Consider the following 57,671-nt stretch of genomic DNA (forward strand, 5'->3'; position numbering starts at 1 on the left):
AGAAATTGCGACGGATAAAGAATTTATTGCTGAAACAATAGAACTTTTAGAGATTATTGAAGAAGAAGAAATGGATACACCGGAATTCGAAGATGAAGATGGATTAATTGTGATGCAAGAGCAAGCAAATCATTATATTCGTAACGGTCAATTAGAAGAGGCGATTGCGACGCTTGAAGGAGTCATAACGGAATATCCGGAATTTTGGTCAGCGCATAATAATTTAGCAATTGCTCATTTTCAGCTTGGGAATGTCGATCAAGCGTTGAAAATGACAGAGCTGATTTTAGAGAAGAATCCAGGGAATATTCATGCGTTATGTAATACGCTTATTTTTCTATATTCCATTGGGGAATATAAGCAAGTAGAAAAGTTAGCAGAGCAATTGGAAACAGTGTATCCGATGTCGTTTGAACATCGGGTGAAACTAGGGACAACATTTGCGACAATTGGTCGTTTTGAAAGTGCATATAAATGGTTAAAAGTGTTAAAACGTCAAGGTTACGAAGGTGATGTTAGCTTTTATTATTGGTTTGCATATTCTGCCTATATGGTAAAGGATGAGCAAACAGCCGAGAAAATGTGGGCGCATGTAGTGGAATTACATCCTGATAAAAAGGGAAAAGAACCTTGGAATGCTATTAATTTAGTAGATGAAGGCCAAAATATTTTATTCCGAGAGCTTCAGCAATCGTTTCAAAAAAGTGAAACATTGGAAGAACAAATGCTCGCTTTATATTTAATGAATGAACTGACAACACCAGAAAAGCTTGGCTTTTTCTTTGATGTTATGCAATCTCCTAATCGTGTTCCAATTGTATCGCAATTAGCGAACTATTTCTTTTTAATTAACAGTCATAAAAGTATTCCAGGAGAACTGCAGCAGTTTGAACAATGTATTCGCATTGCAGATGCTTTATACAATTATACGAAAAAAAATGATGAGCTTATTGAAGAATGTTTACATCTTTGGTTTTGTACATTTATACGTTTATACACGAGCGGAACGTCCTTTACAAATGTATATGGCTGGTCAGCGGCAGTTGAATATATTGTAAGAGGCGAGTGCCAAAATAAGCTGACGCAGGCAGAGCTTGGGAATATATATAATGTATCGGTAGCAACTGTACGAAAATATGTGCAAGCAGTGAGACGCTTGCATGCGTAAATGCAAGCAAATCGCTGGGAAAAACCAGTTGCCAGCAGTATAATGAGGGTATCAAAAGAGCGATAAGAACAGGAGATGAGCAATATGGCAGAAGAAAAAATTTATGATGTAATTATTATCGGAGCTGGTCCAGCAGGGATGACAGCAGCTGTGTATACATCTCGTGCGAATTTAAGCACACTGATGCTGGAACGCGGTATCCCAGGCGGACAAATGGCAAATACAGAAGAAGTAGAAAACTACCCAGGATATGACCATATTTTAGGGCCAGACTTATCAAACAAAATGTTTGAACATGCGAAGAAATTCGGTGCAGAATACGCATATGGTGATGTGAAACAAGTTATTGATGGGAAAGAATATAAAACAATTGTAGCTGGAAAAAAGAATATAAAGCACGTGCAATTATTGTAGCGAGCGGTGCGGAATATAAGAAAATTGGCGTGCCAGGAGAGAAAGAACTTGGCGGCCGCGGCGTATCATACTGTGCGGTATGTGACGGTGCATTCTTTAAAGGTAAAGAGCTTGTTGTTATTGGCGGCGGCGACTCAGCTGTTGAAGAAGGTGTGTATTTAACACGCTTTGCAACGAAGGTAACGATTGTTCACCGTCGTGACCAATTACGTGCACAAAAGATTTTACAGGACCGTGCTTTCCAAAATGAAAAAATTAATTTCATTTGGAATCATACTGTAAAAGAAATTAACGAAGCAAACGGAAAAGTAGGCAGCGTAACACTTGTGGATGTAAATAGCGGTGAAGAGCAAGAGTTTAAAACAGATGGCGCATTTATCTATATCGGTATGCTACCACTTTCTAAACCATTTGCAGAGTTAGGTATTACAAATGAAAATGGTTATATTGAAACAAATGAACGTATGGAAACAAAGGTTCCTGGTATTTTCGCAGCTGGTGATGTTCGCGAAAAGATGCTTCGTCAGATTGTAACAGCAACTGGTGATGGAAGTATTGCAGCGCAAAGTGCACAGCATTATGTGGAAGAACTAGTAGAAGAATTAAAAGCTACAACAGAACATAAATAAGGCATCCCTTAGAGGATGTGTGATAGGAAAGCTACCTTCTTTGTAAGAAGGTGGCTTTTTTTGTGTTTATCTCGCTTATTTGCGGGCAGTAAGACTTTTATTGATGGAAATCTCACTTTATCCCGCTCTAACAAGCAGTAGGTGAAGGTGGAAATTCGAGGAGGAGAACTGCTTGTAAGAACCCGATTGGTTCAACTAACCATTCGGAAGAAAGGCATTTCTGAATGGAAGTTTCACTGTATCCCGCTCTAACAAGCAGTAAGCGAAGGCGGAAATTCGAGGAGGAGAACTGCTTGTAAGAACCCAATTGGTTCAACTAACCATTCGAAGGAAAAGCACCTTCGAATAGAAATTTCACTTTATTACAATTACTTACCATTTTTATTCATATTTTTTACGTTTTTTACTAAAAATACAAAAAGGTAGATTGGTTGACAAAGTTACTTGAACATACAGTGATTATCTTTGCTTTTCTACTTTATCCCGCTCTAACAAGCAGTAAGTGAAGGTGGGAATTCGAGGAGGAGAACTGCTTGTAAGAACCCGATTGGTTCAACTAACCATTCGGAGGAAAAGCATTTCCGAATGGAAGTTTCACTGTATCCCGCTCTAACAAGCAGTAAGTGAAGGTGGGAATTCGAGGAGGAGAACTGCTTGTAAGAACCCGATTGGTTCAACTAACCATTCGGAGGAAAAGCATTTCCGAATGGAAGTTTCACTTTATCCCGCTACTTTACCTTATTTGGAGGTGTCAATATGAAAGTATCCGTATTTATTACTTGTCTTGGAGATGTTTTTTATCCAGAAGTAGGAAAAGATGTTGTTGAAATTCTTGAAGATTTAGGTTGTGAAGTCGACTTTCCAAAAGATCAAACCTGCTGTGGTCAACCTGCTTATAATAGCGGTTATCAAAAAGAAACGAAAACGGCTGCAAAACATATGATTGAAGCATTTGCTGGTTCAGAATATGTTGTGGCACCATCCGGGTCTTGTGTCATGATGGTTCACGAGTTTTCAAGCTTATTTTCTGAAAGTGAAACAGAATGGCGGCAAAAAGCTACTGAACTGGCGAATAAAACATATGAATTTACACAATTTCTTGTAGAAGTGTTAGGTAAAGAAGATTTAGGTGCGGAACTTCATAAAAAAGCAACCGTTCATACATCTTGTCATATGAGCCGGTTGATGGGTATTAAGGAACCTCCTCAAAAGTTATTAAAACATGTAAAAGGGTTAGAAGTCGTTCCGTTATCACACAATTATGATTGCTGTGGATTCGGCGGTACATTCTCAGTGAAGATGGCAGAAATCTCAGAGCAAATGGTTGATGAAAAAGTGAAACATATTATGGAAACAGGTGCGGAAGTGTTAATCGGGATGGATTGCAGCTGTTTAATGAATATAAAAGGTCGATTAACACGTAATGGTTACCCAATTGAGGTAAAGCATATTGCGCAAGTATTAAATGAAGATAGAAAGGGGATATAAAAATGGGAATGAAAATTGGAAACGATCCCTTTCATAAACGTACTGAAACGGCCGTTGGTGATCAATTCATGAGAAGGGCTGTTGCGAAAGCGCAAGATGGCCTTAGAGGTAAGAAACTAAAAGCAACTGAGAGTCTTGGGAATTGGGAAGAATGGCGCTCTTTAGGAGAAGAGATTCGAAAGCATACATTAGAAAACCTTGATTATTATTTATATCAACTTAGTGAAAATGTTGAGAAAAACGGGGGCTTTGTTTATTTCGCAGAGACTGCTGAAGAGGCAAGGGAATATGTAAAAGGGATTATAAAAAAGAAAAACGCGAAAAAAATTGTGAAATCAAAATCTATGGTAACGGAAGAAATCAGTCTAAATGAAGCAATTGAAGAAGTTGGCGGGGAAGTACTAGAAACGGATCTTGCAGAATTTATTTTACAAATTAATGATCATGATCCGCCATCACATATTGTTGTTCCTTGTCTTCATAAAGATAAAGAAAGTATTTGCGAGTTGTTTAAAGAAAAAATAGGGTATACCGGAACAGCTGATCCTGAAAAAATGGCGAGGTTTGTACGGAACTATTTGCGTAATGACTTTTTAACAGCGGATGTAGGTGTTACTGGGTGTAACTTTGCAGTTGCTGAGTCTGGGTCTGTTTCTATTGTAGCAAATGAAGGGAATGCGAGGTTAGTTACGACCATTCCGAAAACGTTAATTACCGTTATGGGGATGGAACGGATTGTCCCAACATGGGAGGAGATGGATGTGTTAGTAACACTCCTGTGCCGAAGTTCTGTAGGGCAAAAATTAACAAGTTATATTACAGGCTTAACGGAACCAGGAGGGACAGATGGACCTGAGGAATTTCATTTAGTGATTGTTGATAATGGTCGTTCCAATATTTTAGGAACAGAATTCCAAAGTGTCCTTCAATGTATTCGTTGCGCTGCATGTATTAATGTATGTCCAGTATATCGTCATATCGGAGGTCATGCCTACGGCTCAATCTATCCAGGCCCGATTGGCGCTGTATTGACACCGCTTTTAGGAGGGTATGATGAATATAAAGATCTACCTTATGCATCTAGCCTTTGCGGTGCTTGTACGGAAGCATGTCCGGTAAAAATACCTTTACACGAATTGTTAATTCGACATCGCCGACAGATTGTGGAAGAAGCGAAAAAGTCTCCTTTAGCTTGGGATATGGCTATGAAAGGCTTTGAAAAAGTGGCGAATAGCTCGAGGTCGTTCTCCCTTGCAGCGAGGACAGCTCCGTACGCATTAAAGCCTTTTATAAAAGGAGACAAAATTGAACGCGGGGTAGGGCCGTTAAAAGCTTGGACAGAAGCGAGAGATTTTCCGGCTCCGAAAAAACAACTGTTTAGAGATTGGTTTGAAAAACGGTCAAGGGAGGAGAAATAATGGCTATTCAAAATCGCGATACATTTTTATCCCAATTATCAGAGAAACTGGGCAGAAAACGCCCGGAAACAGTAAAAAAACCAAGTTGGTCTGTTTCTCCACAATGGAGCGTTTTTGACGGATTAACACAAGACGAACTTATATCGAAGTTAGTTGAACAATGTGAAACCATTCATACAGAGGTGCAGCGAACAACAAAGGCTCATCTTGTTGAAACGTTACAAACTTTTATGAAAGAATGGAATATCGGATCTGTTATTTATTCTTATGATGAACGGTTTAATGAATATGATCTGAGTGGATTTTTTACAAATGAAGGGGAAATACATTTCCATAAATGGGACTTAGATCATAAAGAAGAGAGTATTGAATTTGCAAAAACAGCTGATGTTGGAATTACGTTTAGTGATATCACTCTTGCTGAATCAGGAACTGTCGTTTTATTTAATGAAGGTATAAAGGGGAGGCCCGTTAGTCTTCTTCCTGAATCATATATCGCAATTGTCCCGAAAAGTACGATTGTGCCAAGATTAACACAAGCTACAAAGATGATTCATAATCAAAATATGAAGGGTGAAAAGATTCCATCCTGTTTGAACTTCATCTCTGGTCCATCTAACAGTGCTGATATTGAAATGAATCTTGTCGTAGGTGTTCATGGACCAATAAGAACAGCATATATTATTGTGGATGATCAATAATCGTATAAGACCTCTGGGGTCTACCACCCGTCCATCAAATTAATATGCTGAAGTATTCCAATAAGAAAATTTTTTTCGCTACTTTGGAGCAGTAAGATTTCCGCCTTAAAATTCAGAGAAATACAAGAAATATAGGTAGGGGATGAAAAAAATCACTGATGGAAGTTTCACTTTATTTTTTTCACTGAATGGTGATGGGAATAGTCTCCCATCATCTTTTTTATTTGTTGGAGACCGGAAGTTCCTTCATTGTGACAAACTGTATTTGATAGTATAATGAAGTGAGTATATAATGGGAATTTCCCTGTTATAAGTAGCTGAGGTGAGAAGCTTGCAAAGAGTGACAAACTGTGTGTTAATCAAGGATAATGAAGTTCTCCTATTACAAAAGCCTCGTCGAAATTGGTGGGTTGCTCCAGGCGGAAAGATGGAGCGCGGCGAAACAGTAAGAGAGTCGGTTGTTCGTGAATATCGCGAAGAAACGGGTATTTATTTAAAAAATCCAACATTAAAAGGTGTCTTTACTTTCGTGATCCAAGAAGGAGATAAGGTTGTTTCTGAATGGATGATGTTTTCCTTCTTAGCTACAGATTTTGCAGGAGAAAATAAATTGCAAAGCGAAGAAGGGATAATAGGCTGGCATACAATTGATAAGATTGATGAGCTGCCAATGGCGCCAGGAGATTATCATATTATTGATTATTTAATTAAAGGAAATGGTATTATTTACGGTACATTTGTATATACACCAAATTTTGAGTTACTTTCGTATCGATTAGATCCGAGTTAAACCATAAGGGGGATAATGATGGACGCACATAATGATATTAAAATGGTCATTATTACAGGAATGTCCGGAGCAGGAAAAACAGTTGCTCTGCAAAGCTTTGAGGATCTAGGATATTTCTGTGTGGATAATTTACCGCCCATGTTGTTGCCGAAGTTTGTTGAATTAATGGCAGATTCGAAAGGGAAAATGAATAAAGTAGCGCTCGGTATCGATTTGCGTGGCCGAGAGTTCTTTGATCACTTATGGGGAGCGCTTGATGATTTAACAGAGCGTACATGGATTATTCCTCATATTTTATTTTTAGATGCAAAAGATAGTACACTTGTAACTCGATATAAGGAAACAAGGCGTTCACATCCACTTGCTCTAACAGGTCTTCCGTTAAAAGGAATAGAAGCAGAGCGTACGCTGTTAACAGATATGAAGGCGCGCGCGAATATTGTCCTTGATACGTCAGACTTAAAACCGAAAGAGTTAAGAGAAAAGATTATTCAATTATTCTCAACTGAGAGTGAGCAAGCATTTCGTGTGAACGTGATGTCATTTGGATTTAAATATGGTATTCCAATTGATGCTGATTTAGTATTTGATGTTCGTTTTTTACCGAATCCATATTATATTCCACACATGAAGCCGCTAACAGGTCTTGATGAGGAAGTATCATCCTATGTACTGAAATTTAATGAAACGCATAAATTTCTAGAGAAGTTAACAGACCTTATTTCCTTTATGCTTCCACATTATAAGCGAGAAGGAAAAAGTCAACTTGTTATTGCAATTGGATGTACAGGGGGACAACATCGATCCGTTACGCTTGCAGAATATTTGACGAAACATTTGAAGCAAGAGTGTCCAACTCATGTGTCTCATCGTGATGTGGAGAAGAGAAAGGGACATTAAGCGATGGAAAAAGAGAGAAAACCGAAAATCGTTATTATGGGAGGCGGAACTGGTTTATCCGTTTTATTGCGCGGGTTAAAAAAGTATCCTGTCGATATTACAGCGATTGTAACGGTTGCTGATGATGGGGAAGTTCTGGGAGACTTCGTGATGAGTTAGAAATCCCGCCTCCTGGAGACATTCGCAACGTGCTTGTTGCGTTGTCTGATGTGGAGCCTCTTGTGGAGGCATTATTTCAACATCGTTTTACATCAGGAGAAGGATTAACAGGACATGCGCTTGGTAATTTATTGTTAGCTGGAATGACAGCTATTACGGGCGATTTCTTTCATGCCATTACGGAAACAAGTAAAGTGTTAAATGTAAGAGGGCGTGTACTTCCAGCTGCGAATCAAAGTGTTGTTTTGCATGCGGAATTGGAAGACGGGCAAATTGTAAGCGGGGAATCTAAAATTCCGTATTACGGCAAAAAGATTAACCGCGTATTTTTAACACCGGGGAAGTAGAACCGCTTCATGAAACACTAATGGAAATTCGAAAAGCTGATTTACTTGTATTTGGACCAGGTAGTCTGTATACAAGTATTTTGCCGAATTTAATGGTAAAAAAAATCGGCGATGCAGTCCTTCGTGCAAAAGCGAAGAAAGTGTATGTGTGTAATGTAATGACTCAAGTTGGTGAAACAAGGGGATATACAGCGTTTGATCATGTGAAAGCATTGCATGATCATCTTGAGGAAGCGTTTATTGATACAGCAATAGTGAACGATGAACCAATTCCAATTGAATTATTAGGGCGTTATGCAGAAGAAATGTCGAAGCCAGTTACAATTGATGAAGAGCATTTTACAGCGCATAATATTAAGTTGATTAAAGATCGTTTAGTAAAATATGATGATCAAGTTGTGCGTCATGACACAGTAAAATTAGCTTCGATTTTACATTCGTTAATATAAATTGTAAGCTTGAAGAAATAATGAATAGGCTTGCATGATGGAAGGCGTTACTTCTTTGAGGTAACGCTACAAATTCATTTAGGGCATGAAAATAATTATGATTTTACATTTTGTCAGGAGGTGAAATGGTTGTCATTTGCATCAGAAACAAAGAAAGAGCTGACAAAGCTTGAAATGAAGGGGTGCTGTGAGAGGGCAGAGTTATCAGCATTACTTCGGATGAACGGTTCACTCTCCTTTTCAAATCGCCGTGTAATCATTGATATTCAAACGGAAAATGCAGCGATTGCTCGAAGGATTTATACATTATTGAAAAAAGGATATAACGTTACAGTTGAGTTACTTGTGCGTAAGAAAATGCGCTTAAAGAAAAATAATGTGTATATCGTTCGTTTAGTCGAAAAAGCACGTGAAATTTTATCGGATTTGCAGATTGTACGAGAGGACTTTTCGTTTATTCGTAATATTTCACAAGAATTAATTGAGAAAAAGTGTTGTAAACGTTCATACTTACGCGGTGCGTTTTTAGCTGGTGGTTCCGTTAATAATCCGGAAACATCATCATATCATCTAGAAGTTTTCTCGTTATACAAAGAACATAATGATGCGATATGTGAACTTATGAACGAGTTTGCATTAAATAGTAAAACGTTAGAAAGGCGAAAAGGGTATATTACGTATTTAAAGGAAGCGGAAAAGATTACCGAGTTTTTAAATATTATTGGTGCTCATAATGCTCTTTTAAGGTTTGAAGATATTCGCATTGTGCGTGATATGCGTAATTCTGTAAATCGTCTTGTGAACTGTGAAACAGCAAACTTAAATAAGACGATTGGTGCAGCCTTAAGGCAAATCGAAAATATTCGTTATATTGATGAAACAGTTGGTCTGGATTTTTTACCAGATAAATTACGTGAAATCGCAGAACTACGTATCAATTATCAAGATGTTACATTGAAAGAATTGGGGGAAATGGTATCCGGGGGGAACATTAGTAAATCGGGTATCAACCATCGTTTACGTAAAATCGATGATATTGCTGATAAATTGCGTGCTGGAGAAGCCGTTGTAAAAAAATAAAAGGTAAAGGGGAATGGAGCTGTGGTTCAAAAACAGGTAGAGGTGTTGTTGAAAACTGGATTGCAAGCACGTCCGGCAGCGTTGTTTGTACAAGAAGCAAATCGTTTTCAAGCCGATATTTTTATGGAGAAAGACGGAAAAACAGTCAATGCTAAGAGTATTATGGGGATTATGAGCTTAGCAATTGGATCTGGATGTAAAGTTACAATTACTGCAGAAGGATCAGATGAAACAGCAGCATTAGAAGCACTTGTTGCTTATGTGCAAAAAGAACAATAGAGTGAAACTTCCATCAGTGGGGGTCTTACTGCCCGCGAATAGCGGGATAAAAAGAGCTATCGCGAATGTGCGATAGCTCTTTTTGTAGTCCGCTTTTCTTAGCGATTTGTAAAGATTTTGTCGATTAAGCCGTATTCTAATGCTTTATCTGCTGTCATGAAGTTGTCGCGCTCTGTGTCGCGCTCGATTACTTCTAAATCTTGACCTGTACGCTCAGAAAGAATTTTGTTTAATTTATCACGTAAGAATAGGATGCGTTTTGCAGCGATTTCGATTTCTGTCGCTTGTCCTTGTGCACCGCCAAGTGGTTGGTGAATCATAACTTCACTGTTTGGAAGAGCGAAACGTTTTCCTTTTTCACCAGCAGCAAGTAGGAAAGCGCCCATAGATGCAGCCATACCGATGCAAATTGTAGATACTTTTGGTTTAATGAATTGCATTGTATCGTAAATTGCCATACCTGCTGTAATAGAGCCGCCAGGACTGTTGATATATATATGAATATCTTTTTCTGGGTCTTGTGATTCTAAGAATAAAAGCTGAGACACGATAGAGTTTGCTACGTTGTCATCAATTGCGCTGCCAAGCATAATGATGCGGTCTTTTAATAAACGAGAGTAAATGTCGTAAGCACGTTCCCCGCGATTTGTTTGTTCAATAACTGTAGGAATTAAATTCATGTGTAACTTCCTCCTTTAACACATTTGTTAGTTTTATAATACAATTATGGTCAATAAAGGTCAAACGAAACCACTTCAGTTTAAAAAATATGTAGGTGTATCATGTTAATTCGCTATAAATAAGGAATTCCCTTTTTCTTTACCTTCCTCATCATAACCGAATTGTATGAATTTAAACATATCAAACATGGAGAAAGGTTGCCATACAAAAAAGAACGCCGTTACATATATAAGCGTTCTTTTCTCTTTTACTCTTTAAGTAGATAAGTCACTTTATTTAAAATTTCTTCTATCCTCTTGGCATTATTTGCATACATGCTGCTAGCAGCATTTGATTTCGTTTCTAAAGAAAATAGTTCGAGATCAGCATGACACTTCTTTAAGGAAGCGAGTAATAATGGCTTGTCCTGAGGAGAAGGCATTTGGAGTTTATCGTTGTATATATCAACAGTTAGTTGTCCGTAAGAATCGACTTGTCCGATGAAAACATTATCTAGTGCAACCCCAATTTTTTCGAGTTCAGCGCGAAGCCAAGCGCGGTTATGGCCGCTAGCTGAAAGCGGTTCGTCTAGTATGTTTCCATCCATAATGACTGTGTGTGTTTCTTTTTCATTTGGTACTTTTAATGCAATATCTTTTGCGGTTAGTGGTTGTCTGTCTTTCTTTAATAAAACGTTTAATTCACCGCTTGGTTCGAGAACAGCGTATTCAACATCGTTCATGTTGAATACATCTTTTTTCGAAGAAGCTCTAGTAGTTCGTCGCTCGTATATTTTTCCTTTTTTAAATTATCTTCGAGTACTTTGCCATCTTTTATAAAAATAGTGGATTTACCTTCAACAAAATCTCGTACTGTCTTATTTTTTAAGGAAATCAGTCCTGCGAAAAAAGGTATGATAGCAAAAACCAGCATACTAGAAATACCGTGGACGAAGTTTTGTTCCAACCCTGTCGATACTTCTGCAGCGATATCACCAATCGTCATACCGGCTATGTATTCAAAAAAGGAAAGTTGAGAGATTTGTCTTTTGCCAAGCCATTTCGTAATGGCGAATAAAACAATTAAGACACATAAAGAACGTATAATGACAAGCGGCCATTCTGGTATGTGAATGTTAGGCATATAAAGTCCCTCCAGTCTTCTTAAAATCCTTTATATTGTGGTTCTTCACGTTCTAATGCTGAAACTCGCCTTTGTAAATCAGCGATGACACTATCCATTTCTATCATACATTCGTGAAAAACGCGTTTCGCTTCTTCGTCAGCAGCGTTTTGTGAAAGTGTACTTAAACTTGCCTGTGCGCCTTTTAAGCTGGCAAGGCATGTTTTTACACTAGCAACAACGGTCATGAGAACACCTCTTATCCTTTTGGTTTAAATAATAAAGCTCCGATAAAACCGAAGATAATCGCGGCAGATACACCAGCGCTTGTTACTGCAAACATTCCTGTTATAACTCCAATGATGCCATGCTCAGCCGCTTCTGCCATCGCACCGTGAACAAGGGCGTTACCGAAGCTTGTAATAGGAACTGTTGCACCGGCTCCAGCAAAATCAATTAATGGTTCATACAAATTTAATCCGTCTAATATGGCACCAATGACAACAAGCGTTGACATTGTATGAGCGGGGTAAGTTTAAAGACATCAAACATAATTTGACCAATCACACAAATGGCGCCGCCAATTACGAAAGCCCAAAAATAGATCATTTATTGTACACCTCCAACTTCAATGGATACTGCATGGGCGATACAAGGAATTGTTTCTTGCTGCTGGAAAGTTAATGGGGAAAGTAAAGCACCGGTAGCGACTACGAGCATTTTGCTGAATTCCCCTTTTTTCATTCGATTTAATAAATGCCCGTACACGACAGTTGCTGAACAGCCTGGACCGCTTGCTCCTGCTAAAATCGGTTGATCTTCCCTATAAATGAGTAATCCGCAATCTTGAAACTGTTCGCTTGTTATAGATGTTCCTTGCTTACGCAGTAAATCAAAGGCAATTTCGCGTCCTATATGACCGAGATCACCTGTTACAATTAAGTCATAGTAGGATGCATCAATTTGTCGTTCCCTTAAATGTGCTTCTATCGTATCGACAGCAGCGGGCGCCATGGCACCTCCCATATTAAATGGATCTGATAAACCCATATCAATAACTCTTCCAATTGTTGCTGATGTAACACAAGGTCCGTCTCCTTGATCGCTTAATAAAGCAGCCCCTGCTCCAGTTACTGTCCACTGAGCGGTAGGGGGCTTTTGTCCTCCGTATTCAGTTGGATATCGGAATTGCTTTTCAACAGCGGTATTATGGCTAGAAGCTCCTGTTAATAAGTATTTCGCCCCTTTTCCATTTACAATACTTGCCCCTAAAGCAAGGCCTTCCATTGAAGTAGAACAAGCTCCAAATAATCCAAGATAAGGAGCGCCGAGTGTTCGGGAGGCAAAACTTGAGGGAGTGATTTGATTGATAAGATCTCCTGCTAGAATAAATTGAATATCCTCTTTACGCAGTTTTGCTTTTTCTGTTGCCCTGCTGCAAGCTTCTTCAAATAAAATTCGATGTGCTTTTTCATAGGAGTCTTGTCCTAACCATAAATTATCGTGCAATGTATCGAAATCTTCAGGGATGTTTCCATTTGCCTCAAATGGCCCGCCGATGACACCAGTTGATATAATCACAGGCTTATTTTCAAATACCCATGTTCGGTGACCTTGTAACATTTAAAAACCTCCCCATTGAACGAAAATGGTTCTAATAAGTGCGATGATAAAAGCGGAAAATACACCAAATAAAATAACGGATCCTGCTAGCTTAAACATATTCCCGCCTACTCCAAGAACAAAGCCTTCTGTACGATGTTCAATACAAGCTGCGATGACTGAATTTCCAAAGCCGGTAACAGGAACAGCTGTACCAGCCCCGCCAAACTGAGCTAATCGATCGTACACACCAAAGCCTGTTAGGAGCATGGAGATAAAAATCATTGTAGCTACAGTCGGATTCCCTGCTGACCTTTCAGTGAAATCGAAGTACGTAATATAAAACGTAGAGATAAATTGACCGATTAAGCAAATAAACCCGCCGACAAAAAAAGCTTTTATACAATTTTTTAGAACAGGCCGCTTCGGTTCACGCTGCTTTTCAAATTGTTTATACTCTTGCTGCGCTGGTGTTAAATCTTTATTTCTCTTTGACATATGAATCCTTCCTTTTCTGTTTTGAAAAGTATCATTACGTATCGGAATGCATTTCTTTTTCACTATTTTTAGTTGTTTTTTTACTTCTTCTTTATCTACTTCTTTATTTTTAATCTTGGTATCTAACTTATCGAGTAACATAAAAATTTTTTTATCTGTGCTTACATAAATTTTTGCATTAGGATACATCTTTTTTAATGTTTGTTTTATTTCTTTTCGTAATTTCTTTAGTTGAAAGCGTTCACGATGCTTTGGTTTAACAGCTACATAAAGTTCGTTATTGAAATTAACAGCTTTGACTTCAAGTATTTCATCCATAGTAAGAATCTTATTTTTCGCTTCATTCGCTGCTGATTGATCAATAGATTCTATGTTTATCTTTGTTAGTTTCGCATCTGTTTTATTTGTTTTTTGTGCTGATTCTTGTTTTTCTTTTTTATCTAATGGACTGTGACATCCGCATAGGAAACTGAATAAGAGAAGGAATAACAAGGAGATTGTTCCGAATTTTCGCATGGTATCATTCCGTTTCTATTGCTTTATGTAATTTGATTTGAAAAAAGGATGATATTACATCACCCTTTTTTCAGCTAATCAGAAAGTATACATATGATAATGAATTAGCCTATGTGTAAAGAGTATCTGTAGGCGTACATTAATTAAGTATCATTCTGTTGTTGTTATTGCTGTGTATATTGAGGTTCTTCTTGTTCAACTTCTTGAACACGCGGAGATAAAGTCTCAATAATTGATTGCGTTTGTTGTGCTGCGCTTTGAAATAATTGCTTCGCTTGTTGGTTATCAGTATCAAGAGCGAATCCTTCTAAGCTTGCTTGTGCACTTTTTAATCCTGAAACAGTTTGTTTAAGTTTTGTAATTACAGTCATAACGTAATTCCTCCTCTGGTTGAGTTTGATTTCAATCATTAGAGTTTGTGAATGAGCACTGAAATATAATTACCAATTTTAGGGTTATTCGAAAGCGTGTTATTTTTAATTTTATTTATTAGGTATGTCGTATATTTAATTTTAAAAAATACAAGGAAATTAACATGAATAATGATGGAGTAGACATTACATAATATAGGAATAGAAGAATTTAGTTCTTCTATCCACCAATATGCAGCCCGTTAGCATGAAGCTAGCGGGTTTTTCGTATTATATATAATAAATTTCTAAATGTTGATTGTCGATTTTCTATTGTGAATATTTTCGAAAGCTACATAGTTTAGATTTTGTTGTTCAAAATATTATGTATCAATTAAAATAAGAGAATAAAAAATAGCAATTAAAAGGAGAAAAAGTTATGGATCATCATACTTTAGTTAGATGGTTGGAAGCGGTATTAATCATACTAGCGTTAGTTGCAATTTGGTTTTCTGCAAGCAATTTTAGTAGTGTGAAGCGATTTTTAATTGGTCGTCCTATGCGAACATCAGAGCTTCATGCGCACCATAACAAGTTATTTTGGTTGATTGCACTGCCTATCCTTTCGGCGGATTTGTATTCATCCGTTGCATATGGACCTGAATCAGGAATGACAGAGCTTGTAGGGCTTGGTCCTGATGCGAAATGGTTGATTTTACCTATTACAATTTCTACGATCGTTCTTTTGACGATTTTGATTGTATCGTATATTATGGGGGTTTTGGCATATCCAAACGGTGGGGGAGCATATGCCATTGCAAAAGATAACTTCAAGCCGCGATGGGTTTCTCTTGTTGCTTCTAGTTCGTTGCTCGTTGATTACGTGTTGACCGTGGCTGTATCTGTATCTGCAGCTATAGAAGCTATTTCATCTGCTTATCCTGTAGTTGCTCCTTATGAAACGATTTTGGCCATTTTGTGTGTTATTCTCTTAGTACTTGTGAACTTGCGAGGAGTAGCAGAATCAGCCCGCGTTTTTGCTTGGCCGACATTCGGTTTTATGGTTTGTATGTTAATTTTAATTTTTACCGGCTTTTTTGATGAATTTCGTCATGGATTTATACAACCAACTACACCATCCTTTGGAACGGTTCCAGAGGGATTAACAACTTTATTGATTTTGAAAGCATTCAGCTCAGCTTGTTCGGCGCTTACAGGAATTGAGACAATTTCGAATGCAGTTCCTATTTTTAGAGAACCACAGCAAAAAAATGCAATTAGAACTTATATTGCTTTAGGCACGATCACAGCTGTGACACTGTTAGGATTTTCGTATCATCTGTATGTGAAGGGAGTTACGCCAGATCCGCACAACACGATGTTGTCTCAGTTGACTGGTATGTATTTTGGACATGGAATTTTATATCAACTAATTATATGGTTTACGTTTATTGTTTTGATTTTAGCGGCAAATTCTACATTTACAGGATTTTCTCAGCTTGCTGCGATTGTAGCAGCAGATGGATTTTTGCCTCGAAGTTTGACAAATCGCGGAGACCGTTTAGGGTATTCAAACGGAATTATTGTATTAGCATCATTGGCATGTATTTTGATTATCTCGTTTCACGCGCATACGAATGCTTTAATTCCATTGTATGCGATCGGTGTTTTCCTTTCATTTACAGTAGCGCAAATTGGTTTGATGCGCCGCTGGAAACGAGTTAAAGGGCCAAATTGGAAAGTTAAGCTTACGATTAATACAGTTGGTGCTGTTATCACATCAATAGTTGCTGTTATTTTCGCTGTTACAAAGTTTACAGGCGGCGCTTGGGTTGTATTAGTTGTATTGCCTATTATCATTTTTATTTCAATGGCTATTCACAAGCATTATGAAGATATTGCAAAAGAACTGCGCATTGATACGCAAAGCATACGTCCAGAAGCAAGCCAGATAGTCACTCTTGTTTTAGTGTCAGGCGTTCATCGTGTTGTGAACAATACGATTTCCTTTGCGAAAAGCTTAGATGCTGATCCGATTGCTGTATACGTTGGTTTCGATGAGCAATCTATAGATAAAATGGAGAAGAAGTGGAAAGAGTGGGGAAATCCTTGTAGGCTGGTAGTTCTTCGTAGTAAATATCGCTCTATTCTTGAACCGCTGAATCGTCTTATTAAAACAATAGAGACGAAACAAGAAAATGGGGGACATATCCATATTATTATCCCGCAGTTTATTCCGCACAAATGGTGGCATCATGTATTACATAACCAGAGTGCACTTCTTTTAAGAATGTGGTTTATTCGTCATAAAGATATCGTGATTACAACGGTTCCATATCATTTGCATAAATAATTCATTTCGGTTATTTATGAATTTGCTACTGATAATCTGAGTTATATCGCCTGCGTCGTCAATCGACGCGGGCGTTTCTTTTATTGTATGAACGGATAAAGTTGAAGGGACGGAAGTATAGAAGAAGTGAAGTTACATGTAATATAAAGATGGCCTTTTCATTTCGATATCTAGCTGTAATGAAAGATAAGAGTCGTTCTGTAAACTGCGACGTAATAAGTAATTGCTTCCAAAACGAAGATATCGTATAATAAACATTACGCAAGGCGGCGTGAAAGTGTCTCTTGCGATTGTAAGCATAAGGGAAGTCCTTGATGCTATTATATATTTCATGCGCCCATAGCTCAGTTGGATAGAGCGGTGGTTTCCGGTACCACGTCTGCCGGGGGTTCGAATCCCTCTGGGCGCGTTCTAGTTGATATGACAGCGTTTGTGACGCGATCAACGCTGTCAAGAAATCGTGAAAGGACGGAAACAATACGAAACGTGATACGTGGGTTTAATCCCTTTGAACGTCCGTATATGTACCGTAGTTCACACGTCGAAAATCAAATAATATGTAAGCTGAAACTCTCGTCTGAATTATTTTTCAGATCGGGGGTTTTTTTGTTGTCTAAAAAACGATTGTAAAACGCGCTGTAAAGACAGGAATAATTTTATCCCTCATTAACGGGCAGTAAGACCCCCACTGATGGAGGTTTCACTTTATATCTAGCGCGGACATGGCGATTCTTCGGGAGAACTGGCGATGCCCTGAATGTTATGGAGTCGCTTATTAGCGAGGCTTGGCGATTCTACAGGGTATTTGGAATTTAGCTGTTAATCAGTATCAGACTATTAGTGAGGGTTTCGCTTATGCCCATCAAGTTAAGAAATGAGACTACCCCTAAAGCGTTAAAATGTACATGATACCCTATTTAGAAGTAAGAAAATTTGATAAAATAGGTATAGTTTATTAATTCGGGCAATTGTTGCCTATTTAAGGAGTTGACTTCGTATGATAGTACCTCTCATTTCTTTAATTGTTCTTTTAGTCATTGTCACTTTCAGTTCGATTCGAATCGTGCAACAGTATGAGCAAGGTGTTGTACTTCGATTGGGGCGTTATACTCGTTCGATTGAACCTGGTGTTCAATTTGTTGTACCATTAATCGAAACAGTACAAAAAGTGGATATGCGTATTCGAGTCGAAAATGTTGAGAATCAAGATATAATTACGAAAGACAGTGTTCCGGTCACTATAAATGCTGTTGTGTACTATCAAGTGGTCAATGCCCAAAAGGCACTTCTTGATGTTGAAAATTACCGTAAAGCAACTTCGACGGTAGCTCAAACTATTCTTCGTTCGAACCTGGGTGCTCACACGATGCAGGAAATGCTCACCGAGCAAAAAAATTGGATGATTTGTTGCGAAAAGAATTGGATAAAGCTACAGAACCATGGGGAATAAAGGTAACAGGGGTAGAAATACGCTCAATGGACCTTCCAGAAGGGTTACGTCGTGCAATGGCTAAGGAAGCAGAAGCGGAACGTGAGCGGGTTGCAAAGGTAATTGCTGCAAAAGGAGAGTATGAAGCAGCTGAAAAGCTTGCCCAAGCTGCCGAATTAATTAGTAAACAGCCAGCGGCACTACAATTACGTACGCTGCAAACTATGACAGAGATTGCAGCGGAAAAAAACAGTACCATCTTGTTTCCATATGAAATATCAGGATTAGCAAACCTGTTTACTAAACAACAACAGGAAATATCCACTGATCCTCAACCTGCTTCACGAGGAATAGAATAATAAGAACAACAATTTAAACTGTTAAAGCATGCGCGCTATCTAGTGCCATCAAGCTAACAAGATAAAATTCTCCCAAAAGGGGTTCGAATCCCTCTGGGCGCGTAAAAAACCCTAACTTATATTTTGAAGTTAGGGTTTTTTATTAGTTTGTTTATAAAGTTCTTAGAATATACAGGAGAAAAAGAGTAGTTTAAGTATAACGAAACTTCATTATACTTAAACTACTCTTTTTAATTGTTATTTCTTTGAATAGGAGTTACTATTAGTATGTGGTATAAAATTTGTGATTATTTTTAAAATTTCGGCATTTTCTTTCGGTATTACTCATTTTTTGGTTGTAATATATAAACTTAATTAATACATATGAAGTAATAATATATGGATGTTGGTATTTTGTAAGGATTCTCCTTTTGAGAAACTTATTGTACAATAGAAGTGAGGGGGAGATTAGATTGAAAGCAAGTCTTTTACAAGAACAAAGTTTACGTTTGGCAATGACGCAAGAGTTAAGACAAGCGATTACAATGCTCCAGTATAATGTGCAGGAATTAACGGAGTTTTTGTATGAGCAATCGCTAGAGAATCCCCTTATCGAGTTGGGGGGATTTGACAGGGAAAAGAAAAAGAGTAAAACAACAAGTAAACAAACAGAGAATCAAATGGAGATTTATAGTGTCGATTCAACGACGATTCAACAACATTTAGTCAATCAATTGCAGTATTATAAAATAGATGAAGAACAACGAAAAATTGCCTCATTCATTATTTTAAATGTGGATGAGAACGGGTATTTACAAGAAACAAATGAGGAATTAGCAGTACTATTATCGGTATGTGTAGAAGAAATTAATAGCTGTATGGAGCTCGTTCAATCATTAGAGCCAGCAGGGGTAGCTGCAAGAAATATTCAAGAGTGTTTATCAATTCAATTAAAGCGCTTACAAAAAAAGAGCGCATTAGCAGAAATGATTGTGGACGAACATTTTGCATATTTTGTAAAGAAAGATTGGCGCAAGTTAGTAAATGTGCTGAAATGTAGTACGGAAGAATTGCAAGAAGCTGTTCATGTTATTACATCGCTGCAGCCGAAACCAGGTTTGGCTTTTTCTTCGGAAAAACCGATGTACATCGTTCCTGATATGGCGGTGAAAAAAGAAGGTAATCGTTTGATAATCCAAATGAATGAACGTAATATGCCGAAGATTGAAATTCATTCAGAATATAGTGAGCTCCTTCATAATAGTGAAAGAGATGTCGCTTCTTATGTGTCTGAAAAATATCAGCATGTACAATGGATTATGCGCAGTTTAAAACAAAGAAAACAAACGCTTCTGAAAGTAATGGAAGTAATTATTGAAAAGCAGCGCGACTTCTTTATGAATGGCCCTCAATATTTAAAACCGCTTGCATTAAAAGAGGTGGCTGAGATATTAGGTGTCCATGAGTCAACAATCAGCCGTGCAACGCGTAATAAATATGTGCAAACACCATATGGTTTATTTGAGATGAAATCTTTCTTTAGTAATGCAGTAGCAACAACAGAGGATGAAGCAATTTCAACAAAGAGGGTGAAGCAGCTTATTCAAGAGTTTGTAGGGAAAGAAGATAAGAAAAAACCACTCTCAGATCAAAAGATTTCAAAAATGTTAGAGGAAGAACATGAAATTGTTGTTTCGCGCAGAACGGTAGCGAAATATCGAGAGCAGTTAAACATTCCGGCGTCTTCACTGCGAAAAACGATTGTATAGGTGATGAACATGGAGGTTATTCTATATACAAAGGAAGAATGTGGTCTTTGTCAGAAGGCGAAACAACTTCTGCAAGAGCTGAAAACTGAATATGTATTTGATCTAAAGGAAATAAATATTTATGAGGATGAGCAGCTGTTAGAGAAGTATCATCTTATGATTCCTGTCGTTGAAATTGAGGGAAAAGAGGTAGAATATGGAATCATTCACAAAGATGTCATAATAAACAGCATAATTCGCGCAATAAGAGTTGAATAACTTTGGATCTCCTGTTACAATAAAAACCGTAGCAGGGATTATTTTTTACTCTATGTGGGACACAATTTGTCACTACGGGACATATAATGACCATATAGGGAATGAACGAATGTGGTGAGGAGATACAATATGATGCGCTCATGGATTCAGTATACGAAAAAATTATTACCTGATCTGCTACCTGTTATGCAAACAAGAATGCAAATTCTTCAGTACATTCGGTTAACACAACCTATTGGCAGAAGAAACTTATCTGCAAGTCTTGGTATGACAGAACGAGTATTACGAAGTGAAGTACAAGTTTTGAAAGAAGAGAACTTGGTTCACGTCGCATCTTCTGGAATGACATTAACAGAAGAAGGAACAGCTGTTGTTCTTGCTTTGGAAGACTTTATGAAAGAAATTTCCGGTTTAAAGGTTTTGGAAAAACAGCTTAAGGAAACATTGGACTTGGATGAAGTTTTCGTTGTCCCTGGTGATAGTGATGAATCACCTTGGGTCAAGCTCGAGATGGGCCGCGCTTGTGTTGCTTGTATAAAAGATCGTCTGACAGCGAATAATATCGTTGCTGTGACTGGAGGAACAACCATAGCTGCCGTAGCTGATATGATGCAATTGGATTGCAGGGATCTACATACATTATTTGTCCCAGCACGCGGTGGAATAGGAGAGAGTGTTGAGCTAGAAGCGAACACAATCTGTGCGAAAATGGCACAAAATACGATGAGCAACTATCGCTTATTGTATGTTCCCGATCATGTGAGTAGCGAAGCATATGCGTCCATTGTGACGGAACCTTCTGTGAAAGAAATTCTTGAGTTGATTCGATCTTCCAATATTGTCATTCACGGAATTGGTGATGCCTTAACGATGGCGCGTAGACGAAGTACTTTAGAAGCAGATTGGATGAAAATTAAAGAAATGCAGGCAGTCGGTGAAGCGTTTGGGTATTACTTTAACGAACAAGGTGAAGTCGTTCATAAAGTACAAACGGTCGGCATGCAGCTTGAAGATTTACAACATGTATCTCATGTCGTTGCAGTTGCTGGAGGTTCATCAAAAGCGAAAGCAATTCAAGCAGTAATTAAGCAAGGGCACACTTCATTACTCATCACAGATGAAGGTGCAGCAAAAGAGTTAGTAAAGGGTAAATAACCCTTAATATACATCCCCCAAGGAGGAAATTCAAATGACTAAAATTGGTATTAATGGATTTGGACGTATCGGACGTGTGGTATTCCGCGCAGCTCTTAACAACCCTAACGTGGAAGTAGTAGCAATCAACGACTTAACAGATGCTAAAACATTAGCACATCTTTTAAAATATGATTCTGTTCATGGAGCAGTAAATGCAGAAGTATCTTCTAACGGCGACAGCATCGTTGTTAACGGTAAAGAAATCAAAGTTATCGCTGAGCGTGACCCAGCTCAATTACCATGGAGCGACTACGGCGTAGAAGTAGTAGTAGAATCTACTGGACGTTTCACTAAAAAAGCAGATGCTGAAAAACACTTAGGTGGATCAGTTAAAAAAGTTATCATCTCTGCACCAGCTTCTGACGAAGATATCACAATTGTTATGGGTGTTAACAACGAACAATACGATGCAGCTAATCATAACGTAATCTCTAACGCTTCTTGTACTACAAACTGCTTAGCTCCATTTGCTAAAGTATTAAACGAAAAATTCGGCGTAAAACGCGGTATGATGACAACAATTCACTCTTACACTAACGACCAACAAATCTTAGACTTACCACATAAAGATTTACGTCGTGCACGTGCAGCAGCAATGAGCATGATCCCAACTACAACTGGTGCAGCTAAAGCAGTAGCATTAGTATTACCAGAACTTAAAGGTAAATTAAACGGTGGTGCAGTTCGTGTTCCAACTGCTAACGTATCTCTTGTTGACTTAGTTGTTGAACTTGAGAAAGAAGTAACAGTTGAAGAAGTAAACGCAGCATTCAAAGCAGCTGCTGAAGGCGAATTAAAAGGTATCCTTGGATACAGCGAAGAGCCATTAGTATCTATCGACTATAACGGATGCACAAACTCTTCTACAATCGATGCATTATCTACAATGACTATGGAAGGCAACATGGTTAAAGTACTTTCTTGGTACGATAACGAAACTGGTTACTCTAACCGCGTAGTTGACTTAGTAGACTATATCGCTTCTAAAGGTCTTTAATTCATAAGTTTATCCGTAATTAATGACAAAACGAGGGAGAGGGTTTGTTCCCTCTCCCTTCTTTCGTTTTCTAAGCAAATGTGATAAGCTTTTGAATGGGTTTTGTCAATCCTAACTAGTCGGAGGGAAATCCAATGAACAAAAAATCAATTCGTGACGTAGATTTAAAGGGGAAACGAGTATTTTGCCGCGTTGACTTCAACGTACCTATGAAAGAAGGCAAAATTACAGACGAGACTCGTATTCGCGCAGCTCTTCCTACAATTCAATATTTAGTAGAGCAAGGTGCGAAAGTGATTTTAGCAAGCCATTTAGGTCGTCCAAAAGGACAAGTAGTAGAAGAAATGCGTCTAACTCCAGTAGCAGTACGTTTAGGTGAACTTCTTGGTAAAGACGTGAAAAAAGCGGACGAAGCATTCGGACCTGCTGTACAAGAAATGGTTGCAGCAATGAACGAAGGCGACGTATTAGTTCTTGAAAACGTGCGTTTCTATGCGGGCGAAGAAAAGAACGATGCAGAACTTGCGAAAGAATTTGCAGCTCTTGCTGATATCTTCGTAAATGATGCATTCGGTGCAGCTCACCGTGCTCACGCTTCTACTGCAGGTATTGCAGATTACTTACCAGCAGTATCAGGTTTCTTAATGGAAAAAGAATTAGAAGTACTAGGGAAAGCACTTTCTAATCCAGAACGTCCATTTACAGCAATCATCGGTGGTGCGAAAGTAAAAGATAAAATCGGTGTAATTCGTCATCTACTTGATAAAGTTGATAACTTAATCATTGGCGGTGGACTAGCTTATACATTTGTAAAAGCATCAGGTCACGAAATCGGACAGTCTCTATGCGAAGATGACAAAATTGAACTAGCAAAAGAGTTTATGCAGCTTGCAAAAGAAAAAGGCGTAAACTTCTACATGCCAGTTGATTGCGTCATTGCAGATGACTTCTCTGAAACTGCAAACCGACAAGTTGTAGATATCGATTCTATTCCTGCTACTTGGGAAGGATTGGATATTGGACCAAAAACAAGTGCAATTTATGCAGATGTAATTAAAAACTCTAAGCTTGTTGTATGGAACGGGCCAATGGGCGTGTTCGAAATGGCTCCATTTGCAGAAGGTACAAAAGCAGTAGGACAAGCATTAGCAGATGCAGAAGGTACATACTCTGTTATCGGCGGTGGTGACTCTGCAGCAGCTGTTGAAAAATTCGGTATGGCTGATAAAATGAGCCACATTTCTACTGGCGGCGGTGCGTCATTAGAATTTATGGAAGGTAAAGAACTTCCTGGTGTAGTTTGTCTTAACGACAAATAATTAGCAGCCAAGAAAAAGGACGGTGCAAAGCATGCGTAAACCAATTATCGCAGGTAACTGGAAAATGAATAAAACTCTATCTGAAGCAGTTAGCTTCGTAGAGGAAGTAAAAGGTCAAATCCCAGCAGCTACAGCTGTTGATGCGGTTGTTTGCTCGCCAGCTCTTTTCTTAGAGCGTCTTGTAGCAGCTTCAGAAGGAACTGACTTACAAGTAGGTGCACAAAACATGCACTTCGAAAAAATGGTGCATTCACTGGCGAAATTAGCCCAGTAGCACTTAGCGACTTAAAGGTGAGCTACGTAGTACTTGGCCACTCTGAGCGTCGTGAAATGTTTGCTGAAACAGACGAAACAGTAAACAAAAAGACGTTAGCAGCATTTGAGCACGGTTTAACACCAATCGTTTGCTGTGGTGAAACGTTAGAAGAGCGCGAAAGCGGAAAAACATTTGATCTTGTTGCAGGTCAAGTGACTAAGGCACTTGCAGGTTTAACAGAAGAGCAAGTGAAAGCAACTGTTATCGCATATGAGCCAATTTGGGCAATCGGTACAGGTAAATCTTCTTCTGCACAAGATGCAAACGAAGTATGTGCGCACATCCGTAAAGTTGTTGCTGAAGCTGTTTCTCCGGCAGCTGCAGAGGCAGTTCGTATTCAATACGGCGGCAGCGTAAAACCTGAAAACATTAAAGAATATATGGCACAATCTGATATCGATGGTGCTTTAGTTGGCGGTGCAAGCTTAGAGCCTGCGTCCTTCTTAGGTCTTTTGGAGGCGGTAAAATGAGAAAGCCAACAGCTTTAATCATTCTTGATGGTTTTGGACTACGTGAAGAAACTTACGGGAATGCTGTAGCACAAGCTAAGAAACCTAATTTCGACGGCTATTGGAACAAGTTCCCTCACACAACACTAACAGCGTGCGGTGAGGCGGTAGGCCTTCCAGAAGGTCAAATGGGTAACTCTGAGGTAGGTCACTTAAATATTGGTGCCGGCCGCGTTGTATACCAAAGCTTAACGCGTGTAAACGTTGCAATTCGTGAAGGTGAGTTCGATCAGAACGAAACGATTCAAAATGCAATGAAACACGTGAAGGAAAAAGGTACAGCCCTTCATTTATTCGGCTTACTTTCTGATGGCGGTGTGCATAGTCACATTGACCATATGTTTGCTCTTCTTCGCTTAGCTGCAAAAGAAGGCGTGGAGAAAGTATATATCCATGCGTTCTTAGATGGCCGCGATGTTGGTCCGCAAACAGCAAAAGGTTATATCGATGCAACAAATGAAGTGATAAAAGAAACAGGAGTAGGACAGTTCGCGACAATCTCCGGTCGTTACTACTCCATGGACCGTGACAAGCGTTGGGATCGCGTTGAAAAATGTTACCGTGCCATGGTGAACGGCGAAGGCCCTACTTACAAAACAGCATATGAGTGTGTGGATGACTCATACGCAAATGGTATCTACGATGAATTCGTATTGCCGTCTGTAATGGTAAATGAAGATGAAACGCCAGTTGCAACAATCAATGATGATGATGCAATCATCTTCTACAACTTCCGTCCAGACCGTGCAATTCAAATTGCTCGTGTATTTACAAACGAAGACTTCCGTGAGTTCGATCGTGGTGAAAAAGTACCTCACATTCCAGAATTCGTTTGTATGACACACTTTAGTGAAACGGTAAAAGGTTATGTAGCATTCAAGCCAATGAACTTGGATAATACGTTAGGTGAAGTTGTTTCACAAGCGGGATTAAAACAACTTCGCATTGCGGAAACTGAAAAGTATCCGCACGTTACATTCTTCTTTAGCGGTGGTCGTGAGGCTGAATTCCCAGGAGAAGAGCGTATCTTAATTAACTCACCAAAAGTCGCAACATACGACTTGAAACCAGAAATGAGCATTTATGAAGTAACAGATGCTCTTGTAAATGAAATTGAAAATGATAAACATGATGTTATCATTTTAAACTTTGCAAACTGTGATATGGTTGGCCATTCTGGGATGATGGAACCAACAATTAAAGCAGTAGAAGCAACTGACGAATGTTTAGGAAAAGTTGTAGAAGCAATTCTTGCAAAAGATGGTGTAGCACTTATTACTGCTGACCATGGTAATGCTGACCAGGAATTAACTCCAGAAGGCACACCGATGACAGCTCATACAACGAACCCGGTTCCTTTCATCGTTACAAAAGAAGGTATTGAGCTTCGTGAAGGCGGTGTTTTGGGAGATATCGCTCCAACAATGCTTACACTTCTTGGTGTTGAACAGCCAAAAGAAATGACAGGTAAAACAATTATTAAATAATTACACATATGAATGACAGACACGATGTTATCATTCTAAACTTTGCAAACTGTGATATGGTTGGCCATTCTGGGATGATGGAACCAACAATTAAAGCAGTAGAAGCAACTGACGAATGTTTAGGAAAAGTTGTAGAAGCAATTCTTGCAAAAGATGGTGTAGCACTTATTACTGCTGACCATGGTAATGCTGACCAGGAGTTAACTCCAGAAGGCACACCGATGACAGCTCATACAACGAACCCGGTTCCTTTCATCGTTACAAAAGAAGGTATTGAGCTTCGTGAAGGCGGTGTTTTGGGAGATATCGCTCCAACAATGCTTACACTTCTTGGTGTTGAACAGCCAAAAGAAATGACAGGTAAAACAATTATTAAATAATTACACATATAAAAGGAGAGAAATAATATGCCAGCAATTTTAGATATTTATGCTCGTGAAGTTTTAGACTCTCGTGGTAACCCAACTGTAGAAGTAGAAGTATACACAGAAAGCGGCGCATTCGGACGCGCATTAGTACCAAGTGGTGCATCTACTGGTGAATACGAAGCAGTAGAATTACGTGACGGTGACAAATCTCGTTACCTTGGTAAAGGTGTTCTTAACGCAGTAAATAACGTAAACGAAGTTATCGCTCCAGAAATCGTTGGTTTCGATGTAACTGACCAAGCTGGAATCGACCGTGCTATGATCGAATTAGACGGCACTCCAAACAAAGGTAAATTAGGCGCTAACGCTATCCTTGGTGTATCTATGGCAGTAGCTCACGCAGCAGCTGATTATGTAGGTCTTCCATTATACCGTTACCTTGGTGGATTCAATGCAAAACAATTACCAACTCCAATGATGAACATCATCAACGGTGGTTCTCACGCTGACAACAACGTAGACTTCCAAGAGTTCATGATCTTACCAGTTGGTGCTCCAACATTCAAAGAAGCAATCCGTATGGGTGCTGAAGTATTCCATGCATTAAAAGCTGTATTACATGACAAAGGTCTTAACACAGCAGTAGGTGACGAAGGTGGATTCGCTCCAAACCTTGGTTCTAACCGTGAAGCGTTAGAAGTAATCATCGAAGCAATCGAAAAAGCTGGTTACAAAGCTGGCGAAAACGTATTCTTAGGAATGGACGTTGCTTCTTCTGAGTTCTACAACAAAGAAACTGGTAAATATGATCTTACAGGTGAAGGTCGCAGCATGACTTCTGCAGAAATGGTTGATTTCTACGAAGATCTTTGCAAAAACTTCCCAATCATCTCTATTGAAGATGGTTTAGACGAAAACGACTGGGATGGCCACAAGTTATTAACTGACCGTCTTGGTAAAAAAGTTCAATTAGTTGGTGACGACTTATTCGTAACTAACACTCAAAAACTTGCTGAAGGTATCGAAAAAGGTATCTCTAACTCAATCTTAATTAAAGTTAACCAAATCGGTACTTTAACTGAGACTTTCGAAGCAATCGAAATGGCTAAACGTGCTGGTTACACAGCAGTTGTATCTCACCGTTCTGGTGAAACTGAAGATGCTACAATCGCTGACATCGCAGTTGCAACTAACGCTGGCCAAATCAAAACTGGTTCTATGAGCCGTACTGACCGTATTGCGAAATACAACCAATTATTACGCATCGAAGACGAACTAGGCGAAATCGCTGTTTACGATGGTTTAAAATCTTTCTACAACCTTAAAAAATAATTGTAGAATATAAAGACCGGCCGTGAGAAATCACGGCCGGTTTTATTTTTCTCCTGCTATTTACGGTCAAATTCTCACCTCTAGTATCCTCTTTAAAAGTCTGAAAATATAAACTTTATGCTGCGATAAGTTCATTTCATTCCTGATTACGTTTACAAATACAGTAAAAAAGCCATTGTAAGCGCATACCATGGTCGGTTTTTCTTGTCAATTCGGGAAATTGCGGGTTTTTACAATTTATACTATGATAAATATAGAAATATAAAGAATCGTATAATGAAGGATGATAGACAGATGAAATTCACAAAAATTATTGTCCAAGTAGCAGCACTTTACGTGTTTAATATGATTGGCACGTGGATCCAAGAAGCGCTGCACATCCCAATTCCAGGGAGTTTAATAGGGATGTTCTTGTTGCTCATATTGCTCGGTTTAAAAGTCCTTCCAGTAAAATGGTTTGAATTAGGAGCAGAAACATTGATGGCTCTTATGCCATTTTTATTAATTCCTCCAACCATTGGTTTAATGAATTATGGTTCTTTTTTTATGAATAAAGGTATTTCGCTGTGTATTACCGTTATCGCGAGTACGTTTTTAATTATTGTTGTAGCAGGACATACAGGACAATATCTTGCGACTAGAAAGGAAAAGGAGACACAATGAGTATAGTAATCGGAATTGGTTGGATTATTGTAACGGCTTTATTGTATCAACTGTCAAAGAAGATTTATCAATGGCTTCCATCACCGTTTACAGTTCCAATGCTTGTTGCAACAGCTTTAATGATCTTGTTGTTAGTCGTATTTGATATACCATATCAACAATACATGCAAAGCGGCGGGGGCTGGATTTCGCAATTGCTTGGTCCTGGTGTGGTAGCATTTGCAATCCCTCTATATAAACAACGTGGCGTTTTGAAGAAGTATGTTGTACCAATTGCTGGTGGTGTATTGGTGGGAACGATAGTTGCGATTGCAAGTGATATGATAATTGCCACAATTATGGGAACGGATAAAAGCTTAATTTTATCTTCCTTACCAAAGTCAGTAACAATGCCAGTAGCCATGAGTGTGTCACAAGAAGTTGGTGGTGTACCATCGTTAACTGCAGCTTTCGTAGTAGTTGCAGGAATATCTGGAACCATTTCTGGTCCTATTTTATTAAAATGGAGCAGAGTGACAAATTCTGTTGGAAAAGGAATTGGATTTGGCTGTGCATCTCATATTATGGGTGTTATGCGTGCGATGAAAAATAATGAGCATGAAGGTGTAATTGGATCAGTAACAATGACATTAACAGCAATCTTAACATGTATACTTGGTCCGTTGTTTGCGGCGCTTTTTATTTAATGTGGTGAAGTATTCGGTGAGTGAGAGCCCATGAGACGCTCTCGCTTTTCCAATTATTTTATGATACATTTAAAGTAATCGAAACTTTAGGAGGCATGTAAAGTGCATACGTTTTTATCAGTTTTACTTATTATTGTATCACTGTTATTGATTGTACTTGTATTAATGCAATCTAGTAAGAGTGCTGGTTTATCCGGTGCAATTTCCGGCGGAGCAGAGCAATTATTCGGTAAGCAAAAAGCACGCGGAATAGAAGCTATATTAAACCGCATTACAGTTGTTGTTTCTATACTATTTTTTGTATTAACATTTGCTGTTACGTACTTACAAGTATAAAATAAAAAGATTCGCCTTTTTCGGGTTGAATCTTTTTTTACTTTAAGCAAAAAAAGTTTCTAATTAGATTATGGAAAAGAAACTATGATAAACTATAAATAGACCATATATGAAGATTACATTATAGGAAGAGAAGGAGAACGTAAAATGAAGCTAGCATCCCCAAAACCGTTTACATTTGAAGCGGGAGAACGTGCAGTTTTACTATTACATGGATTTACAGGGAACTCTGCAGATGTTCGTATGCTCGGACGTTATTTAGAGACAAAAGGTTATACATGTCATGCACCGATTTATAAAGGTCATGGTGTACCGCCGGAGCAACTTGTACACACAGGTCCAGAAGACTGGTGGAAAGATGTTATGGCAGCGTACCAACATTTAAAAGATAAAGGATATGAAAAGATTGCAGCTGTTGGTTTATCACTGGGCGGCGTTTTTTCGTTAAAACTTGCTTATACAATGCCGATTATTGGAGTTGTACCAATGTGTGCACCGATGTACATTAAGAGTGAAGAAATCATGTATCAAGGTATATTAGCATATGCCCGCGAATATAAAAAACGTGAGCGTAAATCACCAGAGCAAATTGAAGCAGAGATGTTTGAATTCAAACAAACACCGATGAACACATTAAAAGCACTGCAAGGTTTAATTCGTGATGTACGCAATAACATTGATATGATTTATGCACCGACGTTTGTCGTTCAAGCACGTCATGATGAAATGATTAATACAGATAGCGCAAACATTATTTATAACGGTGTAGAGTCAAATTTAAAAGAAATGAAATGGTACGAAGATTCCACGCATGTAATTACGCTGGATAAACAGCGTGATGAGCTGCACGAAGATGTATATAACTTCTTGGAGCAACTAGATTGGTAAGATCTAGTTGCCTCTTTTTTACATAAAAAACATCATTTATACATGGTTATATTTTCGGATAGACTATAGAATACGAGGATTTAAAAGGAGGTTTTTGTACTTGGAAGAAATCATTCAAGCAAACATCGATAAATTGTTATCGTTTATGAAAGAAGAAGCATATAAGCCGCTTACTGTGCAAGAATTAGAAGAAGCATTTGGTATTGAAGATGCAGCGGATTTTAAAGAGTTTGTGAAAGCACTTGTAATTATGGAGGAAAAAGGGCTTGTTGTTCGAACAAGAAGTAACCGCTATGGTCTTCCAGAAAAGATGAACTTAGTGCGCGGTAAACTAATTGGACATGCCCGTGGATTTGCGTTTGTCGTACCTGAGGAAAAAGGGTTAGATGATATTTTTATTCCGCCAACAGAATTAAAGGGTGCACTGCACGGCGATACAGTATTAGCACGTATTAGTTCGGAATCAAGCGGTTCACGCAAGGAAGGGACAATTGTTCGGATTATAGAACGCGGAACAAAAGAATTAGTTGGTACATATACAGAATCGAAAAATTTTGGATTTGTTCTCCCTGACAATAAGCGATGGGCGAGCGATATTTTCGTTCCAAAAAATGCTTCTATGGGTGCAGTAGAAGGACATAAAGTCGTTGTTAAAATTACGAGCTACCCGCAAGATCGTTTAAGTGCAGAAGGAGAAGTTATTCAAATTCTTGGTCATAAAAACGACCCAGGCGTTGATATTTTATCAGTTATCCATAAGCATAACTTACCGCTTGCGTTTCCGGCAGATGCAATGGAGCATGCGAACAGTGTACCAGAAACAATTGATGAGAACGATTTACAAGGGCGCCGTGATTTACGAGACCAAACAATTGTTACAATTGATGGCGCGGATGCGAAAGACTTAGATGATGCGGTTACAGTAACGAAACTTGAGAATGGTAACTACAAGCTCGGTGTACACATTGCGGATGTAAGTCATTATGTTACGGAAGGATCTGCAATTGACCGCGAAGCAGCTGAACGAGGAACGAGTATTTATCTTGTAGACCGTGTAATTCCGATGATTCCGCATCGTTTGTCTAACGGAATTTGTTCATTAAATCCAAAAGTAGATCGTTTAACATTATCTTGTGAAATGGAAATTAATGATCAAGGGGAAGTAGTGAGTCATGAAATTTTCCAAAGCGTTATTAAAACGACGGAGCGTATGACATACTCTGATGTGAAGCAGATTCTAGACGATGAAGATGAAGAATTAATGGCTCGTTATGAACCGTTAGTACCAATGTTCCAAGAGATGGGGAAATTGGCTGCCATTTTACGTGAAAAGCGGATGCGCCGCGGGGCAATTGATTTTGACTTCAAAGAAGCGAAAGTGCTAGTGGATGAAGAAGGAAAACCGACTGATGTGATTTTACGTGATCGTTCTGTAGCTGAGAAGTTAATTGAGGAATTTATGCTTGTAGCAAACGAAACAGTCGCTGAGCATTTTCACTGGATGAACGTACCGTTTATGTACCGTGTTCACGAAGATCCAAAAGAAGATAAATTAGAGCGTTTCTTTGAGTTTATTACAAACTTTGGTTATGCGGTAAAAGGTCGCGGGAACGAAGTACATCCGCGTGCGCTTCAACAAATTCTTGAAATGGTACAAGGTCAGCCTGAAGAGATTGTCATTTCGACAGTTATGCTTCGTTCCATGAAGCAAGCTCGTTATGATGCAGAGAGTATCGGCCATTTTGGTTTATCTACAGAGTTTTATACACATTTCACATCACCAATTCGCCGTTACCCAGATTTAATTGTGCACAGATTGATTCGCACGTATCTCATTAACGGAAAAATCGATAGTGAAACACAGGCGAATTGGCGCGAAAACTTACCGGATATTGCCGAGCATTCTTCCAACATGGAGCGCCGTGCTGTTGAAGCAGAGCGTGAAACGGATGAACTGAAAAAAGCAGAGTACATGCTTGATAAAATTGGTGAAGAATACGATGGTATGATTAGTTCTGTAACAAACTTCGGTTTATTCGTAGAACTTCCAAACACAATTGAAGGTCTTGTTCATGTCAGCTATTTAACAGATGATTACTATCGCTATGACGAACATCATTTTGCGATGATTGGCGAACGTACAGGAAACGTCTTCCGCATTGGTGATGAAATTACGATTCGCGTTGTGAATGTAAACAAAGATGAGCGTGCGATTGACTTTGAAATTGTCGGCATGAAAGGCAATGTGAAACGACAACGAAAAGATCGTCCTGTTGTGATTGAGCAGCCAAAAGGAAATAGAAGAAAACGTGGCGGTGGCGGCCGTGAAAATAATCGCGGTGGACAAGACAACGAGTCAAACCGAAATATAAATGGAAAACGAAATGGTACTAAAAAGAAAAAGGCATTCTTTGAAAATGCACCGAACTTTAAGAAGAAAAAGAAAAAACGTAAGTAAGAAAGAAGCCATATATGGCTTCTTTCTTCATATTTTGCTACAATGATAAAAATGAAGGGAGGCGTCAATCGAGATGCCAAAAGGTCAAGGAAAAGTCATCGCACAAAATAAAAAAGCATATCATGATTATTTTATTGAAGAAACATATGAAGCAGGTCTTGTCCTTCAAGGAACGGAAATTAAGGCGATTCGTGCAGGTCGTGTAAACTTAAAAGATGCCTTTGCACGTGTGCAGAATGGTGAAGTATGGGTACATAATATGCATATTAGTCCATATGAACAAGGAAATCGTTTTAACCATGATCCGCTTCGTACAAGAAAGTTACTTCTTCATAAAAAAGAAATTTTAAAGCTTATTGGGTATACGAAAGAAACAGGCTATACGCTTGTGCCGCTTAAAATTTATTTGAAAAATGGATTTGCGAAAATGGAACTTGGTTTAGGTAAAGGTAAAAAGCAATATGATAAGCGCCACGATTTAAAAGAGAAGGAAGCAAAGCGCGAAATTGCACGTGCATTCCGTGATCGTCAAAAAGCATAATACAGAAATTTACAATTGCAAAATGGCGAACGTATGCTATAATAACAAATGTAAGGCCAGTTGAACATTGAAAAACAGCTCAATAGCAGCTATCACGAATATACTTCGTATGCTCCATTTCTTATATGGGGACGTTACGGATTCGACAGGGGTAGTTCGAGCTTAGGTTGCGAGTCGAGGGGATCGGCCTCGTTAAAACGTCAAAGCCTATAACTGGCAAACAACAAAACAACTTCGCTTTAGCTGCTTAATAACAGCTTTTAGCGGTTCGTCCCTCCATCGCCCATGTGGTAGGGTAGCGGACTCACTCTAAGTGGGCTACGCCGGAGTTCACCGTCTGAGGACAAAGGAAGAGAACAACCAGACTAGCAATTCGGAAGCCCGTCGATAGGCCGAAGAATTTGCGAAATGCTAATATATCGACTACACTCGTAGAAGCTTAAGTGCCGATACTTTTGGACGTGGGTTCGACTCCCACCGTCTCCACCAATACATATTTGGTGGTTTTTTTATTTTGTTATAACAGGAAGCATAACTTTGCATAAAATGCAGGTTTATGCTTCCTTTTTTGTTGTGCAAAGATATGCTTCGCTAAAGTCGTAATTATTTATAGCTACATTTAAGATTTTTATTATACGGTGTTTTCTGTACATGAAAGCACCTCTTGTTAACATAAAATCGAAGTATCGCAAAACCCTTAAAAGTCGCGATGTTTATAAAAAAGATGCGATGTTTATAAAAATGTTGTGATGCTCTCCCCATTAGATGGTTATCTAAAGGGTTTCCGATAACCGTGGAAGAGGCGATCTATGACGTGGAGCGTGTTTTGTCCGGAAACGGATCCACGCGATACATTGCTTACTGTCATACAGAAAATGGGGCAATCTGTCGCCGAGATTGGAAAACAGGATGGACAGGACGGATCACGGAAACGGCCAATCAGGTTGTAGAGCTGCAAAAGACCATTGAGGAATTGAAGCAACAACTTAGCGAGGCTCAAAGGCAGATTGCTGCAACAAAGGAACAAGCAAATAAGCCTTGGTGGAAACGTTGGAAGTAAGTAACTAAGCCTTCGTATTTTCAAGCTTGATTTTTGCCCAAATTCCGCCCTGGGCGGCGATTTTCTAAATTGTACTGAAAACTAAAAATCGGCCTCTGTTCGCATCGCGTGCGAAGGGGGCCGATTTTTGTTTTTCTTAGGTTTGCTCGAAATTGCACCCCGATCGTGGTACCGGCGGTCGCAGAAATGTTCATAAAAGTCTGGATTTTGGACATATGTCCGTCGAAAGTATCAAAGAAAATTTTGCTGCAAGTAATGGTCTTTCTCGCATTTGACTAAATCACAATTCTTGTCTGTCAGACATAAATATAAAATGTATTATTCTTTTGTTGACTGATTTAATCAATCATAAAAAAAGGAGAGTTAGCTTATGGAATACAATCTTCGAATGGGAAAAGCAATCGTTATCGGAGGTAGTATGGCAGGTTTGATGACTGCTCGCGTATTGGCGGATGTTTATGGAGAAGTGCTTGTTATTGATAAAGATAAATATCCGGAACATCCGGTTGATCGGGCTGGCGTACCTCACGGTTTCCATCCGCATCGATTCACAAATCGCGGCAAAATGATTACGGAAAATCTGTTTCCCGGCTACGAAGAGGAGTTGGCCGCGCTTGGCTCGCCTTCCTCGCTCAATAAGAAAGCGCATATTATGAATCCGTATGGGATCGTCAGCGGACCTTATATGCGCAATGATTATAAATTCAGCCGCGCCGTGCTTGAATGGGTCATCCGCGGACGCGTGAGCGCGAGTCCGAATGTGAGGTTTCTTCAAGGGCATGACGTACTTGAACTCATTGCAGCTCCAGACTGTTCAGCCATTACCGGAGTACGGGTCCGGGAGCGGAAAGTTGCCGGAGAAGAAAGTGTCCGGATGGCCGACCTGATCGTCGATGCCAGCGGACGAACCTCCCGGCTGCCAGAGTGGCTGGAGAGCCTGGGGTACGAAGTGCCGAAGCCTGATCTGATGAAGACGGCCATCGGGTACAGCACTCGTCGCTATACATTGCCGCCTGCAATGCGACATCTGGCCGAAGAGTGGGATGTCGTCAACATTATGGGCCAGCCGGAGAACAACACCTTTACAGGCGTCTTCTCCTTCATTGAGAATCAAGTCGCCGAACTGCTGCTGTACCGTCCCGGAGGGAAATTTCCTCCTACAGATGCGGAGGCGTTCGAACAAACGGTGGTCGGGCTGCCGTCTTCCCTGATCGCGGAGATCGTCAAGGATTTGGAACCTGTCGGCAACCCGCGGGGCTTTCGTGTAGCGGAATTATACCGCCGCCATTATGAACAGGTTCACCATTGGCCTGCTGGCCTGCTCGTCATTGGTGATGCTTACTGCATCTATGATCCGATTTTCGGTCAAGGGATGACGGTTGCGGCAATCGAAGCGGAAATACTGCAATCCTCTTTGCGAGAGCAGCTTAGCGATCCGAAGCCGCAGTTTGAAAAGCGGGTACTTAAACGAATGCAGCGTGAAGCCATTACGCCTGCCTGGTGGCTGAACTGTGCGGCGGATTTACAGTGGGAGGGCGTTGAATATGAAGCCGGGTCAGAACCGCTTGAAGGGGTAGATTTTTGCCGGAAGGTGATGGATATGCTGCTTAAAGAGGGCACGGTGAATCGCAACTTCCAGCTTTACGGCATGTATTGGGGAGTAAACACATTGTCTGTTCCGCTTGGTGAGCTGTTCAATCCGCAAATGATCAGAGCGGTGCTGGAAGCATCGGACGAAGGAAAAGAAATCCTCGCCGAGCTGCTGGAGCAGCATCATCGGCCGCTTGAAGAAATACTGGAAAAGATCATTCCACGATAAGAGAAGCCGTACATTCCGTAAAAATAAAGAACCTGCCGCCTGCAATGAGGCGATAGGTTCTTTATTTGCTGATCATCCTCATCAGCATTTCGATATCCGGGATGCGAAACTGCCGTTCATCCACCAATCCCACCATCATCACTCCGGTTAGTACCGTCAGGAAGCCGGCAATCAATTCTCCCGGTTCCCCCGGTGCAATCGTCCCATCCCTTTGTCCCTCTTCGAACAAAGGCCGAAGGATGCTAACATAATCGTCTAACGTGTATTGGTTGATCAATCTTCTCGCTTCTTCAGGCACGCCATCGGACGTTCTTGCCTGATAAATCAGCTGAAAATACGGGGCTCCTTCCTCATCCATCATTTCTTCAACCAATTTTCTGATTTTATCATAAGCGCTTCCCGGAAGGGATGTAACGAGCGACATGGCTTCCTGCGCACCCTCTATAGCACCTTGGACAAGCGTAACGAAAAGCTCTTCCTTGGATTTGAAATAATGGTACACTAGGCCATGGCTAATGCCTGCTTCCTTCACGATCATACTCATTTTGGTTCCGGCAACGCCGCGTCTGGAAAATACGCTTAAGGCAGCGGCCAAAATCTGTTCCCTGCGCTCATCGCGGATCTGGATCAGCTGCTCTTCATTTAATGGTGCCACGCTGCACCCGCCCCTTCGAGTTCATATCATTAACCTTTCTTATTAGGTTTTTGAATTTGAAGCAATTCAATAAAAACACCTATCATGTCCTGTATTTCTATTCGATTATCAACAAAATGTTGCAAATTGTATCCATTAAAAAGGGCCATTCCTGCTGTTGCTAAAGTTCTAGCATCTAATGGACTTCCGATTATACCTTCGTCTTTCATTCTCTGAAAAAAATGTGTAAGGAATGATCTCCATTTTTCCATTTGGAGAATAAGCCTTTCTTTTATTAGAGGTAATTGATTAGATATCATACATCCTTGGAGAAGCATGGGAGAAGAACCTTTTTCATAAGCCTCATTCACCAAACGCATAGAGTATTCTTTAAATTTATTTAGCAAATCACAATCTTTTTGAGTAAGAATTTCCTTTAAATCCTCAAAATAAAAATCAATACCTTCTTTTATCAGTTTCAACAAAAACTCCTCTTTATTGGAAAAATGAGCATAGAATCCACCTTTAGAATAACCAGCGTGTTTTACAATCTGATCAATGCTTGTACTAGAATATCCTTGCTTAGAAAACAATTCAATTCCTGATTGCATTAATCTGTTAATTGTATCTTCTGATTGTTTCTGATGATAATTCACCATAGTACCCCTTTTTTAAAAAAAACTAAATATTTAATTAATCTTAGTATATTCCTCAGCATACAATAAATTAATTAATACCGACTAGTTGGTGTTAATTAATACCACGTATAAAGGGTATTCATTTGATTTCTTTTTTAATTTATTTTCAAAAGATTAATACCTTAGTAGCATTTTTGCTTTGTTGCTGTCTAAAAAATGGTCGTTTTTATAAATGTAAAATAGTTCCTTAGTACATCGTAATGCAAATTTTCACATGGTAAAGTTTGAAAAAAGGAGAGTTGTTATAATGAATAAATTATTGAATATTGTGATGATAGCTACTCTTTTCGTTGGTCTCTTTTTTGCAATTACACCAATAAATAAAGTATTTGCCCTATCTTATGATGGTTCAGACCCTGTTTCAACAGGTTGTGCAAAAGATGCAGTAACCAAATCCTATAGTGGTATTGTTGACAGATACGATAATTTTTATGGAAAAGTGGAGCTAAAATGGAGTGCGAAGTGTCAAACATCTTGGGCGAAAATAACGCTTTATCGTGCCGCTCCGTACGATAAAGGTACTTTCTATGCGAATGCAACTGTGTACAGTTACAATAGTAGTGGTAATTACAGAGAGGTATATACTTGTGCTAGTGGTGGTGGTAACGGGGCGATAATGAAAGGTCAAACCTCCTGTTATACCGCTCAAGTGTATAATGGTGCTGGGTATACAGCTAAGGCTAAAGGGTATATCAATTGGGGTATAGCCAGTGGAGTGACTAATCGGTACTAATCTGCGAAGAAATTTTGCGTCCTTCAGCCAAAATGGGATTTAGAAATTATAACTCTGATAATCTATATATATTTTGTTTTGTTGCATAATCGGCCGCTTTAATTAAACAAACAGCTAAAAGGATCTTCCAGCCGAAGATCCTTTTTTCATGCCTATAAGTGGTGTCATGTTAACCTTACATGAATACTTATGGTTCTGTTGCAAAGTTTTTTAAACTAAGCTATATTCTAGAAAAATGAGACGAGGAGAATGACGTTACCTATATCGTGCGATTGATAAAGAGGGTTACACATTAGATATTCAACTGCGTAAAAAGCGAGATAATCAGGCCGCATATGCCTTTATGAAAAGATTAGTGAAAAAGTTTGGAGAACCAACGGTTCTAACAACAGACAAAGCTCCAGCATTACTTTGTGCGTTTAACAAATTAAGGGAACAAGGCTTTTATAAACATACAACTCACTGCACAATCAAGCATTTGAATAATCTCATAGAACAAGACCATAGACATGTAAAGCGACGTTTTGCCAAATCCGCAGGATTTCAAAGTCTTCGCCATGCTTCACGTACCTTGAAAGGAATCGAAACGATTCATGCCATACATAAACGAAAACGCAGTTTGCAACCAAACTGCGTTTTTTCAACATACAATGAATTACAGCAATTACTTAGAATTGTATAAGATTCAGCTGTACTCACCCTAACTTTCTATCTGTAAAAAAACTTTGCAACAGAACCTCTGCCGCAATAGTACTATTCGGATTTAGTGGTTATTTTGGTTACGAGTTTATAAAACAAGTAATTACTTTTATCTAAAAAGCATAACTCTTATAAACTTAAATATGGTGGTTATAATGTAAATGAAAAAGATACGCATTTTAAACCCAAACGCAACGTAATTGTAAATATGTTATATTACGCAGGTACCCCCTCAGGAATTCGTTGATCCCTGGGGGGTTCTTTAAATTCCCTTCAAATATGATTATCCAAATGAATTTCCCTTTCTCCCATGAACCTCATAAAAACTTCAGAGTCTTATTTAAGTCGTTGTTAATTTAGCGTAGATGATAAAAAATAGGGTTAATTCTCCCATTATGACAATGTTCGGAACTACTACTATTAAATTAATAATAAAAAAGATGGCTAAAATCGCTAAAAATAGCCCTAAATGATAATATTTCAAACGATGTTTTTCATATCTGTATTGATGAAAAACAATAGAAGTTGCAATGAAATAGAGTAATACAGAACCGAATACAAAATACAAGATAAACAAATAACGAACCTCTTGTAAAAACAGCAGCTTGATAGATGCAGCAATCATGCTTAAAGACATTAAAATAAACAAATGACCGTAAATAATGATTTGGCCGGCTGTTTGGATTGATTTATCTACTTTCTTTTCTACATTATCAAAATACTGCCACCACATAGAAATAATAAGGATAAATGAAATAAACGAAAATGAGATTGAATGCCAATCCCCTTTTTGCGGCTGCAGCACAGAAATGGTGCTGACGACCGATTCTCCAAAAAGGATTAATGTCAATAAAGCAAACCGTTCTAATAAATGAGCTGTATTGGGTGGTGCTTTCACCAAATACTTGCGTCCGAAAATAGGTACAATAATATCCACAATAATTCCTGCATATAACAAGGCGTATCGAATCCATGAATCAAAAAAGAGAGAAAAAATGAGATTATGATTCCAAGCCAAAAACCTCTTCCTAAAAAGCGAGCCACCTTTTTTCGATTACCTTCTTCTATCTTTTGAACAACAAGATATTGGATAGCTGTTAGTGCTCTTAATCCAATATAACCAATCAGGAAGGAGAGATAGTATTGATCAAAATTTACCGATAAGCTGGATGTCATAATAAGAACAAACAACATTTGAAGAATCATAAATATACGTTGATGTAAAAAATCTTGCCCATACCGATTCGTAAACATTGTTTGTCCAGTCCAAGACCACCATATCGGAATAAACATGAGAGCAAACTTTAATAAATATTCTGGGTGAATATACCCTTTTTCAACATGAACTAGAACTTGAGTAGTAGTTGCAACTGCTGCTACAAATAACAGGTCATAAAAAAGTTCTAACCATGTAACCTTTTTTCTTCCATTTTTAGCACTCCTTCCCATATTTGATAGAGTATAGTATCATGAAAGGTAACTTCGAACAAGGAGGGTAATTTAAATGACTAAAACGATTGGCCTTATTTGCGGCAGTTTAAGAAAAAATTCTTATAATCGAATCATTGCTCAATCATTGACAGATATGAGTGATTCTGTTCAATTTCGTTGGATTGAGATAAAAGAGCTTCCTCTATTTAACGAAGATTTAGAAGTAGGCGGAGATCCAGAAGTAGTAACATCATTTAAGTCATCTATTCAAGAAGTTGACGGTATTATTATCGTTAGTCCAGAATACAATTCCGGCATTCCGGGTGCGTTAAAAAATGCGCTGGACTGGGCATCAAGACCTTCGAAATCCTCCGTTCTTAGTAGAAAGCCAGTTGGCTTAATTGGAGCAACTCCTGGCGGATTAGGTACCGCCTTTGCTCAAATGCAAATTAGACAAATACTAGAAGCCATGCAAGTTCATGTTCTTCCATTTCAAAAAATGCTGATTTCGCAAGTACATGAAAAGATTGATTCTGATCAGAAAGTGCTTACTGACGAAAAAACAAAGCGATATCTTCAGCGTTATTTACAACAATTTATTCAGTGGATTGATCACACTCCTGTTCTAGATTAACAAAAGGGGCAAAATTTTAATGCCCCTTTTCTCCTTCTTCATGGAACGTGAGGAACAGAATACGATTTATCCCGCATTAACGGGCAGTAATATTGGTAGAATGATTTCGAACGATTATTCGCTGTTAAGAGTATGAGGGAATGTATTAGAGCATGGGATGGAGCGTTTTTTTCGCCGCATTGCTGAAGGTGTCTTTGATGAAGAAGATCTTATTTTTCGCACGAAAGAATTGAATCAATTTTCAATGGAAATGTATCAGGAATCGATGACTTTTGTTATTTCTTTTTTAATATACTTAAATATGCATCCCATGGGCCAACGTCTTCTCTGTACCTTTCAGACATAACACGAACGATTTGAGAAATATGTGTTAAATCATGAACAACCCATGTTGAAATCAATTCTCTTACCTTTACCACACCAAATGCAGGATGGTATCCCGTCAATTCAAGCTGTAATTCAGAATCAATAAGTGATGTAAGTTTGGTTATGTTATGTTTTCTAATTGTTTTAAACTCAAATAATTTTTCTTCAATAGATCCTTGAGATTTATTGTTTAAGTGGGAAAAACGATCAAAATGAGGGAAAGGTTTACTTTCACCTTCCTGGAGAATAAATTCTAGCCGCGGTATCCAATTGTTTTTCTCCCCCTCAATGAGGTGTTCAATCACTTCAGAGACATTCCATGTTCCTTCCCCTTCATTGCGGTGCAACCATCCATCAGATAAACCAGACAAAAAATACTCCAATGTTTGTGGTGTACGATCAAGAATCTCAACAGCTTCATTTACATTAAAGTTCACATAATTTCCCCCTCTTGCTAATGATACAAAGGTATATTCCAAAAAATCATCTTCATACAACCCTTTAAAAAGTTGTAAATTATTCACATTATTATACATTAGTTTTTGGTGAACATTTATTACAATAATTACTTTAATTTCTTTTTTGAGATATGGTGATAATTTTTATCCCGCTATTCGTGAGCAGTAATACTCCCACCTCAAAATTCAGTGAAAGCAAAGAAGTTAGACGGGAGATAAACTGCCCGTAAAAGCTCGATTGGGGAGAGCTGATTAAAGTTTCATTTTATCTTTTCTATCCAAGTCTTGATATAATAGGATGCATTTTTGGCGAGCTTATGATTCTTAAAATTGTAAGGAAGAGTTGTTAGTTAAACAATTGTACAATTTATATTTTATTAATTGTGTATAGTAATTAATAAATTGTCACCTTTTGTATAGTGAAGCAGTTTTGCTATAATGTATTAGCATAATTTATATATAGAGAGGAGTACTAGATGAAATGCAAGGATCTAAAATCGATCATCACATTGCTAATATTTTACAGTGGATATTAAATATAGCTCTTATTATATTATCCCTTGTTCTATCTATCTTTTTAATCAATGAAACGTTCACATTTATACAATACGTATTTTCATCCAAAAAATATACACCGTATAAACTAGTTGAAAGCATTATTGTTTACTTTTTATATTTTGAGTTTATTGCATTGATTATTAAATATTTCAAATCGAATTATCATTTTCCGTTGCGTTATTTTATTTACATAGGAATTACAGCCCTAATTCGATTAATTATTGTTTCTCATGAAGAACCATTTGAAACATTATTATATGCAGGCTCTATTCTCATTTTAGTTGTTGCTTTATATCTCTCTAATGTAAGGGATTTGAAGAAAGATTGATTTATCCCGCGGGACAGTAAGACCCCCATCTCGAGATTCAATGAAAATCGAGGTAGGGGTCTTACTGTTTGTATATGCCCGATTAGGTGTGCTAACTATCAGTGGGGGCTCTACTAATAGAATATTGGAAATGGCTCTACACTTCTTTGAGAATTCATTTTCTGATGGTTATCCATTATATGATGACTCATTTTGGGGACATTAAAAAATGGATTTCTTTCATTGTTTTTGTAAATTGAAACATGTTGGGAGGTATTTTTTATGGAAGAAAATTGTACAGCACTACTCATTATTGATGTACAAGAGGGTTCGTTTAAAGAGGAAAAAATATTATATAAAGGAGAAGAGTTATTACAAACAATTCAATCGTTAATTAAGAAGGCACATTCTTCTCATGTCCCCGTTATTTATATGAAATTTAACGGACCATCCGGGGCACCTCTTGAACGAGGAACATCAGGTTGGGAAATTCATAAATCTATAGCTCCCTCAACACATGACATCATACTTGAAAAAAATCATCCTGATTCATTTCATGAAACAAGTCTTCAACAAGAATTAGATGCAAGAAATATAAAACGAATTATTCTCACAGGAATTCAATCGGAGATTTGCGTGGATGCAACATGTCGATCAGCCTATGGACGTGGATATGACGTTATACTTGTAAAAGATGGACATAGTACATACGATTCTCAAGTTTTATCTGCATCGCAAATTATTGATCATCATAATCATGTACTTGGGCAATGGTTTGCTGATGTAAAAAATGCTCAAACAATTAAACTGTAATTTCCCTTAATCCATATGATTTGAACGTCATACTTTTCTCCAATATGAAATTACATATCGGGCATACTAAAATATACTATCTTAGCTTTTTTCGTTCCTAGCTAAGATAGTTTTCGTTGTCGTTGAATTTCTTTCGAAGTAAGATGATATCCTATCCTCTTTTTGCTTGGATAATGATAGAATAGGAGAAAAAACTTTCATACATAGGAAAGACATTCGGGGGGAGCAGAGTTTGCAAAAGAAGAAGTTGTATTCCAGATTGTACCGTAATTTTGTGCTGATAGGAGGAGCTTTACTGTTTTTTGCACTTCCAGTTCAAGCAGCGGATAATCCTCCTGCGACTAGCGTACAAGAGAATCAAATCGTGGCATGGACGAAAGGAAATTCCATTTGGACGCTTCCTTATGGATTAACGGGTGCTAGTTATGTAGGGTCTACGAATGATTATTCGGGTAAAGAGATTCAGCTAGTTCAGAAGATGATTGTAAATGATGTGGTATGGTATCAATTTAGTATAAATGGTCAAGTAATCGGATGGCTGGATAGCCGCGCGCTAAGTGATTTGAAAAATATCCAAACGATTAATCAGACTGCTGTGATGGGGGCAACGACAGTCAATGGTGTATGGTCGATGCCATACGGTGTATCGGGTGCGAATTATTTAGGTTCAACGGATCTTTACGCTTACCAAGATATTCAGTTGGTAGAAAGTGCTACATATGGCGGTGTGCAGTGGTATAAATTTAGCGTAGATGGCAAGGTAATCGGCTGGATAGATCAAAAGGCGTTAGATAATGCTGGGGAAGCAAAAGATGCCAATTTTACGGTTGCAATCGGAAGTACTTATAACAATGGTATATGGACAACGCCTTATGGAGTCACAGGTGCTAAGTATATTGGAAGCACCAATGATTATGCCTATCAAACAGTTCAAGTGGTGAAGACTGTAACGCGAGGGAATGTAACATGGTATCATGTGATGAAAGATGGCAAACTGCTAGGTTGGATTGATGGAGAGAAGGCAGTTTCAGATTTACAGAATGTAAAAGATGAAAATTACTCTGCTGTAATGGGTCTTTCTACGAAAGGAGACGGAATATGGAGCGCTCCTTACGGCGAATATGGCGCAAGTTGGGTTGATTCTACCAATAGTTATAGCTATCAAAACATACAGGTTGTACAAAGTGCCACGAAAGGAACGGTTACGTGGGATAAAATTATGGTAGACAACAAAGTATTGGGTTGGGTAGATGCGAGAGTATTTACGAAAACGATATCGAATATAAAAGATGAAAATCGGATCGCACTTGTTGGAGATACGGATGGTCATGCAGTATGGAGTGCACCTTATGGTGAAAATGGTGCATCCTTTGTTGGTTTTGCAAATAATTATGATAGTCGTCCGATTCAGATTACCCGCAGCTTAGATAAAGATGGGGTGCATTGGTATTATTTTAAAGTAGATGGTCACGAAGAAGGTTGGATTGATGCAAATGCAATTTCTAGTGCAACGAATATTCAACCTTCAAACAAAGTTGGACATGTGAGCAATGCAGCAGGTAATGCGGTCTGGACGAAGCCTTATGGAATGCAGCATGCTAATTATGTTGGTTCTGCAGCGGATTTTGTACATCAAAACTTGAATTTATTACAATCTGCAACCTATAACGGGGTGACGTGGTACCAAATTGAGCAAAACGGCCGCACTGGATGGCTCGATAGCCGAGCGGTTAGCCTAGGTGGAATCACACTTGCAGATAGTTTCCATACAGTTGATGATAATAACCAATTAATTGTAGTTACAACGAATGGTTACGGAACAAACTTAGCACGTATTCGTACGTTTGAACGTGTAAATGGTGCTTGGAAGCAGCTGTTAGATATTAATGGGCATATTGGCCGGGATGGATTTGCATCGAAAATGAGTGAGAATGTTGTGCAGTCACCAAGGGGGAAATATTCTATTGGTACGGCATTTGGTCGTTATGGCAACCCAGGTACAAAATTACCATTCCATCAAATTACGTCGGATGACGTTTGGGTTGATGATTCGAACAGTGCTCTCTATAACACGTGGCAGTCTCGCAGTGCGACGCAGGGACAATGGAACAGTGCTGAAAAGATGGATATACCTGCTTATAATTATGGATTTGTCATTAACTATAATACAGACAGAATTCCAGGTGCCGGAAGTGCAATCTTCTTCCATGTTTCTGATATGTATACAAATGGTTGTACTGGTACGGATCAGCAAGACGTTATTTCTATATTGAAGTGGCTAGATCCAGCTAAAAATCCGGTGATCATTCAGAGTCCTGAATCTGAGTTAGGAAATTATTGAAGAGGTTTATCCCGTATTAACGGGCAGTAAGATACCCACCTCAAGATGAAGAAAGAAACGAGGAAGATAGGTGGGGGACAACTGCCCGCAAAAGCCCGATTGGTGAGAGCTTTCCATCAGTGGGGGATGAAGAAAACCCCCACTGATGGAAGTTTCACTTTATATAAAGGGAAAGAAAAGGATAGATGCAAGCAGTTACATACTGCCTGTTCTATCCTTTTTTTAATAATAACTCAACACGTATGAAAAATATCCTATTTTAGGGAATGCTAATACAAGCTGTGTTAGCGATTATCTGGGTTCAATATATGATTTATAAATTAGAGAAAAACAGCACATGAAACAAACAGGAGGAAGGTAACATGCATGAAATCATAATGTCAACTTTCGCAGGATTAATCGTAGGAATCATATTTACTCTGTTAAAACTCCCGATTCCTGCACCCCCGGTTTTCTCAGCAATCATGGGAATCATTGGTGTATGGGGTGGAATGAAGTTAGTTCAATTTTTTTAGGCTAAGTTAGGAGGTAAAATTAACACTCGTATGTTCAAGAACTTATTGGATTCATGAAGATGGCCGTCTTAGTTAATATAAATAATTTGCTAATACCTTTGACAAATTACTGTCAGAGGTGTTTTTTCTATGCACAGGGTACGGAAAAATAACAAAAGAGACCTTAAAGAGTCTCTTTTTCTACATAATCACTGATATCGGTAGTGAAATGGATATTTTTTTCGTTTCTATTATATCTCGAAGAATGTTCTTTCGAATGTCCCTGGGATAAATTGCACCCCTGCATCAGGTTCGAAGATTTCAATATTTGTGTAGAGAACTGATACAAGAACCATAATCTGTCCTCCAGGGAATTCTAATGTTGCTGCAGGTGGACTTAGCGTAAGCATTCTAGTAATTTGTCCATTTCCTCCTGAGGTAAATTCTCCTGATGCTTCAAGGGTTCCACTAACTTCAGTTCTCTTCATATTACTAGGAAAGCTTCCATCTCTGTTCATGCAAGCGTATACTGCCAGTGCATCTGCCATTGCAATAACCGTTGTCGTCACGTTATCGTCAAGACCTGCTATTTGAAATGAAACTAACAGGTTTCCGCTTGAAGAAGGTCCAGCGGCACTGGCATTAATAAATTGTGCATTCGTCCTAAAGTGTTGATTCGTCATGAAATCTCATCCCCTTATTCATGGTAATTTAATATATGCCTGTACGAGGAAGAACGAAAGAGATAAGAGTGGAAAATTTTAAGTACATGAGAAAAAATAATGAGTGAAACAGAGATGGATGTCGTACTTTCGCAATTATAAAAACCACTGTACATACAGTGGTTTTTATAATTGGATTATCTCCCTTTTTATCCCGCTATTCGTGGGCAGTAAGACCCCCACCGATGGAAGTTTCACTTCATTTCCGTTATATCTCAAAATTTGTTCTTTCGAATATTCCCTCAATAGATACTGTGCCGGTATGGGATTCTGAAACTTGAACATTCGTGTAGGAAACCGATACAAGAACCATTTCTTGTCCTAGAGGGCATTCTAATGTTATTGCAGGTAAATATATTGTAAGGGTTCGAGTAACTTGCTCATTTTTTCCGGAGGTAAATCTCACAGATGCCTTAACGGGTCCGCTAACTACAGTTTTTTTCAGATCGTTAGGGAAGTTTCCGCTCCTGTTTATGCAAGCGTATACTGCAGTTACATCAGCACTTGCAGTAGCTGTTGTCGTCATATTATCGCCAAGACCTGCTATTTTAAATGAAACTATCAAGTGCGCACTTGGAGAAGGCCCAGCGGCATTTGCGCTAATAAGAGGTGCACCGCCACTGATTTCAATTTTTTTAGACGGACGAGTAATCGATTTTGACACCACTACTGCATTTTGTAATGTATTAGCTAAAGTGGTCGTATAAATTTTAGCCATGACTGTATTTTGCGAGTCTACAAATTGATTGTTGTTTTGTAGATTAGTACCATTTTGTAATCTTGCATCATTATTTTGATTATCACATAAATTTGGAAAGTGCTCTCTAAAGTATTGACTATTATAATGAATATCATCACTTTGATACGTATAGCCAGATTTGTTAGTAGTGTATAGCTTTTTTTATTAGAAGTCATTTTTTCACCTCTAAATGAAACGTTTTATAATGTCTGTATACATAATATATATAAGATGCAATGAATTTGTTTGCATATGCATTTAAATGTTTTTATTCTGCTACTTTTGGGCAGTAAGAGTCCGATTGGTTCAACTAATAATCAGTGGGGGATGAAGAAAACCCACACTGATTAAAGTTTCACTTTATTTTTCGACCCATTTGTGCTGCTGTTTTCCTAGTTCCATATTTCTTACCTCTTGCATACATTATGTTAGGCATTGGGAACTATTTTGAATTGAGGTGTGAATGATGGGAACACAAGAATCAAGTGAGACACAACAGTCAAGTAATACACAACAACCAAATGGTACACAGCATTCAAGTGAGACACAACAGTCAAGTAATACACAACAATTAAGTGGTACACAGCATTCAAGTGTATTCACCTCTAGTACGAATCCGTCATCCAATCCGCTTTCTAAAGAGGCGAAAAAATTAGAAAAGGAGATTTCTACACTTATCAAGGATGTTTTAGGTGATTTGAAAATGAGTTTAAAATTACAAAAATCACAGATGAAAAGGAACATTCGTAACATGGACATTGCAAATAAGCAGGAAATCTTACAACAAACAGAGGAAGGCTTACAAGCTATACTTATGGATATAAAAGATCAAATTCGGATGGACATAGAACAAATGGAGAAAAAAGAGGATGCGATTTCTGTATCAATAGAGGCAGATGCAGAGAAAAAGCCTGAAAATCAGTAAGAAGAAAATTCGTAATATACTTCCGAAGGAAAAAGAGAGTGATGAATAGGAGATATCCATCACTCTCTTTTTTATCCTAAAGTTTGTGGGGGAACAGTAAAACCAACAATAGAACATATAGAAAATACGTAGATGGTGGTTGGTGTAGTAAGATTATCTACAAAAAATGCAAGACAATCGCATACTTTTAATACAAAGATATTGTCAATGATGGAAGGAAACCCTTCAACGAGCAGGTTTATTTTCAATCCAAAATTTGAAGTTGCTTCTAATTCTGTGCCCACCGTGTGGGAACAACATTTTTTACAATTACGTTTACAATCACAGTGTTCAGTTTCTTTTTTTATGCTGTCGCAATTGTTAGTTGTAGCAAGTAGAAAATCAAAAACTGGATTGTTAACGGCACTAATACCTGTAATTTTATTTATTTGTAAGGTTGTATTTAGAATTGGTGTATTTAGATTTGCCTTTTTAAATGTTACAGTTGCACAATCATTTACATTAGTAATGACCTGATTTGGAATCGGGTTTCCTAGCGGAGTCGTTGTATTTACATAGATGTTTATCTGTTTATCTGCGGGGGTAGGAATCGTAGTTTGGGCATTTTGTATCATGCGCAATAATGCGGATAAAAATGCAGTACAACAATCACATTCTTTAAACTTACAATCACAGTCTTCAAAGCTGCAACCACATTTTTTTCGATTATGTTTTCGAGTTTTTTCTTTTCATTGCACTCACATTCTTTAAACTTACAATCACAGTCTTCAAAGCTGCAATCACATTTTTTTCGATCATGTTTTCGATCTTTTTTCTTTTCACTGCAATCGTGTTCTTTAAACTTACAATCACAGTCTTCAAAGCTGCAACCATATTTTTTTCGATCATGTTTTCGATCTTTTTTCTTTTCATTGCACTCGCATTCTAAATTCACATTAACGGTAACACCACCCACATTTGTGGAGATGGTTTGGGTATTGTTTAACGGGGAGTCATTTGTATGCCCCTGAATAGTTTGTTGTCCTTGCGCTTGGAGCTGGTCTCCTAATGTTTGTGTTTGTTGCTCATGTTGCTTTTGTGTTTGCCCTTCTTGTGTTGTCCTTTGTTCTTGGTCAACAATAGGTCCTTCTTGCTCAGCATTTTGTCGATTATTTTGTTTTTGTTCTTGTTCAGGTCCTTCTTGTTTAGCGTTTTGTTGAGTATCCTGTTCTTGTTCGACGTCTTGTTCAGGTCCTTCTTGCTTAGCGTTTTGTAGAGTATCTTGTTCTTGTTCGACGTCTTGTTCAGGCCCTTCTTGTTTAGCCTTTTGTTGAGTATCCTGTTCTTGTTCGACGTCTTGTTCAGGTCCTTCTTGTTTAGCGTTTTGTAGAGTATCTTGTTCTTGTTCGACGTCTTGTTCAGGCCCTTCTTGTTTAGCCTTTTGTTGAGTATCCTGTTCTTGTTCGACGTCTTGTTCAGGTCCTTCTTGTTTAGCCTTTTGTTGAGTATCCTGTTCTTGTTCGACGTCTTGTTCAGGTCCTTCTTGTTTAGCGTTTTGTTGAGTATCCTGTTCTTGTTCGACGTCTTGTTCAGGTCCTTCTTGTTTAGCCTTTTGTTGAGTATCCTGTTCTTGTTCGACGTCTTGTTCAGGTCCTTCTTGCTTAGCGTTTTGTAGAGTATCTTGTTCTTGTTCGACGTCTTGCTCAGGTCCTTCTTGTTTAGCGTTTTGTTGAGTGTCCTGTTCTTGTTCAGGTCCTTCTTGCTTAGTATTTTGTCGATTATTTTGTTCTTGTTCAGGTCCTTCTTGCTTAGTATTTTGTCGATTATTTTGTTCTTGTTCAGGTCCTTCTTGCTCAGTACGTTGTCGATTATTTTGTTCTTGCTCTTGTTCTTGGCAGTGACAATCACACCTAGATCTGAAACATTTTCGACAAAAGCCAATAGGTGGACAAATGTCTTTTTTCCTATGGCGCCTGCTTCTATCACACTCGCACTTTTCTTTACGGCACCTTTCACATCTTTCCTTGCGGCACTTTTCTCTATCGCAATCGCATTTTTCTTTACGGCACCTTTCACATCTTTCCTTGCGGCACTTTTCTCTATCGCAATCGCATTTTTCTTTACGGCACCTTTCACATCTTTCCTTGCGGCACTCTTTTCTATCACACTCGCACTTTTCTTTACGGCACCTTTCACATCTTTCCTTGCGGCACTTTTCTCTATCACACTCGCACTTTTCTTTACGGCACCTTTCACATCTTTCTTCTTTGCTGCTCATATGCTCTCTCCTTTCCTTCAGATTTCTTCATTTATTGTATTCATAAGCAAATTGGAAAGTGCGGTATGGATAAGTACCTTTATTTTGAAATATTTTTTTAAAATTCATATAATCACATTGTTTTAAGTGTAATTTTAGATGTTTAAGAAACAAAAATGATTTAAGAGCACATAAATTTGTATAGTGACAATAAAGTCATTTAAAGGATAGTAAAGCTCTTTCAAATGGGGGTTTAGTAAAAGTGTACACATTCATGTAAAGGGGAGTTGGAAGAGAGGTTGTCAATATAAGAAGACTATGGCAGTATATAAAAGTATATAAGGACGACCTATATTTTTTATAAAAAGGAAGTTAAAACCAATTCTTATATATTAGAATGACAATAACGGATGGAGGAAATGGAATTATGTCGAATTTACCAAATTGCCCAAAATGTAATTCAGAATACACGTACGAAGATGGAGTCCTTTTTGTTTGCCCAGAATGTGCGCATGAGTGGAGCTTAGAAACTGAAGGTAGCGAAGGTGAAAAGGTTATTAAAGATGCGAACGGAAATGTTTTAAACGATGGTGATTCTGTAACAGTAATCAAAGACCTTAAAGTAAAAGGAACTTCACTAGTCGTAAAAATCGGTACAAAAGTAAAAAACATTCGTTTAGTTGATGGCGACCATGATATTGATTGCAAAATTGATGGTTTCGGACCTATGAAATTAAAATCTGAATTTGTTAAAAAGGCATAAAGTAAAGCATTTATCCCGCATTAACGGGCAGTAAGACCTCCACCTCGAGATTCAGAGAAAAGCGAAGAAGCTAGGTGGGGGATAACTGCCCGTAAAAGCCCGATTGGTTCAACTAACCATTCGAAGGAAAAGCACCTCCGAATGGAAGTTTCACTTTATAGAAACTAAAAAGGATTACCTTGTATTCATAAGAGGTAATCCTTTTTAATCTGTTTTCTTTTTTATCATTTTGTTGAAATGACTAACTATCGAAGAATAAAAGTTTGTAAACATCGCAGTGTCTAACTCCTTTAAGCGGTTGTTAAAAATAAGTGCTATTACATGAAAAATTGATGAACGATTTTTATAAAACAAGCAATACAAGATAATAATACAAAGCCTCCTAAGCAAGAACCAGTAACAATGTGGGTGAATAATAAATCTTGATTTTCGTTCATGGGAATCCGCTCCTTTGTCATATCCTCTAGCTTTATTGTTAGCTTACATTGAATTAAGAAGCGGAAACATCGAATTGCCTAACAAATTTCTTACATTATTGTAAGAATTATAATTCCTTCAAAAAACAAATAAACTTCTCCAAACTTTGTGACCTTTGTTTTCCGCGTTTAATAATAAAATCAATCTTCATTTTGTCGGGTAATTCCTCATGATGAATGGTATTCATTTTATTTCGGCTATGTGCAACATCTGCTGGCATGATACTAACCCCAAGACCTGCATGAACCGCTTGGAGAATGGATTCAAGTGAATCGAATTCCATAATAGTTGGTTGATTAAAATGATGTTTCTCTGCAAAATCCAACAATTTATTTCTATATATACAACTTGGATCGCTATTCACAAGTAAAGTTTGAGGATAGTGCTGTTTAATTGGAGAGATGAGCAGGATGTTTTCAAAATAACTGTAAACACTTTCGAACTGTGAATCATTATATGTACCGCTTATAAAAATTCCATCAATCTCTCCGTAGGAAAGCATGTCTTGTAGCTTTCGTTTATTGGCTGTTCTTATCTTTAGGTCAATGTTTGTATTTGATTGCAAAAAAGAAGAGAAGAGCCACGGAACTTTCACAGCAGAAATCGTTTGAGATGCCCCGATGATTAAAGATTCTCTCCACTTTTTCGGATTTATTTTTGATTTGGCTTCATCCATTAACATTATAATTTGATTTGTGTAATCTAACAAAACTTCTCCTTGGTCAGTTAATGTTACTCCTCTGTTATTACGTATGAATAATGGGACGCTTAGTTCTTCTTCTAAGCTTTTTATGCGCTGGCTTATATTTGGCTGCACATATCCGAGTTTTTCAGCAGCTCTAGATATAGATTGTAATTCAGCAACATGTTTAAAAATCCATAAATCGTGACTTTCCAAAAATACATCCCTCCACTGATATCATTTTAAATGATACCGGCCTTGTTATTCAGTATTATACCTTTCGTATGAGCGAGGATACAATGAGTTATAACAAATACGAAAAGAAGAGGAGAAGGTCAAATGGAGATAAACGATAAAGTGGTTATTATAACAGGCGGTGGTACTGGTATCGGAAAGGCTGCGGCTATAAAACTAGCAGATGCAGGAGCGAAGGTTGTGATTAATTATAGCCATTCGGAAAAAGAAGCGTTAGAAACAAGGGACGAAATTGTACAATGCGGAGGTACAGCGCTCGTTGTGAAAGCCAATGTAGCGATAGAAAAAGAAGTTGAGGACATGGTACTGCAAACCGTGAAATCTTTTGGGACAGTAGATTTTTTAGTGAATAATGCAAGTATAACAGCGCAAATACCTATGGATGATTTGCAGTCTGCAACGGATGAAGTGTGGGATTCTCTTTTTAACGTAAATGTGAAAGGAATGTTTCATTGTGTAAAGGCTGTTGTTCCTTATATGAAGAAACAACGATCGGGTGCTATTGTGAATGTAGGCAGCGTTGCCGGAATAACAGGGCTAGGTTCGTCTGTACCGTATGCAGCAACAAAAGGAGCTATTCATACGATGACAAAATCGTTAGCCATTGCACTTGCACCTGAGATTAGGGTAAATAGTATCGCTCCTGGTGCAGTTCATACGAGATGGTGGGCTGACAATGAAGAGAAGATGTATCAACTTGCGGGAAACATACCGCTGAAAAGAATTTCAACACCTGATGAGATTGCAGAGGCAATCTTCTTTCAATTGACTCAGGAGTCTATTACGGGGCAGATATTTACAATTGATAACGGGCAGACGCTTTGAAGTTTTAGTTTATAGAAACATCCTCTTACTTCGTATATAAGAGGATGTTTTTAGTTATAGGTGACGGTTATATAGCAGAATGGATATGCATGTTTGAAAATCACATGTGTATTTTCAATTTTGTTGCTTCAGTTTATCGTTTAAAATATTCTCCTCCAAGACAGCAAATTTATCACCATATACTTTCGTAATATGTTTTTCTCCCCAAGTACATAGAGAGTTTAAAATATCTTGTAAGCTCCATCCATATTCACTTAGTTCATATTCCACTTTTGGAGGAACTTGATTGTAAACGATGCGATTGATGACGCCATCTTCTTCTAACTCACGTAATTGCTGCGTTAACATTTTCTGTGTAATGTTTGGCATAAGACGTTTCAATTCACTTGTACGTTTTTTACCATGAGTAAGATGACAAAGAATCACACATTTCCATTTTCCTCCTATTACTTCGAGTGTTGCTTCTACGGAAATATTGTACTTTTTTTCTCCATGCTCTTCCTCCTAATTGATAGGAACTTTTTAGTGCCTATGGAACTTTTTAGTACCTATATTACTTAAAAGTACGTACTTTTCTTTATTTCTCCTATATCCCATAATAACATTTGCCGGCGGATTCTTACCATATGGTTTTTATATAGTTTGTTTAGAAGAGATAGAACGATACAACAAGAAGGTGAGGAGGAAGAATGAATTTAGATAAAAAGCGAAGTACATTGGCACTGTTGGCATTAGCTGTAAGTGCCTTTGCAATCGGAACAACAGAATTTATTAGTGTAGGATTATTACCACTTATTGCGCAAGATTTAAACGTTACTGTTACAACAGCTGGATTAACTGTTTCTTTATATGCTTTAGGGGTGACATTTGGAGCGCCTGTCTTAACTTCTTTAACATCCAGTATGTCGCGTAAATCTTTATTACTTTGGATTATGATTGTCTTTATTGTTGGAAATAGCATTGCTGCGAGTGCAACAAGTATGAGTTTGTTGCTAGTTGGTCGCATTGTCTCTGCGTTTTCACATGGTGTATTTATGTCAATAGGTTCTACGATTGCTGCTGATTTAGTTCCCGAAAATCGCCGAGCAAGTGCGATTGCGATGATGTTCACAGGGCTTACAGTAGCAACTGTTACAGGTGTTCCAATTGGTACATTTATTGGACAACAATTTGGCTGGAGGGCTTCTTTTATAGCGATTGTTGTAGTGGGTATCATTGCTTTCATTGCAAACAGTATTCTTATTCCATCTAATTTGCGAAAAGGTAATCGAACAACATTTCGTGATCAAATTAGTTTAATCACAAACGGTCGTTTACTTCTTTTATTCATTATTACAGCTTTAGGCTATGGAGGTACATTCGTTGTCTTTACGTATTTATCTCCATTATTACAGGAGATAACCGGGTTTACGGCAGGGGCTGTTACGATTATTTTACTCGTTTATGGAATAGCAATTGCGATCGGTAACGTTATTGGTGGTAAAGTAGCGAACCGTAATCCGATTCGTGCGTTATTCTATATGTTTATTGCACAAGCAGTTGTGCTCTTTATATTAACGTTCACAGCTCCATTTAAGATAGCTGGTCTTATTACAATCATTTTAATGGGATTATTAGCGTTTATGAATGTACCAGGATTACAGGTATATGTAGTGATGTTAGCTGAACGTTTTGTACCGAGTGCAGTAGATGTGGCATCTGCAATTAATATTGCTGCATTTAATGCTGGAATTGCCATTGGTTCTTATTTAGGTGGTGTAATTACAGATTCAATTGGGCTTATTCATACGCCTTGGATTGGAGCATTAATGGTTCTAGGAGCTGTGATTTTAACAGGTTGGAGCAAAACTTTAGAACAAAAAGATCAAAAACGTGCAGCGTAGAAAATTTTCTTTAAAAATTAGGAGGTTTATTTATAATGGCGAAACATTTACAAGATAAAACAACTTTGCATAACGGCGTACAAATGCCTTGGTTTGGTATTGGAGTATTTAAAGTAGAAGAAGGTCCTGAGTTAGTGAATGCTGTAAAAACAGCGATTACGCATGGCTACCGTAGTATTGATACAGCAGCGATTTATGAAAATGAAGAAGGAGTTGGGCAAGGGATTCGTGAAGGGATACAACAAGCGGGTATTTCTAGAGAAGATGTATTCGTTACATCAAAAGTTTGGAATGCAGATTTAGGATATGAGTCTACAATTGCTGCTTATGAGACAAGTTTAAATAAACTTGGACTAGAGTATTTAGATTTATATTTGATTCATTGGCCTGTAGAAGGGAAATATAAAGAGGCGTGGAGAGCATTAGAGACTCTTTATAAGGAAGGACGAGTAAAAGCGATTGGAGTAAGCAATTTTCAAATCCATCATCTTGAAGACTTAATGAAAGATGCAGAGATTAAACCAATGGTGAACCAAGTAGAATACCATCCACGCTTAACGCAAAAAGAGCTGCAAGCATTTTGTCAGGAACATGACATTCAGTTAGAAGCGTGGTCTCCGTTAATGCAAGGACAATTACTCAATCATGAAGTACTTCAAGACATTGCTAACAACTATAACAAGTCTGTTGCACAAGTCATTTTACGCTGGGATTTACAAAATGGTGTTATCACCATCCCGAAATCTACAAAAGAACATCGAATTGTTGAAAATGCAGATGTATTTGATTTTGAGTTAAAGGAAGAAGATATGAAACGCATTGATGATTTGAATGAGAATCATCGTGTTGGTCCAGATCCTGATAATTTTGATTTTTAATGTAATGCATTGTTCCAAAGGTGGGATAGAGGAGTTATCCTGTCAGGAAGCTGTGTCAATTTTGCTCATGTTAAGCATCTGAGAGGATACATGGAGAACCCGCGCTTCAAGATTGTAAGGAGATAAGTGCGGGAGTTTTCATAATACGATCATTGATACCAACCCAAGTAATTGAGTTATTGTCTAGTTCTCATTTACATCATCGGCTATAATATGGTTTAGAAAGGATGATTTCTATGGAACAGCGTTCGCTCGTCCTGCTTGGTTTGCTTATGAGCCAAAGTCAGCATGGATATCAAATTAATGAATTTATTGAAAGAAATTTAAGTACAGTTACAGATATGAAAAAACCTACTGCTTATGCAACTTTAGATAAACTTCATAAAAAGGGATACATTGATGTTCAATTGGAACAAGAAGGAAACAG

The 57,671-nt window shown here is 38.3% G+C and carries 50 protein-coding genes, 1 tRNA gene, 1 other RNA gene and 12 pseudogenes (2 of these 64 only partly in view); 47 read left to right on the forward strand and 17 right to left on the reverse strand.

Annotated elements, in window-relative coordinates; all coding sequences use genetic code 11:
• The 10 genes and pseudogenes from ACEWFJ_RS03070 to ACEWFJ_RS03115 form a co-directional block, all read left to right on the forward strand.
• Positions 1 to 1,168, forward strand: partial view of a tetratricopeptide repeat protein gene (locus tag ACEWFJ_RS03070; protein WP_429707001.1) — the 3' portion only. Its footprint begins 344 nt before the window's first position; 1,168 of the gene's 1,512 nt are visible here — the last part of the coding sequence; its start codon lies off the left edge, out of view; it ends in the stop codon at positions 1,166 to 1,168.
• A gap of 84 nt (positions 1,169 to 1,252) precedes the next feature.
• A pseudogene (trxB, locus tag ACEWFJ_RS03075) lies at positions 1,253 to 2,211 on the forward strand (thioredoxin-disulfide reductase).
• A 756-nt stretch (positions 2,212 to 2,967) separates the two neighbouring features.
• Positions 2,968 to 3,699, forward strand: a complete 732-nt coding sequence (locus tag ACEWFJ_RS03080; protein WP_098308412.1) for a (Fe-S)-binding protein — start codon at positions 2,968 to 2,970, stop codon at positions 3,697 to 3,699.
• Positions 3,700 to 3,701: 2 nt separating this feature from the next.
• Positions 3,702 to 5,117: a LutB/LldF family L-lactate oxidation iron-sulfur protein gene (locus ACEWFJ_RS03085; RefSeq protein WP_473690358.1), complete on the forward strand. Its 1,416-nt coding sequence runs from the start codon at positions 3,702 to 3,704 to the stop codon at positions 5,115 to 5,117.
• Positions 5,117 to 5,818: a LutC/YkgG family protein gene (locus tag ACEWFJ_RS03090; RefSeq protein ID WP_473690360.1), complete on the forward strand. Its 702-nt coding sequence runs from the start codon at positions 5,117 to 5,119 to the stop codon at positions 5,816 to 5,818. Before ACEWFJ_RS03085 ends, ACEWFJ_RS03090 begins: the two co-directional genes overlap by 1 nt.
• A gap of 331 nt (positions 5,819 to 6,149) precedes the next feature.
• Positions 6,150 to 6,608, forward strand: a complete 459-nt coding sequence (locus ACEWFJ_RS03095) for an NUDIX hydrolase (RefSeq protein ID WP_336482321.1) — start codon at positions 6,150 to 6,152, stop codon at positions 6,606 to 6,608.
• Between the two features lie 18 nt (positions 6,609 to 6,626).
• Complete coding sequence (rapZ, locus tag ACEWFJ_RS03100; RefSeq protein WP_098308419.1) at positions 6,627 to 7,508, forward strand: RNase adapter RapZ; 882 nt, start codon at positions 6,627 to 6,629, stop codon at positions 7,506 to 7,508.
• A gap of 3 nt (positions 7,509 to 7,511) precedes the next feature.
• Positions 7,512 to 8,463, forward strand: a pseudogene (locus tag ACEWFJ_RS03105) (gluconeogenesis factor YvcK family protein).
• A 129-nt stretch (positions 8,464 to 8,592) separates the two neighbouring features.
• Positions 8,593 to 9,543 carry a DNA-binding protein WhiA gene (gene whiA / locus ACEWFJ_RS03110; protein ID WP_473690363.1) on the forward strand — a complete coding sequence of 317 codons (951 nt, stop codon included), beginning with the start codon at positions 8,593 to 8,595 and terminating at the stop codon, positions 9,541 to 9,543.
• A 21-nt stretch (positions 9,544 to 9,564) separates the two neighbouring features.
• Complete coding sequence (locus ACEWFJ_RS03115; RefSeq protein ID WP_230576567.1) at positions 9,565 to 9,822, forward strand: HPr family phosphocarrier protein; 258 nt, start codon at positions 9,565 to 9,567, stop codon at positions 9,820 to 9,822.
• 98 nt (positions 9,823 to 9,920) lie between these two features.
• Here the strand turns inward: ACEWFJ_RS03115 and clpP are convergent, their stop codons facing one another.
• The 8 genes and pseudogenes from clpP to ACEWFJ_RS03155 all read right to left on the reverse strand — a co-directional run bounded on the left by clpP (position 9,921) and on the right by ACEWFJ_RS03155 (position 14,591).
• Positions 9,921 to 10,502 (reverse strand): ATP-dependent Clp endopeptidase proteolytic subunit ClpP, encoded by a 582-nt coding sequence (gene clpP, locus ACEWFJ_RS03120; protein ID WP_098308426.1) that lies wholly within the window; start codon positions 10,500 to 10,502, stop codon positions 9,921 to 9,923.
• 248 nt (positions 10,503 to 10,750) lie between these two features.
• A pseudogene (locus tag ACEWFJ_RS03125) lies at positions 10,751 to 11,625 on the reverse strand (DUF421 domain-containing protein).
• A gap of 20 nt (positions 11,626 to 11,645) precedes the next feature.
• Positions 11,646 to 11,852 (reverse strand): DUF1657 domain-containing protein, encoded by a 207-nt coding sequence (locus tag ACEWFJ_RS03130; RefSeq protein WP_098308430.1) that lies wholly within the window; start codon positions 11,850 to 11,852, stop codon positions 11,646 to 11,648.
• A gap of 11 nt (positions 11,853 to 11,863) precedes the next feature.
• Positions 11,864 to 12,213 (reverse strand): annotated as a pseudogene (spoVAE, locus tag ACEWFJ_RS03135) (stage V sporulation protein AE).
• Complete coding sequence (gene spoVAD, locus ACEWFJ_RS03140) at positions 12,214 to 13,227, reverse strand: stage V sporulation protein AD (RefSeq protein ID WP_098308434.1); 1,014 nt, start codon at positions 13,225 to 13,227, stop codon at positions 12,214 to 12,216. It abuts the pseudogene before it with no gap.
• Positions 13,228 to 13,704 carry a stage V sporulation protein AC gene (spoVAC, locus tag ACEWFJ_RS03145; protein WP_473692326.1) on the reverse strand — a complete coding sequence of 159 codons (477 nt, stop codon included), beginning with the start codon at positions 13,702 to 13,704 and terminating at the stop codon, positions 13,228 to 13,230.
• 156 nt (positions 13,705 to 13,860) lie between these two features.
• Positions 13,861 to 14,220: pseudogene (locus ACEWFJ_RS03150) on the reverse strand (YhcN/YlaJ family sporulation lipoprotein); the annotation flags it as partial.
• Between the two features lie 164 nt (positions 14,221 to 14,384).
• Positions 14,385 to 14,591 carry a DUF1657 domain-containing protein gene (locus ACEWFJ_RS03155; protein WP_098308440.1) on the reverse strand — a complete coding sequence of 69 codons (207 nt, stop codon included), beginning with the start codon at positions 14,589 to 14,591 and terminating at the stop codon, positions 14,385 to 14,387.
• A 418-nt stretch (positions 14,592 to 15,009) separates the two neighbouring features.
• On the opposite strand from ACEWFJ_RS03155, the gene ACEWFJ_RS03160 reads away from it, so the two are divergent.
• The 21 genes and pseudogenes from ACEWFJ_RS03160 to ACEWFJ_RS03260 all read left to right on the forward strand — a co-directional run bounded on the left by ACEWFJ_RS03160 (position 15,010) and on the right by ACEWFJ_RS03260 (position 36,693).
• On the forward strand, positions 15,010 to 16,923 hold the full coding sequence (locus ACEWFJ_RS03160; RefSeq protein WP_473690368.1) for an APC family permease: 1,914 nt from the start codon (positions 15,010 to 15,012) through the stop codon (positions 16,921 to 16,923).
• Positions 16,924 to 17,256: 333 nt separating this feature from the next.
• A tRNA-Arg gene (locus tag ACEWFJ_RS03165) sits at positions 17,257 to 17,332 on the forward strand.
• A 588-nt stretch (positions 17,333 to 17,920) separates the two neighbouring features.
• Positions 17,921 to 18,711, forward strand: a pseudogene (locus tag ACEWFJ_RS03170) (slipin family protein).
• A 452-nt stretch (positions 18,712 to 19,163) separates the two neighbouring features.
• Positions 19,164 to 20,459 (forward strand): RNA polymerase factor sigma-54, encoded by a 1,296-nt coding sequence (gene rpoN, locus ACEWFJ_RS03175; RefSeq protein ID WP_473690370.1) that lies wholly within the window; start codon positions 19,164 to 19,166, stop codon positions 20,457 to 20,459.
• Positions 20,460 to 20,468: 9 nt separating this feature from the next.
• Complete coding sequence (locus ACEWFJ_RS03180; protein ID WP_154711227.1) at positions 20,469 to 20,717, forward strand: glutaredoxin family protein; 249 nt, start codon at positions 20,469 to 20,471, stop codon at positions 20,715 to 20,717.
• A 132-nt stretch (positions 20,718 to 20,849) separates the two neighbouring features.
• Entirely contained in the window at positions 20,850 to 21,872 is a 1,023-nt protein-coding gene (locus ACEWFJ_RS03185; protein ID WP_098308507.1) for a sugar-binding transcriptional regulator, read from the forward strand.
• Positions 21,873 to 21,906: 34 nt separating this feature from the next.
• Complete coding sequence (gap, locus tag ACEWFJ_RS03190) at positions 21,907 to 22,911, forward strand: type I glyceraldehyde-3-phosphate dehydrogenase (RefSeq protein WP_429706972.1); 1,005 nt, start codon at positions 21,907 to 21,909, stop codon at positions 22,909 to 22,911.
• Between the two features lie 134 nt (positions 22,912 to 23,045).
• Positions 23,046 to 24,230, forward strand: coding sequence for a phosphoglycerate kinase (locus ACEWFJ_RS03195; RefSeq protein WP_429716821.1), 1,185 nt, complete (start codon positions 23,046 to 23,048; stop codon positions 24,228 to 24,230).
• 31 nt (positions 24,231 to 24,261) lie between these two features.
• Positions 24,262 to 25,016: pseudogene (tpiA, locus tag ACEWFJ_RS03200) on the forward strand (triose-phosphate isomerase).
• Entirely contained in the window at positions 25,013 to 26,542 is a 1,530-nt protein-coding gene (gene gpmI, locus ACEWFJ_RS03205) for a 2,3-bisphosphoglycerate-independent phosphoglycerate mutase (RefSeq protein ID WP_473690373.1), read from the forward strand. Before tpiA ends, gpmI begins: the two are co-directional and overlap by 4 nt.
• A gap of 14 nt (positions 26,543 to 26,556) precedes the next feature.
• Positions 26,557 to 26,922 (forward strand): annotated as a pseudogene (locus tag ACEWFJ_RS03210) (2,3-bisphosphoglycerate-independent phosphoglycerate mutase); the annotation flags it as partial.
• A gap of 27 nt (positions 26,923 to 26,949) precedes the next feature.
• Positions 26,950 to 28,242 carry a phosphopyruvate hydratase gene (gene eno / locus ACEWFJ_RS03215; RefSeq protein ID WP_098308458.1) on the forward strand — a complete coding sequence of 431 codons (1,293 nt, stop codon included), beginning with the start codon at positions 26,950 to 26,952 and terminating at the stop codon, positions 28,240 to 28,242.
• A gap of 294 nt (positions 28,243 to 28,536) precedes the next feature.
• A complete protein-coding gene (locus ACEWFJ_RS03220) occupies positions 28,537 to 28,905 on the forward strand; it encodes a CidA/LrgA family holin-like protein (RefSeq protein ID WP_429719938.1) in 369 nt (122 codons plus the stop codon).
• Complete coding sequence (locus tag ACEWFJ_RS03225) at positions 28,902 to 29,591, forward strand: LrgB family protein (protein ID WP_429719939.1); 690 nt, start codon at positions 28,902 to 28,904, stop codon at positions 29,589 to 29,591. Before ACEWFJ_RS03220 ends, ACEWFJ_RS03225 begins: the two co-directional genes overlap by 4 nt.
• Positions 29,592 to 29,693: 102 nt before the next feature.
• Complete coding sequence (secG, locus tag ACEWFJ_RS03230) at positions 29,694 to 29,927, forward strand: preprotein translocase subunit SecG (RefSeq protein ID WP_098308464.1); 234 nt, start codon at positions 29,694 to 29,696, stop codon at positions 29,925 to 29,927.
• 147 nt (positions 29,928 to 30,074) lie between these two features.
• The gene (locus tag ACEWFJ_RS03235) at positions 30,075 to 30,815 is read left to right on the forward strand and encodes an alpha/beta hydrolase (protein ID WP_098308466.1); all 741 of its coding nucleotides are present in this window, start codon (positions 30,075 to 30,077) and stop codon (positions 30,813 to 30,815) included.
• 145 nt (positions 30,816 to 30,960) lie between these two features.
• Positions 30,961 to 33,273 carry a ribonuclease R gene (rnr, locus tag ACEWFJ_RS03240; protein ID WP_473692328.1) on the forward strand — a complete coding sequence of 771 codons (2,313 nt, stop codon included), beginning with the start codon at positions 30,961 to 30,963 and terminating at the stop codon, positions 33,271 to 33,273.
• Positions 33,274 to 33,346: 73 nt separating this feature from the next.
• Entirely contained in the window at positions 33,347 to 33,814 is a 468-nt protein-coding gene (gene smpB, locus ACEWFJ_RS03245; protein ID WP_473690376.1) for an SsrA-binding protein SmpB, read from the forward strand.
• A 127-nt stretch (positions 33,815 to 33,941) separates the two neighbouring features.
• Positions 33,942 to 34,303: a transfer-messenger RNA gene (gene ssrA / locus ACEWFJ_RS03250) on the forward strand.
• Positions 34,304 to 34,628: 325 nt separating this feature from the next.
• Positions 34,629 to 34,874: a hypothetical protein gene (locus ACEWFJ_RS03255; protein ID WP_473690378.1), complete on the forward strand. Its 246-nt coding sequence runs from the start codon at positions 34,629 to 34,631 to the stop codon at positions 34,872 to 34,874.
• A 370-nt stretch (positions 34,875 to 35,244) separates the two neighbouring features.
• Positions 35,245 to 36,693 carry an NAD(P)/FAD-dependent oxidoreductase gene (locus tag ACEWFJ_RS03260; protein WP_473690380.1) on the forward strand — a complete coding sequence of 483 codons (1,449 nt, stop codon included), beginning with the start codon at positions 35,245 to 35,247 and terminating at the stop codon, positions 36,691 to 36,693.
• Between the two features lie 61 nt (positions 36,694 to 36,754).
• On the opposite strand, the gene ACEWFJ_RS03265 is transcribed toward ACEWFJ_RS03260, so the two are convergent.
• Both ACEWFJ_RS03265 and ACEWFJ_RS03270 read right to left on the reverse strand, forming a co-directional pair.
• The gene (locus tag ACEWFJ_RS03265) at positions 36,755 to 37,348 is read right to left on the reverse strand and encodes a TetR/AcrR family transcriptional regulator (protein WP_473690382.1); all 594 of its coding nucleotides are present in this window, start codon (positions 37,346 to 37,348) and stop codon (positions 36,755 to 36,757) included.
• A 29-nt stretch (positions 37,349 to 37,377) separates the two neighbouring features.
• Positions 37,378 to 37,986, reverse strand: a complete 609-nt coding sequence (locus ACEWFJ_RS03270) for a TetR/AcrR family transcriptional regulator (protein WP_473690384.1) — start codon at positions 37,984 to 37,986, stop codon at positions 37,378 to 37,380.
• 286 nt (positions 37,987 to 38,272) lie between these two features.
• On the opposite strand from ACEWFJ_RS03270, the gene ACEWFJ_RS03275 reads away from it, so the two are divergent.
• The 3 genes and pseudogenes from ACEWFJ_RS03275 to ACEWFJ_RS03285 form a co-directional block, all read left to right on the forward strand.
• Positions 38,273 to 38,758 (forward strand): DUF2690 domain-containing protein, encoded by a 486-nt coding sequence (locus tag ACEWFJ_RS03275; protein WP_473690386.1) that lies wholly within the window; start codon positions 38,273 to 38,275, stop codon positions 38,756 to 38,758.
• A 256-nt stretch (positions 38,759 to 39,014) separates the two neighbouring features.
• Positions 39,015 to 39,440, forward strand: a pseudogene (locus ACEWFJ_RS03280) (IS6 family transposase); the annotation flags it as partial.
• A 59-nt stretch (positions 39,441 to 39,499) separates the two neighbouring features.
• Positions 39,500 to 39,574: pseudogene (locus ACEWFJ_RS03285) on the forward strand (LysE family translocator); the annotation flags it as partial.
• A 310-nt stretch (positions 39,575 to 39,884) separates the two neighbouring features.
• Here the strand turns inward: ACEWFJ_RS03285 and ACEWFJ_RS03290 are convergent.
• Positions 39,885 to 40,906, reverse strand: a pseudogene (locus tag ACEWFJ_RS03290) (low temperature requirement protein A); the annotation flags it as partial.
• Positions 40,907 to 40,961: 55 nt separating this feature from the next.
• Here ACEWFJ_RS03290 and ACEWFJ_RS03295 point away from each other — a divergent pair.
• Positions 40,962 to 41,522, forward strand: coding sequence for an NADPH-dependent FMN reductase (locus tag ACEWFJ_RS03295; protein ID WP_440602967.1), 561 nt, complete (start codon positions 40,962 to 40,964; stop codon positions 41,520 to 41,522).
• Between the two features lie 136 nt (positions 41,523 to 41,658).
• A pseudogene (locus tag ACEWFJ_RS03300) lies at positions 41,659 to 41,763 on the forward strand (carboxylesterase); the annotation flags it as partial.
• A gap of 34 nt (positions 41,764 to 41,797) precedes the next feature.
• Here the strand turns inward: ACEWFJ_RS03300 and ACEWFJ_RS03305 are convergent.
• Entirely contained in the window at positions 41,798 to 42,325 is a 528-nt protein-coding gene (locus ACEWFJ_RS03305) for a DinB family protein (protein WP_473692330.1), read from the reverse strand.
• A gap of 502 nt (positions 42,326 to 42,827) precedes the next feature.
• Between ACEWFJ_RS03305 and psiE the strand changes: the two genes are divergently transcribed.
• From psiE to ACEWFJ_RS03325, 4 genes are all read left to right on the forward strand, one after another.
• The gene (gene psiE / locus ACEWFJ_RS03310; RefSeq protein WP_473690389.1) at positions 42,828 to 43,232 is read left to right on the forward strand and encodes a phosphate-starvation-inducible protein PsiE; all 405 of its coding nucleotides are present in this window, start codon (positions 42,828 to 42,830) and stop codon (positions 43,230 to 43,232) included.
• Between the two features lie 261 nt (positions 43,233 to 43,493).
• Complete coding sequence (locus ACEWFJ_RS03315) at positions 43,494 to 44,024, forward strand: cysteine hydrolase family protein (RefSeq protein ID WP_473690391.1); 531 nt, start codon at positions 43,494 to 43,496, stop codon at positions 44,022 to 44,024.
• Positions 44,025 to 44,256: 232 nt separating this feature from the next.
• Positions 44,257 to 46,365, forward strand: coding sequence for a GW domain-containing glycosaminoglycan-binding protein (locus tag ACEWFJ_RS03320; protein ID WP_473690393.1), 2,109 nt, complete (start codon positions 44,257 to 44,259; stop codon positions 46,363 to 46,365).
• A gap of 362 nt (positions 46,366 to 46,727) precedes the next feature.
• Positions 46,728 to 46,880, forward strand: a complete 153-nt coding sequence (locus tag ACEWFJ_RS03325; protein WP_473690395.1) for a XapX domain-containing protein — start codon at positions 46,728 to 46,730, stop codon at positions 46,878 to 46,880.
• A 230-nt stretch (positions 46,881 to 47,110) separates the two neighbouring features.
• Here the strand turns inward: ACEWFJ_RS03325 and ACEWFJ_RS03330 are convergent, their stop codons facing one another.
• Entirely contained in the window at positions 47,111 to 47,542 is a 432-nt protein-coding gene (locus ACEWFJ_RS03330) for a hypothetical protein (RefSeq protein WP_473690397.1), read from the reverse strand.
• A 512-nt stretch (positions 47,543 to 48,054) separates the two neighbouring features.
• On the opposite strand from ACEWFJ_RS03330, the gene ACEWFJ_RS03335 reads away from it, so the two are divergent.
• Positions 48,055 to 48,288, forward strand: coding sequence for a hypothetical protein (locus ACEWFJ_RS03335; RefSeq protein ID WP_473690399.1), 234 nt, complete (start codon positions 48,055 to 48,057; stop codon positions 48,286 to 48,288).
• A gap of 498 nt (positions 48,289 to 48,786) precedes the next feature.
• Positions 48,787 to 49,245, forward strand: a complete 459-nt coding sequence (locus tag ACEWFJ_RS03340) for a hypothetical protein (protein ID WP_473690401.1) — start codon at positions 48,787 to 48,789, stop codon at positions 49,243 to 49,245.
• Between the two features lie 71 nt (positions 49,246 to 49,316).
• Here the strand turns inward: ACEWFJ_RS03340 and ACEWFJ_RS03345 are convergent, their stop codons facing one another.
• Positions 49,317 to 49,859: a hypothetical protein gene (locus tag ACEWFJ_RS03345; protein ID WP_473690403.1), complete on the reverse strand. Its 543-nt coding sequence runs from the start codon at positions 49,857 to 49,859 to the stop codon at positions 49,317 to 49,319.
• Entirely contained in the window at positions 49,856 to 51,502 is a 1,647-nt protein-coding gene (locus ACEWFJ_RS03350) for a hypothetical protein (protein ID WP_473690405.1), read from the reverse strand. The genes ACEWFJ_RS03345 and ACEWFJ_RS03350 overlap by 4 nt, the downstream gene beginning before the upstream one ends.
• A gap of 406 nt (positions 51,503 to 51,908) precedes the next feature.
• Between ACEWFJ_RS03350 and ACEWFJ_RS03355 the strand changes: the two genes are divergently transcribed.
• On the forward strand, positions 51,909 to 52,244 hold the full coding sequence (locus tag ACEWFJ_RS03355; RefSeq protein WP_473690407.1) for a zinc ribbon domain-containing protein YjdM: 336 nt from the start codon (positions 51,909 to 51,911) through the stop codon (positions 52,242 to 52,244).
• Positions 52,245 to 52,788: 544 nt separating this feature from the next.
• Here the strand turns inward: ACEWFJ_RS03355 and ACEWFJ_RS03360 are convergent.
• Entirely contained in the window at positions 52,789 to 53,619 is an 831-nt protein-coding gene (locus tag ACEWFJ_RS03360) for a LysR family transcriptional regulator (protein ID WP_473690409.1), read from the reverse strand.
• Between the two features lie 123 nt (positions 53,620 to 53,742).
• Between ACEWFJ_RS03360 and ACEWFJ_RS03365 the strand changes: the two genes are divergently transcribed.
• Positions 53,743 to 54,483, forward strand: a complete 741-nt coding sequence (locus tag ACEWFJ_RS03365) for an SDR family NAD(P)-dependent oxidoreductase (RefSeq protein WP_473690411.1) — start codon at positions 53,743 to 53,745, stop codon at positions 54,481 to 54,483.
• 114 nt (positions 54,484 to 54,597) lie between these two features.
• Here the strand turns inward: ACEWFJ_RS03365 and ACEWFJ_RS03370 are convergent, their stop codons facing one another.
• Complete coding sequence (locus ACEWFJ_RS03370) at positions 54,598 to 54,957, reverse strand: winged helix-turn-helix transcriptional regulator (protein ID WP_473692332.1); 360 nt, start codon at positions 54,955 to 54,957, stop codon at positions 54,598 to 54,600.
• A gap of 215 nt (positions 54,958 to 55,172) precedes the next feature.
• Between ACEWFJ_RS03370 and ACEWFJ_RS03375 the strand changes: the two genes are divergently transcribed.
• The 3 genes from ACEWFJ_RS03375 to ACEWFJ_RS03385 all read left to right on the forward strand — a co-directional run.
• Positions 55,173 to 56,366, forward strand: coding sequence for an MFS transporter (locus tag ACEWFJ_RS03375; protein WP_473690413.1), 1,194 nt, complete (start codon positions 55,173 to 55,175; stop codon positions 56,364 to 56,366).
• A gap of 35 nt (positions 56,367 to 56,401) precedes the next feature.
• Complete coding sequence (locus tag ACEWFJ_RS03380) at positions 56,402 to 57,244, forward strand: aldo/keto reductase (RefSeq protein ID WP_473690415.1); 843 nt, start codon at positions 56,402 to 56,404, stop codon at positions 57,242 to 57,244.
• A gap of 236 nt (positions 57,245 to 57,480) precedes the next feature.
• Positions 57,481 to 57,671 carry the 5' portion of a PadR family transcriptional regulator gene (locus ACEWFJ_RS03385; RefSeq protein WP_473690417.1) on the forward strand. The gene runs 325 nt beyond the window's last position, so only the first 191 of its 516 coding nucleotides appear in the window; the start codon lies at positions 57,481 to 57,483; the stop codon falls past the right edge of the window.

Source organism: Bacillus sp. EA-CB0995, assembly GCF_055814245.1.

Coding starts and splice junctions, on each gene's coding strand:
- ACEWFJ_RS03340 (WP_473690401.1), top strand. CDS start 48,787: ATGGGAACACAAGAATCAAGTGAGACACAACAGTCAAGTAATACACAA.
- ACEWFJ_RS03085 (WP_473690358.1), top strand. CDS start 3,702: ATGGGAATGAAAATTGGAAACGATCCCTTTCATAAACGTACTGAAACG.
- ACEWFJ_RS03330 (WP_473690397.1), bottom strand. CDS start 47,542: ATGACGAATCAACACTTTAGGACGAATGCACAATTTATTAATGCCAGT.
- ACEWFJ_RS03195 (WP_429716821.1), top strand. CDS start 23,046: ATGAACAAAAAATCAATTCGTGACGTAGATTTAAAGGGGAAACGAGTA.
- gap (WP_429706972.1), top strand. CDS start 21,907: ATGACTAAAATTGGTATTAATGGATTTGGACGTATCGGACGTGTGGTA.
- spoVAC (WP_473692326.1), bottom strand. CDS start 13,704: ATGTCAAAGAGAAATAAAGATTTAACACCAGCGCAGCAAGAGTATAAA.
- ACEWFJ_RS03130 (WP_098308430.1), bottom strand. CDS start 11,852: ATGACCGTTGTTGCTAGTGTAAAAACATGCCTTGCCAGCTTAAAAGGC.
- ACEWFJ_RS03080 (WP_098308412.1), top strand. CDS start 2,968: ATGAAAGTATCCGTATTTATTACTTGTCTTGGAGATGTTTTTTATCCA.
- psiE (WP_473690389.1), top strand. CDS start 42,828: ATGCAAGGATCTAAAATCGATCATCACATTGCTAATATTTTACAGTGG.
- ACEWFJ_RS03225 (WP_429719939.1), top strand. CDS start 28,902: ATGAGTATAGTAATCGGAATTGGTTGGATTATTGTAACGGCTTTATTG.
- ACEWFJ_RS03235 (WP_098308466.1), top strand. CDS start 30,075: ATGAAGCTAGCATCCCCAAAACCGTTTACATTTGAAGCGGGAGAACGT.
- ACEWFJ_RS03155 (WP_098308440.1), bottom strand. CDS start 14,591: ATGACTGTAATTACAAAACTTAAACAAACTGTTTCAGGATTAAAAAGT.
- ACEWFJ_RS03365 (WP_473690411.1), top strand. CDS start 53,743: ATGGAGATAAACGATAAAGTGGTTATTATAACAGGCGGTGGTACTGGT.
- rnr (WP_473692328.1), top strand. CDS start 30,961: ATGAAAGAAGAAGCATATAAGCCGCTTACTGTGCAAGAATTAGAAGAA.
- gpmI (WP_473690373.1), top strand. CDS start 25,013: ATGAGAAAGCCAACAGCTTTAATCATTCTTGATGGTTTTGGACTACGT.
- ACEWFJ_RS03315 (WP_473690391.1), top strand. CDS start 43,494: ATGGAAGAAAATTGTACAGCACTACTCATTATTGATGTACAAGAGGGT.
- ACEWFJ_RS03275 (WP_473690386.1), top strand. CDS start 38,273: ATGAATAAATTATTGAATATTGTGATGATAGCTACTCTTTTCGTTGGT.
- smpB (WP_473690376.1), top strand. CDS start 33,347: ATGCCAAAAGGTCAAGGAAAAGTCATCGCACAAAATAAAAAAGCATAT.
- clpP (WP_098308426.1), bottom strand. CDS start 10,502: ATGAATTTAATTCCTACAGTTATTGAACAAACAAATCGCGGGGAACGT.
- ACEWFJ_RS03380 (WP_473690415.1), top strand. CDS start 56,402: ATGGCGAAACATTTACAAGATAAAACAACTTTGCATAACGGCGTACAA.
- spoVAD (WP_098308434.1), bottom strand. CDS start 13,227: ATGTTACAAGGTCACCGAACATGGGTATTTGAAAATAAGCCTGTGATT.
- ACEWFJ_RS03270 (WP_473690384.1), bottom strand. CDS start 37,986: ATGGTGAATTATCATCAGAAACAATCAGAAGATACAATTAACAGATTA.
- ACEWFJ_RS03355 (WP_473690407.1), top strand. CDS start 51,909: ATGTCGAATTTACCAAATTGCCCAAAATGTAATTCAGAATACACGTAC.
- ACEWFJ_RS03180 (WP_154711227.1), top strand. CDS start 20,469: ATGGAGGTTATTCTATATACAAAGGAAGAATGTGGTCTTTGTCAGAAG.
- ACEWFJ_RS03375 (WP_473690413.1), top strand. CDS start 55,173: ATGAATTTAGATAAAAAGCGAAGTACATTGGCACTGTTGGCATTAGCT.
- ACEWFJ_RS03160 (WP_473690368.1), top strand. CDS start 15,010: ATGGATCATCATACTTTAGTTAGATGGTTGGAAGCGGTATTAATCATA.
- ACEWFJ_RS03335 (WP_473690399.1), top strand. CDS start 48,055: ATGCAAGCGTATACTGCAGTTACATCAGCACTTGCAGTAGCTGTTGTC.
- ACEWFJ_RS03345 (WP_473690403.1), bottom strand. CDS start 49,859: ATGATACAAAATGCCCAAACTACGATTCCTACCCCCGCAGATAAACAG.
- ACEWFJ_RS03185 (WP_098308507.1), top strand. CDS start 20,850: ATGCGCTCATGGATTCAGTATACGAAAAAATTATTACCTGATCTGCTA.
- ACEWFJ_RS03350 (WP_473690405.1), bottom strand. CDS start 51,502: ATGAGCAGCAAAGAAGAAAGATGTGAAAGGTGCCGTAAAGAAAAGTGC.
- rapZ (WP_098308419.1), top strand. CDS start 6,627: ATGGACGCACATAATGATATTAAAATGGTCATTATTACAGGAATGTCC.
- ACEWFJ_RS03295 (WP_440602967.1), top strand. CDS start 40,962: ATGACTAAAACGATTGGCCTTATTTGCGGCAGTTTAAGAAAAAATTCT.
- ACEWFJ_RS03220 (WP_429719938.1), top strand. CDS start 28,537: ATGAAATTCACAAAAATTATTGTCCAAGTAGCAGCACTTTACGTGTTT.
- ACEWFJ_RS03325 (WP_473690395.1), top strand. CDS start 46,728: ATGCATGAAATCATAATGTCAACTTTCGCAGGATTAATCGTAGGAATC.
- ACEWFJ_RS03090 (WP_473690360.1), top strand. CDS start 5,117: ATGGCTATTCAAAATCGCGATACATTTTTATCCCAATTATCAGAGAAA.
- eno (WP_098308458.1), top strand. CDS start 26,950: ATGCCAGCAATTTTAGATATTTATGCTCGTGAAGTTTTAGACTCTCGT.
- ACEWFJ_RS03260 (WP_473690380.1), top strand. CDS start 35,245: ATGGAATACAATCTTCGAATGGGAAAAGCAATCGTTATCGGAGGTAGT.